Below are 56,903 nucleotides of genomic sequence, written 5' to 3'. Positions count from 1 at the left end.
GACGCGCCTCGTGAAGACTTCAGCTGAACGCCTGGCAGTACTCGGTTGCGCCGGCCTGGTCGCCGTGTCGGTGGCGGGCTGCGGATCGGTGACCGACGTGGTCAAGGGGGACGGCGGCAAGTCGATCACCATGGGCACCAGTCAGCTGACCGGTGTCCTGGACCCGGCGGCCGCCTACGACGCCGGCTCCTGGCTGCTGCTGCGCAACACCTTCCAGTCGCTGCTCACCTTCCAGGCCGCGGCCAGCTCGCCGTCCCCGGACGCCGCGCAGTCCTGCGAGTTCACCAGCGCCGAGGCCACCGAGTACCACTGCACCCTGAAGCCCGGCCAGAAGTTCTCCAACGGTCACCCGCTGACCGCCCAGGACGTGGTCTTCTCGATCGAGCGCACCAAGAAGATCAACGACCAGACCGGTCCGGTCGAGCTGCTGGACTCGATCAAGTCCGTCGAGGCCAAGGGCGACAACGAGGTGATCTTCCACCTCTCCACGCCCGACGCCACCCTGCCGGCGAAGCTGGCGAGCCCGGTCGGCGCCATCGTGGACCACCAGGTCTACCCCGCGGACAAGGTCGTCCCGAACGACAAGCTGATCGGCTCCGGCCCGTACCGCTTCGACGCGGTCGAGAACCTGAGCGGCGGCAAGCAGCTGGGCAAGGTCGTGCTGTCGGCCAACGACAAGTACGGCGGCGAGGCCAAGCTGCGGAACAACAAGTTCACCGTGCGGTTCTTCGACAAGTCGGAGGACCTCAAGGCGGCGCTGGACAAGGGCGAGATCGACCTCACCGACAACAGCCTGGAGCCGAACACCGCCGCCCAGGTCCGCTCCGACCAGCAGGGCGGCAAGACCGACCTCCAGGTGACCGAGGGCGACAGCAACGACACCCGTTCGCTGGTCCTCAACACCAAGGACCCGCTGATGAGCAACGTCGCCGTCCGCCAGGCCGTCGCCCAGATGATGGACCGCAAGGCGCTGGCCCGCGACGTCTTCGCCCGCACCGTCCAGGCGCTCTACTCCATGGTCCCGGCCGGCCTGCCCGGCCACACCACGGCCTTCTTCGACCGCTACGGCGACCAGGACGTGAACAAGGCCAAGAAGATCCTGGCCGACGCCAAGATCCAGACCCCGGTCAAGTTCACCCTCACCTGGTCCCGTTCGCGGGCCGGCAGCAACGAGGCCGAGACGCTGAAGAAGCAGCTGGAGACCGGCGGCCTCTTCCAGGTGACGCTCGTCCAGGAGCCGGACTGGGACTCGTACCGCAAGGGCTGGACCGAGGGCAAGTACCAGGCGTACATCATCGGTTGGTTCGCCGACTACCCGGACCCGGACAACTACCTCGCCCCGCTGCTGATCAACGGCGGTGCGTACCACCACGGTTGGGACGACCCGCGGATCAGCGGGCGGCTGGTGCCGGAGGGCCTCAAGCAGACCGACCGCAGCGCCGCGGCCGCCACCTACGCGCAGATCCAGGCGATCGAGGCCGAGAACGTGCCGCTGATCCCGCTGTACCAGAACAAGTCCTTCTTCGCGGCCCGCTCGTACGTCACCGGCGTCGAGTCCACCGTCGACACCACCGGCTACTTCCGCTTCTGGGAGATCAGCCGGAACAACAAGTAGCGCCCGCAGGACGGCGGCCCGCCCGCATCCCCGTCGGTACGGGGAGCGGACGGGCCGCCGTGACGTCTCCGCGGCCCCCGGGAGGCCCAGGGGCCGCCGGAACCGCTAGAGGGCGCCGGGGCGCACCAGTCCGCTCTCGTAGGCGTACACGGCCGCCTGCACCCGGTCGCGCAGCTGCAGCTTGGTCAGCACGTGGCCCACGTGCGTCTTCACGGTCGTCTCGCTGACGAACAGCTCGGCCGCGATCTCCGCGTTCGACAGCCCGCGCGCCACCAGCTTCAGCACCTCCAGCTCGCGCTCCGTCAGCGCGCCCAGCGCCTGCGGCGGCGCCTCGTCGCCCGAGGGCAGCTTGGTGGCGTACATGTCCAGCAGTCGGCGGGTGATGCTCGGCGCCAGCATCGCCGCGCCGTCCGCGACCACCCGGATCGCCTGCACCAGCTCCTCGGCCGGGACGTCCTTCAGCAGGAAGCCGCTGGCGCCCGCGCGCAGCGCCTCCACCACGTACTCGTCCAGGTCGAAGGTGGTCAGCACCAGCACCTTGGCCGGGCCGTCCCGCCCCGGGCCGGCGATCCGGCGGGTCGCCTCGACGCCGTCCATCCTGGGCATCCGGATGTCCATCAGCACCACGTCGGGCTGCAGCGCCCGCACCTGGTCCAGCGCCTGCTGGCCGTCGCCGGCCTCGCCGACCACCACCAGGTCGGACTCGGCCTCCAGGATCATCCGGAAACCGGTGCGCAGCAGCGGCTGGTCGTCGACCAGCAGCACTCGGATCGTCACCTAGGACTCCTTGCTCATCGGATCCCCCGTGGGATCGCTCTCGTCCGACGTACGGGCTACCGGCAGCGGGTACGGCGGCGGGGTGCCGCCGAACTCCGGGCAGCTGGCCTGGTGGTCGCACCAGTCGCAGAGGCGGTTGCGGGTGGCAGGGAAGTCCCCGGTGGCCACCGCGTGGCCGATCCGCTCCCACAGCGCCAGGAGCTTGCGCTCCACCGCCAGCAGGTCCGCCTGGTCCGGGTCGTAGCTGACCACGTCACCGCCGCCACCGAGGTAGACCAGCTGGAGGCGCTTGGGGATCACGCCCTTCCAGCGCCACACCACCAGGGCGTAGAACTTCATCTGGAACATCGCCTTGCCCTCGAAGTCCCGCGAGGGCGCCCGGCCGGTCTTGTAGTCCACCAGCCGGACCTCGCCGGTCGGGGCGACGTCCACCCGGTCGATGTAGCCGCGCAGCAACAGGCCCGAATCCAGGGCCGTCTCCACGTAGAGCTCCCGCTCCACCGGGTGCAGCCGGGTCGGGTCCTCCAGCCGGAACCACTGGCCGACCAGCTTCTCGGCGTCCGCCAGCCAGCGGGTCAGCGCCGCGCCGTCCGGGTCGTCCGGGAACAGCGTGCCCAGCTCCGGGCGCTCGCCCAGCAGCCGCTCCCACTGCGGGCGCAGCAGGCCCAGCGCCCGCTCCGGCGTCCGCTCGGCCGCCGGGCTGTCGAAGAGCCGCTCCAGCACCGCGTGCACCAGCGTGCCCCGGGTCGCCGCCGAGCTCGGCGGCTCGGGCAGCCGGTCGATCACCCGCAGCCGGTACAGCAGGGGACAGGTGAGGAAGTCCCCCGCTCGGGACGGGGAGAGCCCGGTCGGGGGTGCCGCCGGTCGCGCGGTGGCACTGCTGGTCTCGGTGTGCTGCATGGCTACGACCCTATTGCCCTTCGCCGTCATCCCGCTGCCACGGTGCTGCCACGGCCGCCGTGAGTGGGTAGGAAGCTGGAAGCAGGGCCGTGCGGCGCCGGAGGGCCACGATCACGTAGCGTGGGCGCACCGGGCACGACGGGGGAGACGACCGAAGGGATCACGGTGAGCGACAGCAGGGGGCAGCAGTCCTCCGACCAGCCACCGCAGGCGGGCGAAGGGCGCCCGGCCGGGCCGCCGCCCGAGCGCCGCGGCGGCATCCTGATGGGCCGGCCCTTCGGCGTGCCCGTCTACGTCACACCCTCCTGGTTCGTCATCGCCGCGCTGATCACCTGGGTGTTCGGCGGACAGCTGGGCGACGTGCTGCCCGACCTCGGCGGTGCCCGCTACCTGGTCGCGTTCTTCTTCGCGGTGGCCTTCTACGCCTCCGTGCTGGTGCACGAGCTCGCCCACACCCTGGTCGCGCTGCGCTACAAGCTGGGGGTGCGGCGGATCCAGCTCCAGTTCTTCGGCGGGGTGTCCGAGATCGAGAACGAGGCGGAGCGCCCCTGGCGGGAGTTCTGGCTGGCCTTCGTCGGCCCGCTGCTCTCGCTGCTGCTCGGCGGCGTGTTCTACCTCGCCGTGCGGGCGGTGGAGCCGTCCACCGTGCCCGGGGTGCTGCTCACCGGCCTGATGGTCTCCAACCTGGTGGTCGCCGCCTTCAACCTGCTGCCCGGCCTGCCGCTGGACGGCGGCCGGATGCTGCGCGCGCTCGTCTGGGCGGTCACCGGCAAGCCGATGACCGGCACGGTGGCCGCCGCCTGGGTCGGCCGCGGGCTGGCCGTCGCCGTGCTGATCGGCCTGCCGCTGCTCAGCGCCTCCCGCGGGGTCGAGCGCACCACCACCGACACCCTGGTGGACGCGGTGCTGGCCGCGGTGCTCGCCGCGATCATCTGGAACGGCGCCACCGGCAGTCTGCGCAACGCCCGGCTCAAGGAGGTGCTGCCCGGCCTGCGGCTGCGCGAGCTGGCCCGGCGGGCCGTCGAGGTCACCGCCGACACCCCGCTCGGCGAGGCGCTGCGGCGCGCCCGCGAGGCCCAGGCCGGCGCGGTGATCGTGGTCGACGGCCGGGGCGAGCCGATCGCCCTGGTGCGCGAGTCCGCCGTCCGCTCGGTGCCCGAGCACCGCCGCCCCTGGGTGGCCGTCGGACCGCTCGCCCGCGACCTCGAACCCGGCATGCGACTGGACGCCGACCTCGGCGGTGAGGACCTGCTGCGGGCCGTCCAGGCCACCCCGGCGGGGGAGTACCTGGTGGTCGAGCCGGACGGCCGGGTGTACGGCGTCGCCGCGCTCAGCGACATCGAGCAGCGGCTGACCGCCGCCCTCACCGGCCGCTGACCGGACGGCCGACGATCACCCGCGTCCCGCGGGCCGGTCCGCTTCCCTTAGGATTGTCGGCATGTCCGAACCGACCGGTGCCGCCCGCCGACGCGGGCCCTTCCAGGTCGGGGACCAGGTCCAGCTGACCGACCCCAAGGGTCGCCACTACACGTTCACGCTCCAGGCCGGGAACCAGTTCCACACCCACAAGGGTGCGTTCCCGCACGACGAGCTGATCGGCGCTCCCGAGGGCACGGTCGTGCGCACCACGGGGAACGTTCCGTACCTCGCGCTGCGCCCCCTGCTCCCCGACTACGTCCTGTCCATGCCGCGCGGCGCCGCCGTGATCTACCCCAAGGACGCGGGGCAGATCCTGGCCATGGCCGACATCTTCGCGGGTGCCCGCGTGGTCGAGGCCGGAGTCGGCTCGGGTGCGCTCAGCACGTACCTGCTGCGCGCCGTCGGCGAGCAGGGCATGCTGGCCTCCTACGAGCGTCGGCAGGACTTCGCCGACATCGCCCAGGGGAACGTCGAGCGCTACTTCGGCGGCCCGCACCCGGCGTGGAAGCTCACCGTCGGCGACCTCCAGGACAACCTGGTCGAGACCGACGTCGACCGCGTCATCCTCGACATGCTGGCCCCCTGGGAGTGCCTGGACGTCGCCTCCAAGGCGCTCGTCCCCGGCGGCCTCATCTGCTGCTACGTGGCCACCACCACACAGATGTCCAAGACCGTCGAGGCGCTGCGCGACCACGGCACCTTCACCGAGCCGCAGGCCTGGGAGACCATGGTCCGCACCTGGCACCTGGAGGGCCTGGCCGTCCGCCCGGACCACCGGATGATCGGCCACACCGGCTTCCTGCTCACCGCCCGCCGCCTGGCGGACGGCGTGGAGCCGCCGCTGCGCCGCCGCCGTCCGGCCAAGGGCGCGTACGGCGAGGACTACGACAACGGGGCGCCCGAGCCCACCCTCCAGGAGCGCGCCGCGGCCCGCAAGGCCGCCCGCGCCACGGACGCGGACCAGCCCGACCTGGGCTGAACCCGGACCCACCGAGAAGGGGTGGTACGAGCACGGCGCTCGTACCACCCCTTTCGCATGCCGCCGAGCACGGTGTGGGACGATGCTCGCTCACGCAGAGCGGCTTGTGGAGCCCTGGAGGGGACGCCTGGTGAAGACCGCGGTCGGGACGACGACGGCGACGACTGGACAGCGGACACCGCGGGGCCGTTCCGGGCCCGGACACGCGCGCACCGCCCCCTGGCACTGGGCCGTCGCCCTGGCCGGCTGCGGCGCGGTGGTGGGGGCCGCGCTGGCCGCCTCCCCGGCGACCGGCACCCCGGTACCCGCCCACGAGACCCCCAAGGCCATCGCCGCGACCGCCGCCCCCGACCCGGCCCGGGCCCAACTCCCGCTGGACTGCGGTCCGTTCCCGGTCAAGACGACGCTGGTCGTGCCCGCGCGGCTCGGTGACGGGCGCCCCGGTACGGTGGTCACCGCGCACTGCGCCACCGAGACCGGCACCCCGCCGGACGCCGTCTTCCTGCTCGGCTTCGGCCCGGGCGAGCGCCCCGAGGTGGTGGCCACCCTGCTCGCCGAACGCGAGAACCTCACCGTGAGCCGGATCGCGGTGCGGTCGGACGGCGTCATCACCGGCCACGCGCAGGGGTATTCGAGCGAGGACGTGCCGCGGTTCCGGCCGGACGTCTCGGTCGACCTCACCTGGACGCACCGGGGCGGCGGCTGGGAACGCTCCCAGGCCGCCGCCCCGGTCTCCGCCGTGTGACGGACCGACTACGGACCCGACTACTCCGCGTCCGGCCCGTACACCTCGACCCGGTCGGCGACCCGGCGCACGTGGATGCAGTCGCCGGGGCACTCCTTCGCCGAGTCCACCACGTCCTGAAGGATCGTCAGCGGCACCGGGGCGGTCTCCCCGGGCTGCTGGCGCAGCTCGTCGTCAGGCCCCTTCACGTAGGCCAGCCCGTCGATGTCGAGCTCGAAGACCTCGGGTGCGTACTGCGCACAGATGCCGTCGCCGGTGCACAGATCCTGGTCGATCCACACCTCCAGCTCCTCGGCCGCTGCCGCCGTCTGCTCGGTCACCGACATGGTCCCCTGCCGTTTCTGTCCCGGGTCGCCCCTATTCCTGGAGCAATCCCGCCATTCGTACAACGATCGGACCTCCAGTTGTGGTCGCGATCGGATATCACTTCGCCCGACGATACATCTGGCCCGCTTTGGGCGGTGCGCGGTGGGTATCCCCCTTAGCAGAGGGGAAGCACGCTGGGGCGAAGATCGGACACGCCCGTTCCATCTTTCTTGATCTAGGGGTTTACGGACCCCTGGTCCCAGGTAGGGTCTGGAAGCGTCCAGCTCCCCGGAGGAGGTGAGGACCGTGGCAGCCCACGATGACGACTACAACCGCAGCACCGGCAGGCCCGCTCGTGGTTCCGACGAGGCCGCTCAGGTCTCGTACCTTGAGCAGGAAATCGCCGTGTTGCGCCGCAAGCTCGCCGACTCGCCGCGCAATTCGAGGATCCTCGAAGAGCGGATCGTCGAGCTCCAGACCAACCTGGCGGGCGTGACCGCCCAGAACGAACGGCTCGCCTCCACCCTGCGCGAGGCCCGCGACCAGATCGTGGCCCTCAAGGAGGAAGTGGACCGGCTCGCACAGCCCCCGGCCGGCTTCGGCACCTTCCTCGACGCGAACGAGGACGGCACCGCGGACATCTTCACCGGGGGGCGCAAGCTCCGCGTGAACGTCAGCCCCAACGTCGCCCTCGACGAGGTGCGGCGCGGCCAGGAAGTGATGCTCAACGAGGCCCTCAACATCGTGGACGCGATGGCCTTCGAGAACATCGGCGAGATCGTCACCCTCAAGGAGCTCCTGGAGGACGGCGAGCGCGCCCTGGTCCTCGGTCACACCGACGAGGAGCGCGTGGTGCGCCTCGCCGAGCCGCTGCGCGGGATGACCATCCGGGCCGGGGACGCCCTGCTGCTGGAGCCCCGCTCCGGCTACGTGTTCGAGGTCGTGCCGAAGTCCGAGGTCGAGGAGCTGGTCCTCGAGGAGGTCCCGGACATCGACTACCGCCAGATCGGCGGTCTGAGCAACCAGATCGAGCAGATCCGCGACGCGGTCGAGCTGCCCTACCTGCACGCCGACCTCTTCAAGGAGTACGAGCTGCGCCCGCCCAAGGGCGTGCTGCTCTACGGCCCGCCCGGCTGCGGCAAGACGCTGATCGCCAAGGCGGTCGCCAACTCGCTGGCGAAGAAGGTCGCCGAGGTCACCGGCCGCCCCCAGGGGAAGAGCTACTTCCTCAACATCAAGGGCCCCGAGCTGCTCAACAAGTACGTGGGCGAGACCGAGCGGCAGATCCGGCTGGTCTTCCAGCGCGCCCGGGAGAAGGCGGGCGAGGGCACGCCCGTCATCGTCTTCTTCGACGAGATGGAGTCCCTGTTCCGCACCCGCGGCTCCGGGGTCAGCTCGGACGTGGAGAACACCATCGTCCCGCAGCTGCTCGCCGAGATCGACGGCGTGGAGGGCCTGGAGAACGTCATCGTCATCGGCGCCTCGAACCGCGAGGACATGATCGACCCGGCGATCCTGCGGCCCGGCCGCCTGGACGTCAAGATCAAGATCGAGCGCCCGGACGCCGAGGCCGCGAAGGACATCTTCTCCAAGTACCTCAAGGACTCGCTGCCGTTCCACCCGGACGACCTCAAGGAGCACGACGGCTCCGTCGAGACCACGGTGGCCGCGATGATCCAGTCGGTCGTGGAGCGGATGTACTCCGAGACGGAGGAGAACCGCTTCCTGGAGGTCACCTACGCCAACGGTGACAAGGAGGTCCTGTACTTCAAGGACTTCAACTCCGGCGCGATGATCCAGAACATCGTCGACCGGGCGAAGAAGATGGCCATCAAGGACTTCCTCGACCACGGCCAGCGGGGTCTGCGCGTCTCCCACCTGCTCGCCGCCTGCGTGGACGAGTTCAAGGAGAACGAGGACCTCCCGAACACCACCAACCCGGACGACTGGGCCCGCATCTCCGGCAAGAAGGGCGAGCGGATCGTCTTCATCCGCACGCTGGTCACCGGCAAGCAGGGCGCCGAGTCCGGCCGCTCGATCGACACTGTCGCCAACACGGGGCAGTACCTGTAAGCACGCGGTTGTCCGGGCCGGCAGCGGTCCCCGGAGCTGTACGCACCCCGTCCGGCTGTGGCGCCTCGCGGCCCCGCAGCCGGACGGCGCGTCTCCGGGCCCGCCGCTCGGCGCCGGGTTCTAGGCTCGACCCACCGTCCGCGGGCAGAGGCCGGCGTCGGTGTTGTTCGGCGGTACGTCAGCGTGCTCCGCCCGTCGGGGGCGGTGCACCGGGCAAGGAGGGCCGCATGACCGTACGGCGCGTGATGGGCATCGAGACCGAGTACGGAATCTCCGTGCCCGGGCACCCCAACGCCAACGCCATGCTCACCTCGTCCCAGATCGTCAACGCGTACGCGGCGGCGATGCACCGGGCACGGCGGGCCCGCTGGGACTTCGAGGAGGAGAATCCGCTGCGCGACGCACGGGGGTTCGACCTGGCCCGCGAGGTCGCGGACGCCAGCCAGCTGACCGACGAGGACATCGGCCTCGCCAACGTCATCCTCACCAACGGGGCCCGGTTCTACGTGGACCACGCGCACCCCGAGTACAGCTCGCCCGAGGTGACCAACCCGCGTGACGCCGTGCTCTGGGACAAGGCCGGCGAGCGGATCATGGCGGCGGCCGCGCAGCGCGCGCTGGAGCTGCCCAACGGGCAGAAGATCCACCTGTACAAGAACAACACCGACAACAAGGGCGCCTCCTACGGCACCCACGAGAACTACCTGATGAAGCGGGCGACACCGTTCGCCGACATCGTCCGCCACCTCACCCCGTTCTTCGTCTCCCGCCAGGTGGTCACCGGCGCCGGCCGGGTCGGCATCGGCCAGGACGGCTCGGCGCACGGCTTCCAGATCAGCCAGCGGGCGGACTACTTCGAGGTCGAGGTGGGCCTGGAGACGACGCTCAAGCGCCCGATCATCAACACCAGGGACGAGCCGCACGCCGACGCCGAGAAGTACCGCCGGCTGCACGTGATCATCGGGGACGCCAACCTCTCCGAGATCTCCACCTACCTCAAGCTGGGCACCACCTCACTGGTCCTGTCGATGATCGAGGACTCGTTCATCGCCGCCGACCTCGCCGTCGACCAGCCGGTGCGCACCCTGCACCGGGTCTCCCACGACCCGACGCTCAAGCACCTGATCACCCTGCGCAACGGGCGCAAGCTCACCGCCGTCCAGCTCCAGCTGGAGTACTTCGAGCTGGCCCGCAAGTACGTCGAGGACCGCTTCGGCACCGACGCGGACGAGCAGACGGTGGACGTGCTGGCGCGCTGGGAGGACGTCCTGGGCCGACTGGAGCGCGACCCGATGTCGCTCTCCCGCGAGCTGGACTGGATCGCCAAGCGGGAGATCCTGGAGGGCTACCGCAGCCGGGACGCCCTGCAGTGGGACAACCCGCGGCTGCACCTGGTCGACCTCCAGTACAGCGACGTACGGCCCGAGAAGGGCCTCTACAACCGTCTGGTGGCGCGCGGCAGGTTCGAGCGGCTGCTCACCGAGGACGAGGTCGAGCGGGCCGTCTCCAAGCCGCCGGAGGACACCAGGGCGTACTTCCGCGGGCGCTGCCTGGAGCAGTACGCGGAGCACGTCGCGGCCGCCTCCTGGGACTCGGTGATCTTCGACCTGCCCGGCCGGGACTCCCTGCAGCGGGTCCCCACCCTGGAGCCGTTGCGCGGCACCCGCAACCACGTCAAGGAGCTGCTGGACCGCTGCCGCACGGCCGAGGACCTGCTCCGGGTGCTGTCCGGCGGGTAACTTTTCGATCACCATGGGTGAACGTCCGCCGAATGGGAATCATCCGGGGTGGCAGCGGGTGTTGGACAGGAAGCGCCACCGGCAAACCGGGAGCGGTAGTCGCACCTTGTGTATAGGGTCGGTGCAGCAAGCAACGACCGAACCGTGCCAGACGAATCGAGCGGGGTGAGGGAAATGGCGAGCAAGGACACCGGCGGCGGCCAGCAGCGGGCGAACCGTTCCTCCGAGGAGGTCGAGGAGCAGGCCGCGGAAAGCCAGAATTCCGACGACCTCAAGGAGCGCCAGGAAAAGCTGAGCGACGACGTCGACGCGGTGCTGGACGAAATCGACGAGGTCCTCGAATCCAATGCGGAGGATTTCGTCCGAGGATTCGTCCAGAAGGGCGGGCAATAGTCCGGCCCGGGCATTCCGGAATTCACGGTCGCGATCGTCCCCGGCGGCCGGGCGGAGAACACCGCCCGGCCGTCCGGCACCGGCCCCTCCACGCGTTCACGGTGATCGTCGGACGGGTAGGGTGCGGGCAGCGCGCGCTTCAAGCTACCTGGAAGGAATCGTGTGGAAGCCAACACTCGCGGCACCGGGCGTCTGCCGGCTGCCTTCCTGACCCCGGGGTCGTCGTCCTTCATCGACTTCCTCGCCGACCACCAGCCGGAACTGCTCCCCGGCCGCCGCGGGCTCCCCGAGGGCGTCATGGTCGAGGCCCCGCACGGGACCACGATCGTGGCCGCGGTGTTCGACGGCGGCGTGGTGATCGCGGGTGACCGGCGGGCGACCATGGGCAACGTGATCGCCCAGCGCGACATGGAGAAGGTCTTCCCGGCCGACGAGTTCAGCGCGGTCGGCATCGCCGGCACCGCGGGCCTCGCGATCGAGATGGTCCGGCTGTTCCAGCTGGAGCTGGAGCACTACGAGAAGATCGAGGGCACCACGCTCTCCCTGGAGGGCAAGGCCAACCGGCTCACCACCATGATCCGGGGCAACCTGGGCATGGCGATGCAGGGCCTCGCGGTGGTGCCGCTGTTCGCCGGCTACGACCTGGACCTCGGCCGCGGCCGGATCTTCAACTACGACGTCACCGGCGGGCGCTCCGAGGAGCGCGGCTTCACGGCCACCGGCTCGGGATCGGTCTTCGCCCGCGGCTCGATGAAGAAGCTCTACCGCGAGGACCTGACGGCCGACCAGGCCGTCACCATGGTCGTCCAGGCGCTGTACGACGCCGCGGACGACGACTCCGCCACCGGCGGTCCCGACCTCGCCCGCAAGATCTTCCCGATCGTCTCGCTGATCACCGAGGACGGCTTCCGCCGGCTCACCGAGGCGGAGGTCACGGAGGTCGCCGTCGCCATCACCGACGAGCGCCTGGTCCGGCCCAACGGCCCGCAGGCCCCGCTGATCTAGCCACCCCCTCACAGGAAAGGGACGACCGCCGGTGTCGACACCGTTCTACGTCTCACCCCAGCAGGCCATGGCGGACCGCGCGGAGTACGCCCGCAAGGGCATCGCCCGCGGCCGCAGCGTGGTCGTGCTCACCTACGCCGACGGCATCGTCTTCGTCGCGGAGAACACCTCCAGGGCGCTCCACAAGGTCTCCGAGATCTACGACAAGATCGCCTTCGCGGCGGTCGGCCGCTACAACGAGTTCGAGAACCTGCGCATCGGCGGCGTCCGCTACGCCGACCTGCGCGGCTACTCCTACGACCGGGCCGACGTCACCGCCCGCGGCCTGGCCAACGTGTACGCCCAGACCCTGGGCACCATCTTCTCCTCGGTCGGCGAGAAGCCGTACGAGGTCGAGCTGATCGTGGCCGAGGTCGGCCGCACCTCCGACAACGACCAGATCTACCGGCTTACGCCGGACGGCTCGGTCGTGGACGAGAAGAACTACGTGGTGGTCGGCGGCAACGCCGACTCGATCGGCAACTACCTGGGCCAGCGCCACCGGGCCGGCATGAGCCTCACCGAGGCGGTGAAGCTCGCCGTGGACTCGCTCGCCCGGGACCCCAACGGCGGCAGCCCGCGCAGCCTCACGCCGGAGCAGCTGGAGGTCGCGGTCCTCGACCGCCAGCGGTTCCAGCAGCGCAAGTTCAAGCGGATCCTGGGCAACCAGCTGGGCCGGCTGCTCGACGGGGACCAGTCCGCCGAGGCGGACGACGAGGACAACCCGGCGGACGGCACGCCGGTGTAGCAGTTCCTGCGGAGTCCCGTACGGCGGCCTGCCGCCGTACGGGACTCCGGTGCCCCTGCGGCGGCCCAGTCGTCGTGGAGGCGGTTTCGGACAGCTCCGACAGAGAATGGAGTGCTCATGGACCGCCGGATTTTCGGGCTGGAGAACGAGTACGGCGTGACCTGCACGTTCCGCGGGCAGCGGCGGCTGTCGCCGGACGAGGTGGCGCGGTACCTGTTCCGCCGGGTCGTCTCCTGGGGGCGCAGCAGCAACGTCTTCCTGCGCAACGGCGCCCGCCTGTACCTCGACGTCGGCTCCCACCCCGAGTACGCCACCCCCGAGTGCGACGACGTCGTCGAGCTGGTGACGCACGACAAGGCCGGCGAGCGCATCCTCGAGGGGCTCCTGGTGGACGCCGAGCGGCGGCTGCACGAGGAGGGCATCGCGGGGGACGTCTACCTCTTCAAGAACAACACCGACTCGGCCGGCAACTCCTACGGCTGCCACGAGAACTACCTGGTGGCCCGGCACGGCGAGTTCTCCCGGCTGGCCGACGTGCTGATCCCCTTCCTGGTCACCCGGCAGCTGATCTGCGGCGCGGGCAAGGTGCTCCAGACCCCGCGCGGCGCGGTGTACTGCGTCAGCCAGCGGGCCGAGCACATCTGGGAGGGCGTCAGCTCCGCCACCACCCGCTCGCGCCCGATCATCAACACCCGGGACGAGCCGCACGCGGACGCCGAGCGCTACCGCCGGCTGCACGTGATCGTCGGCGACTCCAACATGTCCGAGACCACCACGCTGCTCAAGGTCGGCTCCACCGACCTGGTGCTGCGGCTGATCGAGGCCGGCGTGGTGATGCGCGACCTCACCCTGGAGAACCCGATCCGGGCGATCCGCGAGGTCAGCCACGACCTCACCGGCACCCACCAGGTGCGCCTCGCCAACGGCCGGGAGGCCAGCGCGCTGGACATCCAGGAGGAGTACTACACCAAGGCCCTGGAGTTCGCCGAGCGCAAGGGCATCAACACCGGGACGGTCGCCCGGGTGCTCGACCTGTGGGGCCGCACCCTGGAGGCCGTCCGCACCGAGCGGCTGGACGGGGTGGCCCAGGAGATCGACTGGATCATGAAGTACAAGCTCATCGAGCGCTACCGCGAGAAGAACCAGATGAGCATGTCCAACCCGCGGGTGGCGCAGATCGACCTCGCGTACCACGACATCCACCGCCGCCGCGGCCTGTTCTACCTGCTCCAGGGCAAGGGCCAGGCGCAGCGGGTGACCACCGACCTCAGGACCTTCGAGGCCAAGTCGATCCCGCCGCAGACCACCCGGGCCCGGCTGCGCGGGGACTTCATCCGCCGGGCGCAGGAGCAGCGCCGGGACTTCACGGTGGACTGGGTGCACCTGAAGCTGAACGACCAGGCCCAGCGCACGGTGCTGTGCAAGGACCCGTTCCGTTCGGTGGACGAGCGGGTGGAGAAGCTGATCGCGGGGATGTGAACCCGCTGAGGCTGCGCGGTCACCAAGAGTGACCGCAGTGGTTGTGATCAAGGAGGTGTCCGGCCCCGGTGGTGTCTACCGGGGCCGGACGCGTGCCGGGCATACGCTGTCCGTCGAGTCAGGAGAGCCGACTTCGACCGACAGTTAGGACCACCGTGCGCCGCACCGCCGGTTTGCTTCCCACCCTGCCGCTGCTGCTCGCGGTCGCCTGCAGCAGTTCCCCCCCGGCGGCCGGCCCCGCGACGCCGACCACGGCGAGCGCCGCCCCGACGGTGCCGGCGCCGGTCAGCGAGGCGTCACCGATGCCCACCCTTTCGGGTGGCGGGTACGGCAGCAAGGCCACCATCACCATCCCCGAGGGCCAGCAGCCCAGCGGCCAGTTCGTGGTGAACACGGTCACCGAGGGCGAGCGGGTCACCGTCAACAAGGGCGACTGGGTGACGGTCAACTACACCGCCAAGGACTGGACCACCGGCAAGGACCTGCCCAGCTCGTACGACGCCAACGGCAAGCCGCAGCTCTACCAGGCCGGCAGCGGGCAGCTGGTGCCGGCGCTGGACCAGAGCGTGATCGGCAAGAAGGTGGGCTCCCGGCTGCTGGTGGTGGCCCCGCCGGCGGCGGCCTTCGGCGAGCAGGGCTCCGGCCAGCTGGGCGTCAAAAAGGGTGACACGGTGGTGTTCGTGCTGGACATCATGGAGAGCCTGCCGCCGGACTCCACGCTGAGCGGGACGATGACCGAGCCGCCCGCGACGATGCCGCAGGTCAAGGACAACGGCAAGGCCCCGGCGACGATCACGGTCCCGGCCGGGCAGGCCCCGCCGAACGAGCTCCAGCAGGCCGTGCTGATCAAGGGGGAGGGCAAGCAGGTCAAGAGCGGGCAGACCCTGGTGGTGCAGTACACCGGGGTGCTGTGGGCCAACGGCCAGCAGTTCGACTCCTCCTGGACGCACGGCGGAGCCCAGGCGGTGCAGATCGGCACCGGCAGCGTGATCGAGGGCTGGGACAAGGGCCTGGTCGGGCAGAACGTCGGCAGCCGGGTCCTGCTGGTGGTGCCGCCGGCGCTCGGCTACCAGGACAAGGCACAGGGCTCGGTGCCCGCGAACTCGACCCTGGTCTTCGTGATCGACATCCTCGAAGCGGTCTAGCGGTCTGGCGGTCCAGCTGCCGGGGGCTGTGCCTGGGGGACTCCACCGGCGCAGCCCCTCGAACTCACCCCGGGGATTCCGTACGCTTGGGCGGACGCTCGTACAACGAAGCGTCCGCCCTCATCCTGAGCTGTCATACTGCCCACGCACTGTGGCAGGCGCCGCCCGGCGCCGAGGCCTGGGGCGGGCGGTGCGACCGCAGGCCGGCGTGCCCACGCCGGGCGCAGACCTGGAAGACCTCGTGGCGAGATGGATGGGGAGTCATGACTGAGAAGACGCCGAGCCCGGGCGGGGCCGGCACCGCGGCGAACGACGGCTCTGCGGACCCGGCCGCCTCCCGTCCCGGCGGCCCGGTCGGCGGGGACCGCGAGTCGATCGTCGTCCCCCCGGCGATCCTGGCGCAGCAGGCCGGCTGGGCGCAGCCCGGTGAGGCGCCGCGCGCCCCGGGCGGCGGGACCAAGACGGACGACGCCCCGCAGATCTTCGCCTCCAGCGTGCGCAAGTCCGACACCTCGGAGGCCGGGTACGACGAGAACCCGCCCGGCGTCGGCAAGCTGGGCGTGATCCTCGGCACGGTGATCGCCCTGCTGCTGGTCGGCAGCGGCGTCACGCTCTACATGGTGAACAAGGACGGCTCCAAGGACAGCGCCGCGGCCAAGCCGGACGCGGCCAAGACCGCGCAGCCCACGCCGACCGCCGAGCCGGTCCCGCCGATCAAGGACAGCGCCAAGGTGCTGCCGACGGTCGCCGGCGACTTCGGCAAGAAGGCCGAGATCCAGGTGCCGGGCGAGGCCTCCGACGGCTCCTTCGTGGTCAAGGTGCTCACCGAGGGCACCGGCGCCAAGGTCGAGAAGAACTCCTGGACCTCGGTGGACTACACCGCCAAGGACTGGAACACCGGCAAGGACATCCCGAGCTCGTACGACGCCAACGGGAAGCCGCAGATCTTCCAGGCCGGCACCGACTCGCTGATCCCGGCCCTGGACCAGGCCGTGATCGGCAAGAAGGCCGGCAGCCGGCTGCTGGTGGTGGCCCCGCCGGCCGCCGCGTTCGGCGCCCAGGGCAAGGCCGACATGTCGATCGGCCCCAAGGACGACCTGATCTTCGTGATCGACGTCCGCAACGCCAACGCGCCCGACTCCGTGGTGAGCGGGACGGTCACGCCGCCGCCGGCGGACTTCCCGCAGGTCAAGGACAACGGCAAGAAGCCGGCCGAGATCACCCCGGTGGCCGGGGCGAAGGACCCGACCGAGCTGAAGTCGCACGTCCTGATCAAGGGCACCGGGCCGGCGGTGGAGAAGGGCGAGAAGGTCGTCGTCCAGTACACCGGCGCGCTGTTCAAGGACGGCAAGGTGTTCGACTCCTCGCTCAGCAAGGGCCAGGCGTTCACCTTCCCGGTCGGCGGCGGCCAGGTCATCCAGGGCTGGGACCAGGGCCTGGAGGGGCAGACCGTCGGCAGCCGGGTCGAGCTGGTGATCCCCGCCTCGCTGGGCTACGGCGACAAGGGCCAGGGCGACATTCCGCCCGGCGCGACGCTGGTCTTCGTGGTGGACATCCTCGACGCCGGTCAGGGCTGATCCACTTTCGGGTGACAATGGTGCACGTGTGACCTTCGGGTCCGGCCGTGTGGCCGGACCCGGACGGGCGGCGGGTGCGCGTACGGTGGTTCGCCGAGACTTCTGTCGGGGCGGACCCGGTACGGGTGCCCGCCGCTTGGTCGTGAATGCAAGCGAATGTGAGAAGAGGGACTGTGAGCGTCAACCTCAACGAGAAGCCCGAGATCGACTTCCCGATCGGCGACGCCCCGACGGAGCTGCAGATCCGCGACATCGTCGTCGGTGACGGCGAGGAGGCCAAGCCGGGCCAGGTCGTCAGCGTGCGCTACGTCGGCGTGACCTTCGAGACCGGCGAGGAGTTCGACGCGAGCTGGAACCGGGGCACCGCTCCTTTCCAGTTCCCGCTGGGCAAGGGCCGCGTCATCAAGGGCTGGGACCAGGGCGTCGCCGGCATGAAGGTCGGCGGCCGCCGCGAGCTGACCATCCCGTCGCACCTGGCGTACGGTGCCCAGTCGCCGACCCCGGCCATCCCGCCGCACTCGACCCTGATCTTCGTGGTCGACCTGCTGGGCGTCTGAGCCTGCCGTGACCGTGGGCCGGACCCCTCCGGGGGCCCGGCCCACGGGCGTGTCCGGGGGCGTTCGCGGAGGCGGCTTTTGCAGCGCGTACCGCTACCGGTACGGTCGGTCCCGCCGGGTGGAGACCGCCCGGTTGGCGCACCCCGCGCGCGGCGCGGCACACCGGAAGGGTCAGCGATGGCGATCGCCAAGGCAGAGCGGCTGATGAATCTCGCCCTGTGCCTGATGAACACCAGACGTCCGCTCTCCAAGAAGGAGCTGCGGGAATCCATCGAGGCGTACCGCGAGGCCTGGCAGACCAGCAGCGAGGACGCCTTCAACCGGATGTTCGAGCGGGACAAGGACGACCTGCGCGAGCTCGGCCTGGTGATCGACGTCGACGAGAGCGCCCTGGACGGCGAGCTCGGCTACCTGGCCAGGGCCGACCGCAACCGGCTGCCCGAGATCGCCCTGGACGCCGAGGAAGCGGCCGCGCTGACCCTGGCCGCCCGGGTCTGGCAGCAGGCCAAGATGTCCGGCGCGGCCAGCGGCGCCCTGCAGAAGCTGCGCGCGGCCGGGGTGCCGTTCACCGAGGCCGAGGGCCGTACCGCCCTGGAGCCGCGCATCCCCGCCCGGGAGGCCGCGTTCGAGCCGCTGCTCACCGCAGCCCGGGACCGCCGTCCGGTCACCTTCGAGTACCGCAAGGCCGGCGCCGCCGCCGTCGAGCAGCGCAGCGTCGAGCCGTGGGCGCTGGAGTGCTGGCGCGGCCACTGGTACCTGGCCGGGTACGACCGCGACCGGGGCGACGCCCGGGTGTTCCGGCTCAGCCGGATCACCGGCCGGGTGAAGGCGCGGTCCGGGGCCTTCCTCGGCACCGTGCCCGAGCACGTGGACGTCCGGGCCACCGTGGCGAAGTTCGCGGGGGAGGGTGCCACCGCCACCGCGACCGTCCGGGTCCGCCGGGGCGCCGGCTTCCCGCTGCGCACCAAGGCGCTGAGCAGCACCCGGGTGGACGAGGCCTGGGACGAGCTGGAGATCCCGTACGGCAACGGGCTGGGCGCGGACCTGGCCGAGTTCGGGCCGGACGTGCTGGTGCTCGGGCCGGAGGAGCTGCGGGCGGATGTCGTCGACCGGCTGCGGGCGGTCGCGGGGCTTGAAGGAGAGAGCGCGTGAGCAACGCCATCGACCAGACGCGACGGATGCTGTCGCTGGTCACCTACCTGCGCGAGCGGCCCGGGGCCGAGGTCGCCGAGGTGGCCCGGGCGTTCGGGATCAGCGAGCGCGAGCTGATCGCGGACCTCAACGTGCTGCCGATGTGCGGCACCAGCTTCCGCGGCGGCGACCTGCTCGACATCGACACCGACGGCGAGCGGATCTGGTGGCACAACGTCGACGACGTGGCCCAGCCGCTGCGGCTGGCCGCCGACGAGGCGACCGCGCTGCTGGTGGCCGCCCGCGCGGTGGCCGGGCTGCCGGGCCTGCGGGCCGGGGACCGCGAGGCGCTCACCCGGGCCGTCGCCAAGATCGAGAACGCGGCGGGGGAGAGCGCCGAGGGCAGCGCCAGGGTCGGCGTCACCTTCGAGGCGGAGAGCCACGTCTTCGCCGACATCGACCGCGCGCTCAGCGAGGGCCGCCGGCTCTGGCTGCGCTACTACTCGCACGGGCGCGGCGGGATGACCGAGCGGGAGGTCGACCCGATCCGGCTGCTCACCGAGGGCCACACCTACCTCGAGGCCTGGTGCCGCACCTCCGAGGACCACCGGATGTTCCGGCTCGACCGGGTCGCCGAGATCCGCGTCCTGGACGTCCCGGCCGACCCGCCCCGGCGCGAGCCGCGCGACCTCAGCGGCGGGCTGGTCAACCCGGCGGCGGACGACCCGGAGGTGGTCGTCGAGGTCTCCTCCGGCGGGCGCTGGGTGGCCGAGTACTACACCCACGACCGGGCCGAGGAACTGCCCGACGGCGGGCTGCGGATCACCCTGCGCAGCGCCGACCCCTCCCAGCTGCGCCCGCTGGCGCTGCGGCTGGGCCGGGACGGCCGGATCGTCTCGCCGCCCGAACTGGCCGAGCAGGCGCGCTCGGCCGCGCGGGAGGCGCTGGCCGCCTACGGGGAGGGGCGGGCCTGAGCGGTGGAACCCGGGACCAGATTCAAGGTGTACTGCTCCGAGTGCCGGGAGAAGGTGGAGCTCCCGGCCGAGGACTTCCGCCTGACCCTCGGCCGCACCCCGGCCCAGGCGCACTACAGCTTCGGCTGCCCGCGGTGCGGGGCGGCGGTGCGCAAGCCGGCCGGGGAGAAGATCGTCGAGGCGCTCACCGGGGCCGGGGTGCGCACCATGCGGCTCGTCCCGGCGGAGGGGTGACCCCCGTATAGGGTGGGGCGCATGTCCTGGATGCTCGTCGCCGCCGTCCTGCTCGCCACCGCGGGCCTGCTGGTCCTCGGGGTCCTCGCGATCCGGCTCTGGCTGGACGTGCGGGCGCTGGCCAAGGGCGTGGACCGGGCCTCGCGGGCGCTGGCCGCGGCGGCCGAGGACCTGGCGGAGGCGATGCCGGCGGCGAACGCCCCGGTCGAGGAGCGGACCGTCCCGGTCGCGTAGTTCCGCACAGCACGACCGGGCCGACGGCGGCACGGGGGCTGCTGCGCGCGGGCGGGGTCGGGTTACGCTCTGAGGTGGCTCCTGAACCGCGTTCCTGGGGCCGCTGTCCTGTTCGGGCGGCCGTCGTCGTGGCGTCATCCGCAGCGGTTACCATCCGCAGCGGACGGCCCGTCGGGCCGCCATGACTGAAGGTGGTCGCGCATGCGCATCTCGATGACCGCGATCGTGGTGATCGTGGTTCTCGCCATCCTGCTGTTCGGAGCCAAGCGGCTGCCGGACCTGGCGCGCTCGCTGGGCAAGTCGATGCGGATCCTGAAGAGCGAGGCGCAGGCGATGCGTTCGGACGGCGAGTCCGAGCAGCCGGCCCGGCCCGCTCCGGCTCCGGTCGACGGTGGTGCGGGCAAGACCATCCGGTCCGCCCCGGGCGCGGCGGCCACGGCCCGTCCGGTGAACGAGTCCGCCGCCGGGGCCTTGGCGCCCGACGGCGACCGTCCGCACTGAGCGCGGCGCACGTGACGTACGCGACTTCGCAGGCCCGTCGACCGGCGGGCCCCCACGCACGAGTTGAGGACCGGGGTTGAGCAAGCTCTCCAAGGCGCCGAAGGCGTCAAAGGATCCTGAGGGGCGGATGGCCCTCGCCGACCACCTGCGGGAACTGCGCAACCGCGTGGTCAAGTCGGTCCTGGCGATCGTGGTGATCACCATCGTGGCGGCGATCTACCACAAGCAGCTCGAGGACCTGCTGCTGAAGCCGCTGCCGCAGTGCAACACCCCGGAGCTGGCCAAGCACTACCACGGCAAGTGCGCCCAGGTCTCCAACATCGGCCTGACCGCCGGTTTCACCTGGATGCTGAAGGTGGCCCTGACGGCCGGTGTGGTCGCGACCGTGCCGATCTGGCTCTACCAGGTCTGGGCCTTCGTGGCGCCCGGCCTGCACAAGCACGAGAAGAAGTACACGTTCGTCTTCCTGCTCTGCGGGACGCCGCTCTTCCTGGCCGGTGTGGCCGTGGCCATCCTGGTGCTGCCGACCACGATCGACGTGCTGATCTCGTTCACCCCGAACAACACCACGCCGATCCTGCCGCCCGAGGACTACTTCGACATCGCCACCAGGATGGTGCTGGTCTTCGGCCTGGCCTTCGAGTTCCCGCTGCTGCTGGTGATGCTGAACGTCATCGGCATGGTCGGCGGCAAGCGGCTGCTGGGCTGGTGGCGCGGCATGGTCATGGGCATCACGGTGTTCGCGGCCTTCGCCACGCCGAGTGCCGACCCGCTGAGCATGCTGGCGCTGGCCGCGCCGATCTGGGCGCTGTACTTCATCGCGGTGGCGATCGCGCTCTTCAACGACAAGCGGAAGGCGCGCCGCAACCCGGACGCGGGGCTGGACGACGAGGAGGCCTCGCACCTGGACCTGTCGGTGCAGCCGGTGGCCGGTGCGGAGTCCGTCGAGGCCTCGGCGGCCCCGGCGGCCGGCGCGGCGGTGCCGGCGTCCCGCCGCGAGGAGATGGACGACATCACCTGAGTCGCCCGAACCGGTAGGCCCTGACGGAGCCCCGGTCCGCCGCTCTGCCGAGCGGTGGGCCGGGGCTCCTCGGCGTTCGGGCCTTTCCGCTGGTCGGGGGTGCTCCCGGTTTCGGGCGGCGGGCTTGGCAGCTCTCATGGCATGTGACATATTACTGACGTGCTGAAGACCGAGAGACCTCCCCTGGATGTCGTCGTGGTCGGCGCCGGCGTGGTCGGCGCCGCCTGCGCCTACTACGCCGCCCGCGCCGGGCTCGCCGTCGCCGTCGTGGACCGCGGCCCGGTGGCCGGCGGCACCACCGGCGCGGGCGAGGGCAACCTGCTGGTCTCCGACAAGGAACCCGGCCCCGAACTCGACCTCGCCCTGCTCAGTACGCGGCTCTGGCGCGAACTCGCCGAGCGGCTCGGCCCGGCCATCGAGTACGAGCCCAAGGGCGGCGTGGTGGTCGCCTCCACCGCCGCCGGACAGGACGCGCTGCGGGCCTTCGCCGCCGGACAGCGGGCCGTCGGGGTCGAGGCCGAGGAAGTGCCCGGCGAGCGGCTGCGCGAGCTGGAACCGCACCTGGCCGAGGGCCTGGCCGGCGGCTTCCACTACCCGCAGGACGCCCAGGTCCAGCCCGCCCTCGCCGCCGCCCACCTGCTGCGCGAGGCCCGCCGGATGGGCGCCCGGCTGATCGCCGGGGAGAGCGTCACCGCCATCGACCGGGGCCCGGACGGCGCCGTGCGCGGCGTGCGGACCGACCGGCGCGGCCTGGCCGCCGGCGCCGTGGTGAACGCGGCCGGCACCTGGGGCGGCGAGGTGGCCGCACTGGCCGGGGTGGGCCTGCCGGTGCTGCCCCGGCGCGGCTTCGTGCTGGTCACCGAGCCGCTGCCGCGGGTCGTGCGGCACAAGGTCTACGCGGCCGACTACGTCGCCAACGTGGCCAGCGGATCCGCCGGGCTGGAGACCTCCGCCGTGATCGAGGGCACCCCGGGTGGGCCGGTGCTGATCGGCGCCAGCCGGGAGCGGGTCGGCTTCGACCGCACGCTCTCCCAGGAGGTGCTGCGCCGGCTGGCCGCCCAGGCCGCCGCGCTGTTCCCGGTGCTCGCCGGAGTCACCGTGATGCGCACCTACCGGGGCTTCCGCCCGTACCTGCCGGACCACCTGCCGGCCATCGGGGCGGACCCCCGGGTGCCCGGGCTGTACCACGCCTGCGGGCACGAGGGGGCCGGCATCGGGCTGGCCCCGGCGACCGGGCTGCTGATCAGCGAGCAGCTCACCGGCAAGCAGCCGGAGCTCGACCTCGCGCCGTTCCGGGCGGACCGGTTCCCCGTCGAGGAGAGTTCCGCCGGGTGACGGCCCGGCCGGGTGACGGCCCGGCCGGGCGACCACCGGCCCCACGACCGCCAGACATGAGATTCCGTCCAGGATTGGAGAAGCCGCCGATGCGCCGCCGCACCCCCGCCGGGCTGGTCGAGGCCGAGCCAGGGCCCGCCCACCACATCGAGTTCGACGGGCGGCCCGTCCCCGCGCTGCCCGGGCAGTCGATCGCCGCCGCGCTCTGGGCCGACGGCGTGCTCGCCTGGCGCACCACCCGGGTCGGCGGCAGGCCGCGCGGGGCGTTCTGCGGGATCGGCGCCTGCTTCGACTGCCTGGCCACCGTCGACGGCCGCCCCAACCAGCGCACCTGCCTGCTCCCCGCCGAGCCCGGCACCACCGTCACCACCCAGGAGGGCCACGGCCGTGCCGACCTCGCCGTCTGAGACCTTCGACCTCGTCGTGGTGGGCGCCGGCCCGGCCGGGCTGGCCGCCGCCGTCACCGCCGCCGACCTCGGGCTGCGCTGCGCCCTGCTGGACGGCGGGCAGAGCACCGGCGGGCAGTACTACCGCCACCCGGCGCCCGGCCTCGGCGCGGCCCGCCCCGACCGGCTGCACCACCACTGGTCCGCCTACACCGGTCTGGCCGGCCGGCTCGACGCGCACGAGCGCGCCGGGCGGGCCGCCTTCCTGGCCGGTCACCACGTCTGGGCGCTGGAGCGCACCGGCGACGGCTTCGCGGTGCACGTCACCCGCGGGCCGGAGAGCACCGACCGGGCCACCGTCCGGTCCCGGTCGGTGCTGCTCGCCACCGGCGCGTACGAGCGGCAGCTGCCCTTCCCCGGCTGGACCCTGCCCGGGGTGGTCACCGCGGGCGGCGCCCAGGCCATGCTCAAGGCCGGGCTGGTGCTGCCCGGGAAGCGGATCGTGGTGGCCGGCAGCGGCCCGCTGCTGCTCGCGGCCGCCTCCTCGCTGGTCACCGCCGGGGCCGAGGTGCCCGCGGTGGTCGAGGCCACCGCCTACCTCGGGTACGTACGGCGCCCCGGCGTCCTGGCGGGCGTTCCCGGCAAGCTGGTCGAGGGCGCCGGGCACGGTGGCGCGCTGCTGCGGCACGGGGTGCGGCTTCGCCCGCGCAGCGCGGTGGTCGAGGCGCACGGGACGGACCGGGTCACCGGCGTCACGGTGGCCCGGCTGGACGCGGACTGGCGGCCGGTGCCCGGCACCGAGCGGCGGATCGACTGCGACGCGCTCGCCGTCGGCCACGGCCTGCTGCCGCAGATCGACCTGGCCACCGAACTGGGTGCGCGGACCGTGACCGGGCCGGACGGCGCCGTCGCGCTGGAGGTCGACGCCCGGCTGCGCACCAGCGTGCCCGGCCTCTGGTCGGCGGGGGAGACCAACGGCGTCGGCGGCGCGGACCTCGCGCTCGCCGAGGGCGAGCTGGCCGCCCACGCGGTGGCCGGCGAGCTGCCCGCGGCCGCGCTGCTGCGCCGCCGCTCGCGACTGCGGGCCTTCGCCGGGCTGATGGCCGCCGCCCACCGGCCGGGGCCCGGCTGGACCGGCTGGCTGCGCCCGGACACCGACGTGTGCCGGTGCGAGGAGGTGCCGGTCGCGGCGATCCGGGAGGCCGTCGACGAGCTGGGCGCGGGCGATCCGCGCACCGTCAAGCTGCTCACCCGGGCCGGGATGGGCTGGTGCCAGGGCCGGATGTGCGGTCCGGCCGTGGCCTGCCTGGCCGGTTCGGGTGAGCCGGGGCCGGACCGGCGGCCACTGGGTTGTCCGGTGCCGCTCTCCCAGTTGGCCGCCGGGCCCGCGCCCGAGGCGTAACGGGTCCGCCGTCGAACGGTGGGCCGGGGACCTTGTCTCCGGCCCACCCGCTCTTGTAAAATGTCACACCTCATCAAGGAGTTCATGTGTCCATCACCCAGCACGACACCACCCGTCCGTGGCGCGGCATCATGGTCGCCACCACGCTTCCGCTGCGCCCGGACCACTCCGTCGACTACGACGCCTACGCCGAGCACGTCCGCTGGCTGATCGACTCCGGCTGCGAGGGCGTCGTCCCCAACGGCTCGCTGGGTGAGTACCAGACGCTCACCGCCGAGGAGCGCGCCAAGGTCGTCGAGGTCGCCGTCGAGGCGGCAGGCGACGGCTCCCGGGTCATGCCCGGGGTGGCCGCCTACGGCAGCGCCGAGTCCCGCCGCTGGGCCGAGCAGGCCGCCGAGGCCGGCGCCGGCTCCGTCCTGCTGCTGCCGCCGAACGCCTACCGGGCCGACCACGCCTCGGTGCGGGCCCACTACGCCGAGGTCGCCAAGGCCGGCCTGCCGATCGTGGCGTACAACAACCCGATCGACACCAAGGTCGACCTCGTCCCCCCGCTGCTCGCCCAGCTGCACGCCGAGGGCTCGATCGTCGCCGTCAAGGAGTTCAGCGGCGACGTCCGCCGGGCCTACGAGATCGCCGAGCTGGCCCCCGGGCTGGACCTGCTGATCGGCGCCGACGACGTGCTGCTGGAGCTGGCGCTCGCGGGCGCGGTCGGCTGGATCGCCGGCTACCCGAACGCCCTGCCGGCCGCGTCGGTGGCGCTCTACGACGCCGCCGTCTCCAAGGACCTGGAGAACGCGCTGCCGCTCTACAAGTCGCTGCACTCGCTGCTGCGCTGGGACTCCAAGACCGAGTTCGTCCAGGCCATCAAGCTCTCCATGGACATCGCCGGGCGCCCCGGCGGCCCGGTCCGCGCCCCGCGCCAGCCGCTCACCCCGGAGATCGAGGCGGCCGTCCGCGCGGCCACCGAGAAGGCGCTGGCCGACGGCCTGGTCTGATCCCCCCGCCCGGATGATTCCGGGCCCCGGGCCTCCGGGCCGGCTGCGGCGGCAGCCGGCCCGGCCCACCCCCACCATCCGAACCTGTACGGGAGTTGTGACCCATGCGGAGCCGTCACGTGTTCCACGCCGTCGACTCGCACACCGAGGGCATGCCGACCCGGGTGATCACCGGCGGCTTCGGCGTCATCCCCGGCGCCACCATGGCCGAGCGCCGGGTGCACTTCCAGCAGCACCTGGACCACTTCCGCACCCTGCTGATGTACGAGCCGCGCGGCCACGCGGCGATGAGCGGCGCGATCCTCCAGCCGCCGACCCGCCCGGACGCCGACTTCGGGGTGCTCTACATCGAGGTCTCCGGGCTGCTGCCGATGTGCGGCCACGGCACCATCGGGGTCGCCACCGTGCTGGTCGAGACCGGGATCGTCCCGGTGGTCGAGCCGGTCACCACCGTGCGGCTGGACACCCCGGCCGGGCTGGTGGTCGCCGAGGTGCACGTCGAGGACGGCGCGGCCAAGGCGGTGACCATCCGCAACGTGCCCTCGTACTCCGTCGCCCTGGACCGCAAGATCGAGGTGCCCGGCTACGGCACGGTGAACTACGACCTCGCGTACGGCGGCAACTTCTACGCCATCCTTCCGCTCGCCGAGTTCGGGCTGCCCTTCGAGCGCGAGCGCAAGCAGGAGATCCTGGACGCCGGCCTGGCGATGATGGACGCGATCAACGCGAGCCCGGACAAGCCGGTGCACCCGGAGAACCCGTCCATCCACAGCTGCCACCACGTCCAGCTGCTCGCCCCCGGCTCCACCGCCGAGCACTCCCGGCACGCGATGGCCATCCACCCCGGCTGGTTCGACCGCTCGCCCTGCGGCACCGGCACCTCGGCGCGGATGGCCCAGCTGCACGCGCGCGGCGAACTGCCGCTCGGGCGGGACTTCCGCAACGACTCCTTCATCGGGACCACCTTCACCGGGCGGCTGGTCGAGGAGACCGAGGTGGCCGGGCGGCCCGCCGTGGTGCCCACCGTCACCGGGCGGGCCTGGGTCACCGGCACCGCCCAGTACTTCCTCGACCCGAGCGACCCGTTCCCGGCGGGCTTCCTGCTCTGACCCCACCTACCTCCTTCGTCCCCGTACCTCCCCCGAAGGGCTGCTGGCCGTGACCATCACCTCGTACAACCCCGCCGACCCGGACGACCTCGTGGTCGCCGTCGAGGAGCCCGGCGCCGAGGCCGTGCGGGCCGCCGTCGGGCGGGCCCGGGCGGCGCAGGGCGACTGGCTCGCCGCCGGTGCGGGCGCCCGGTCGGCGGCGCTCGGCCGGATCGCGGACGCCGTGGAGGCGCACGCCCACGAGCTGGCCGCGCTGATCGTGCGCGAGGTCGGCAAGCCGTCGGCCGAGGCGCTCGGCGAGGTCGCCCGTACCGCGGCGATCTGGCGCTACTACGCGCAGGCCCCGTACGCGCCCTCCGGGGCCGTGCACGAGCCCGCCGCCGGGCCCGGGCTGCTGCTCACCCGGCGCCGCCCGTACGGGGTGGCCGGGCTGATCGCGCCGTGGAACTTCCCGCTGGCGATCCCGACCTGGAAGGCCGCGCCGGCCCTCGCCGTCGGCAACGCGGTGGTGCTCAAGCCGGCGCCCGAGGCGACCGCCTGCGCGCTGCGGCTGGCGGAGCTGGCCGGGCTGCCCGAGGACGTGTTCACCGTGCTGCCCGGCGGGGCGGAGGAGGGCGCGGCACTGGTCGACGCCGTGGACGTGGTCTCCTTCACCGGTTCGACCGGCGTCGGCCGGGCCGTGGTGCGGGCCGCGACCGAGCGCGGGGTGCCGGTGCAGGCCGAACTCGGCGGGCTGAACGCCGCGCTGGTGCTGCCGGACGCCGACATCGCGCAGGCCGCCGGGCACATCGCCGCGGCCATCGCCGGGTACGCCGGGCAGAAGTGCACCGCCACCAGCCGGGTGATCGCGGTCGGCGCCGCGTACGAGCCGCTGCGCGAGGCGCTGGTCAAGGCGCTGGCGGCGGTCGACGACGCGGTCTGCGGGCCGGTGATCAACGCCGCGGCCCGGGAGCGGCTGACCGGCGCCGTCGCCTCGGCGGTCGAGTCCGGGGCCGTCGTCCTGGCGGGGGGCGGGGTGCCCGAGCGGGCCGGCTGGTACGTCGAGCCGACCCTGCTCACCGAGGTGCCGGCCGAACACCCGCTGGCGCGCGAGGAGTTCTTCGGCCCGATCGCGGTGCTGCACGCCGCGGCCGACCTGGACGAGGCCGTCGCGCTGGCCAACGACACCCCGCACAGCCTCTCCACCTCCGTGCACACCCGCAGCCTGGACGTGGCGCTGGCCGCCGCCGACCGGCTGGACGCGGGCATGATCCGGGTCAACGCGCCGTCCAGCGGCGTCGACTTCCACCTGCCCTTCGGCGGGGCCAAGGGCGCGAGCCACGGCGACCGCGAGCAGGGGCAGGCGGCCCTGGACTTCTACACCGTCAGCCGGACCGTCAGCGTGCTGCCGGGCGGTGGCGCCTGATGTTCGTCCGCACCGTCGACTACCACACGGCCGGCGAGCCGTTCCGGATCGTGCTGGAGGGCGTGCCGCCGATCCCCGGCGACAGCGTCGCCGAACGCCGCGCCATCGCGATCGGCTCGGGCGGCAGCGCGACCTCTCCCCGGCCGAGCGCGCTGGACGACGTCCGGCAGCTGCTCAGCCGGGAGCCCCGCGGCCACGCCGGGATGTACGGCGGCTTCCTGGTGGCGCCGGACGACGACGAGGCGCACCTCGGCGTGCTGTTCTGGCACAAGGACGGCTACTCCACCGCCTGCGGGCACGGCACCATCGCGCTCGGCGCCTGGGCGGTGGACTCCGGGCTCGTCCCGGCCCCCGCCGACGGCGTGGCGCGGGTGCGGATCGACGTGCCGTCCGGCCGGGTCACCGCCCTGGTGCACCGGACCGGTGGGCGGACCACCGGGGTGACCTTCCGCAACGTGCCCAGCCGGGTGACCGCGCTGAAGCTGCCGGTGGAGACCTCGCGCGGCACCGTGGAGGTCGCCGTCGCGCACTCCGGCGCCTGCTACGCCTCGGTGCCGGCCGCCGCCCTCGGGCTCGCCGTGGAACCGGCCCAGCTGCCCGAACTCACCGCCGTCGGACGGGAGATCAGGGCGGCGCTGGCCGACGCGGAGGCGGTCGCGCACCCGACGGACGCCCGGCTGTCGGGCGTGTACGGGGTGGTGCTGTACGACGAACTCCCTTCGGCGGACGGCGGGTTGAACCAGCGGAACGTCACCGTCTTCGCCGACGGCCAGATCGACCGCTCGCCCTGCGGCTCCGGCACCTCCGCCCGGCTCGCGGTGCTCGCCGCCGAGGGCCGGCTGGCCCCCGGCGAGCCGCTGCGGCACGAGTCGATCATCGGCACGGTCTTCACCGGCCGCTTCCTCGCGGGCGGCGACCCGTACGGCGAGGGCGTGGTCACCGAGGTCGGCGGGACGGCCCACCGCACCGGCGAGCACGGATTCGTCCTGGAGCCGGGCGACGAGCTGGGAGCGGGGTTCCTGCTGTGAGCCCGACCACACCGCCCGGTACGGCCGTCGTGCCGCTCCGGTACGCCGTCGCGGGCACCGGCGGGGTCGGGCCCGCCGACGCGGTGGAGGCGATCGAGCGGGTGCTGCTGGACGGGTTCGACCCGGAGGCGGCACCCGCCCGGTCGGCCGTACCCGTCCCCGCCGGGGAGCTGCTGCTGATGCCGGCCGCCGCCGGGCCGTACGCCGGGGTGAAGATCGCCGGGGTCGCGCCCGCCAACCCCGAGCAGGGGCTGCCCCGGATCACCGGCAGCTACCTGCTGCTCGACGGGCCCACCCTGCAGCCGCTCGCCCTGCTGGACGGCGCCGCGCTCACCGCGCTGCGCACGCCCGCCGTCACCGCGGCCGCGCTGCGCCGACTGGCCGTCCCGGAGGCCGAGCACCTGGTGCTGTTCGGCTCCGGACCGCAGGCGTACGGACACCTGGACGCCCTGCTCGCCGTCCGCCCGCTGCGCCGGCTCACCGTGGTGGCGCGCAACGCCGAACGGGCGCAGGCCCTGGTGGCGTACGGGCGGGAGCTCGGACTGGCGGCCGAGGTCGGCGGCCCGCGGGCGGTCCGCGACGCGGACCTGGTGGTCTGCTGCACCACCGCGCGCACCCCGCTGTTCGACGGTGCGCTGGTGCCGGCGCACGCGGCGGTGGCGGCGGTCGGCTCGCACGAGCCGGACGCCCGGGAGGTGGACGAGCTGCTGGTCCGGCGGGCCGAGCTGTACGTGGAGGCGCGCGGCGTCGCGGCCCGGGAGGCCGGGGACCTGCTGATGGCGGGCGTGGCCGGGCGGCAGCTCTGGAACCTCGCCGAGCTGGTGCGCGGCGACGCGCTGGTGCCGGACGGGCGGCCGCGGTTCTTCAAGAGCGTCGGGATGGCCTGGCAGGACCTGGCCGTCGCGGCGGAGGTGCACCGGCGGCAGTAGCCGCTCAGTCTCCGTGGAAGGCCAGCCAACTGCCCGGGACGGCAGCGCAGTTGGCGAGCAGGTTGCGCAGGTCGCGGACGGCCGCCCGCTGCTCCTCGGTGGTGCAGCGGGCGAGCAGTGCGGTGGCCTCCTCGAAGGCGGCGCCGGCGTCCTGTTCGTTGAACAGCGTGTCGCCGTAGGGGTCGATCCGGCCGAGCCGGTGGTGCGCCGGATCGGTGTGCCGGGCCAGGGCGATGGTGAGGGCCTCGCCGGGGCTCGAGAGGTGCAGCATCCGGGGGCGGGTGCGGCGGCCGTCGTTCGGGCGGCCGTCGTACAGCGCCATGTCGATTCCCACGTCCGTTGCTCCTGGCTGTGGTCGGGAGTTGTGGAACCGGAGCCGGCGCAGCGGGAGGGGATCCCCCGCTGGGCCGGCTCCTCACGTTTTCGGCTTCTCACGTTTTCCGGCCGGCTTCGGCGCCCCGGCTTCGGCGCCCCGGCGCCCGGTGCCCCGGTGTCAGGGCCGGTCGGCGGCGTAGGCGGTGACCAGCCGGGCCAGGTGCTTGCCGGTGACCAGCAGCGGCTCCTCGCTGCGGGCGACCTGGGCGGCGAGCTCGGCGCCCTCCAGCGCGCTGATCACCGTGCCGGCCAGCTCGCGGGCGTCCTCCTCGCCGATGCCGGCGGCGCGCAGCCGGTCCGTCACGAGGGCCCGCCAGTTGGCGAAGGCCTCGGCGACCGCCCCCTCGATCACCGGCACCCGGCCGATCGTCTCCAGGGCGGTGCTGGTGATCGGGCAGCCGTCCTGCCAGTCGGACCTGCGCAGTTCGGTGGCGAGCAGCCGGGTGCAGGAGGTCATCGCCGTGCCCAGGTCCGGCGAGGAGCCGAGCCCGGCGCGCAGCAGGACGGCGAACTCCTCGTCGCCGTGCCGGATCGCCTCGGCGGCCAGCTCCTGCTTGCCGCCGGGGAAGAAGTGGTAGACGGAGCCGAGGGTGGCCTCGGCCTCGCGGGAGATCTGCTTGATCCCGGTGCCCTCGTACCCCTGGCGCTGCAGCAGGCGGGAGGTGGCCCGGACGATCCGCTCGCGGGTGCCGGGTTTCGCCTCGGCCGTCGCCTTGGCGCCGGCGCCGGTCTTCGGGCCGGTCTTCGCGTCGGCTCTCTCGGGCGTCTTCACGCCGCGATCCTAGCCGAGATTCTGAGTAGAGCGTTCGTTCCAGTCCTGTGTTAGCGTCGGCCCGGCGCTCTGAGTAGAGCGTTCGTTCCAGAAGTTCGGTCCAGTGGAGGGGAAGACGCATGTCCGTTGAGCGGCAGTCGAAGCGGTCCGTGACGGTGATCGGGCTCGGCCCGATGGGGCAGGCCATGGCCGGGGCGTTCCTGGACGCCGGGTACGACGTCACGGTGTGGAACCGTACGGCCGCGCGGGCCGGGGAGCTCGTCGCCCGGGGCGCGCGCTTGGCGCCGAGCGCGGAGGCGGCGGTGGCGGCGAACGAGCTGGTGGTGCTCAGCCTCACCGACTACGACGCGGTGTTCCAGGTGCTGGAGGCGGTCGAGCCGGCGCTGCGGGGGAAGGTCGTCGCCAACCTCAGCTCGGACACCCCCGGGCGGGCCCGCGAGGCCGCCCGTCGGCTGGCCGAGCTCGGCGCCGTCCACCTGACCGGAGGGGTTCAGGTACCGCCGTCGGGCATCGGCAACCCCGGGTCGTCCACCTTCTACAGCGGCCCGGTCGAGCCGTTCCAGCGGCACCGGGCCGCCCTGGAGGTGCTCACCGGGGCCGACTACCGGGGCGACGACCCCGGGCTGGCGCAGCTGTACTACCAGATCCAGATGGACCTGTTCTGGACCTCGATGGTCGGCTACCTGCACGCCACGGCGATCGCCGAGGCCAACGGGATCCCGGCCGAGGAGTTCCTGCCGTACCTGAGCTCGACCGCCGCCTCGATGCCCGGCTTCCAGGCGTTCTACGCACCGCGGATCACCGCGGGGGACCACCGCGGGGACGTCGACCGGCTGGCGATGGCGCTGGCGAGCATCGAGCACGTCCGGCACACCGCGGAGGCCTCCGGGGTGGACGGCGCGCTGCCGGCCCTCCTGGCGGAGGCGGTCCGGCGGGGCGTCGAGGCCGGGAACGGCGCGGCGAGCCTGAGCACGCTGGTGGGGCAGTTCCGTCGGGCGTAGCCCTCCGTGCGGGCCCGAAGGTGGGGCCGAAGATCGTGTGCCGTCGGCCGTTGTCACGGCCGACGGCCGCTGTCACCATGGCTTTCGGGGTCGCGAGGAGGCGTCGCGACGGGCTGGTGACGGGTGTTCGAATCACTGGCTGTTGCGTACGCAACGTAACGTGACATTGTACGCTGGTGTTCTGCACCCACCCGGAGGAACACCATGGCCGACCTCAAATCCCGCACCCTGATCTCCGTACAGGAGCGGCTTCGCGACCAGGTCGCCCACGCACTCCGGGCGGCCCTGATCTCGGGCGAACTGCGCCCCGGCGTCGTCTACTCCGCACCCGCGCTCGCCGCCGACTTCGGCGTCTCCGCGACCCCGGTCCGCGAGGCCATGCTCGACCTCGCCCGCGAGGGCCTGGTCGAGGCCGTCCGCAACAAGGGCTTCCGGGTCACCGAGCTGACCGACCGCGACCTCGACGACTTCACCGAGATCCGCGCCCTGATCGAGGTCCCGACCGTCGGCCGGGTGGCCCGCACCGCCACCAAGGAGCAGCTGGAGCGGCTGCGCCCGCAGGCCGAGGCGATCGTCGCGGCGGCCGGCAAGCACGACCTGATCGGCTACCTGGAGGCCGACCGCCAGTTCCACCTGGACCTCCTGGGCCTGGCCGGCAACAGCCGGCTGGTCGAGGTCGTCGGCGACCTGCGCAAGCGCTCGCGCCTGTACGGCCTCAACCGGCTCGACGAGCGCGGTGAGCTGGTCTCCTCGGCCCAGGAGCACCTGGAGCTGCTGGACCTGCTGCTCGCCGGCGACTCGGCCGGGGCGGAGGCCTGCATGACCCGCCACCTCAGCCACGTCCGCTCCCTGTGGGCCGGCGAGGAGAAGCCCGCCGAGCCGGAGCCCTCGGCCCTGCGGCTCGGGGCCCGCCGGAGCTGAATCACTCGTTCGGGTGAGGCGCCGGGCGATCGTCGACCGGGCCGGACGACGGGTGATGGTGCTGACCGGGCCCGAGGGCGGGGGAGTACCGGCAGAGAGTGGTGCGCCGTCCCGGGCAGCTGGTCGCGCTGCCCGGGACGGCGGTGAGACTTCCGGTGGGGGAGTCGGCGGCTCAGACCGCCGTCGCGGGCAGCGTCAGCCGCCCGTCGTGGACCTCGGCGATCTGGTCGACGGCCGTCAGGTGGGTGCGGTCGTGGGTGACCAGGACGGTGGCGGTGGCCCGGCGGTGGGTGAGGTCGGTGATCAGGTCGAGGACGGCGGCGCCGCGTTCGTGGTCGAGGGCGCTGGTGGGTTCGTCCACCAGGAGCACCGTGGGGTCGTTCATCAGCGCGCGGGCGATGTTGACCCGCTGGCGCTGGCCGCCGGAGAGCTGGTGGGGGCGGCGGGCGGCCTGGTCGCGCAGGCCGACGGCGTCCAGGAGTTCCAGGGCGCGGGGCAGGGCGCTGCGCGGGGAGCGGCCGTCGAGGTGGGCCATCACCTGCAGCTGCTCCACGGCGGTGAGCGAGGGCAGCAGGTTGGCCTGCTGGAAGACGATGCCGATCCTGGTGCGGCGCAGCGCGGTGAGGTCCGCCCGGCTGAGGCCCGTGGTGTCGGTGCCGTCGATGACGACCTGCCCGGAGTCCGGGCCGATCAGGGTGGCGGCCACCGCCAGCAGGCTGGACTTGCCGGAGCCGGAGGGGCCGACGACGGCGGTGAGCGAGCCCTTGGGGACGGTCAGCGAGACCTCGTCCAGGGCGGTCAGCCGGCCGTCGCCGTCCGGGTAGGTCAGGGTGATGCGGTCGAGTACAAGACTCATCGGGCGCTCCCCAGGGCGGTCAGCGGGTCGACGGAGGTGATCCGGCGGATGGACAGGGCCGCGCCGATCGCGCCGAGGGCGATCATGACGGCGGCGGGCAGCAGGACGGTCGGGGCGTCCAGCACGAAGGGGACGGCGGAGCCGATCAGTGCGCCGAAGCCGGAGGCGATCGCGGTGCCCAGCAGGGTGCCGAGCACCAGCAGCAGGACGGCCTGGCCGAGGGCGTCGCGCAGCAGGTAGCGGGTGGAGGCGCCGAGGGCTTTGAGGACGGCGATGTCGCCGCTGCGCTGGATCGTCCAGACGGTGAAGAACGCGCCGATCACCAGGGCCGAGATGGCGAACAGGAAGCCGCGCATCAGCTGGAGGGAGCCGTTCTCCGAGCTGTAGGAGCCGATCGCGGCGAGGGCGTCGTCGCGGGTGTGGGTCTCGGTGCCGTGGCGGGCGTCGGCGGCGGCCAGGTCGGCGCCCTTCGCCGTGTCGAGCGCGATGACGGTGGCGTGGCCGGCGCCGCCGGGGGCGAACTGCTGCCAGTCGGTGAGGCTGGTCCAGATCACCGGGGTGTGGCTGTACGCGGCGTCGCCGTCGACGGCGGCGACCCGCAGCGGGTGCCCGGCCAGGGTGAACTCGGCGCCGGCGGTGAGGCCGCCCAGGTTCTCCGCGGCGGTCCTGGACAGTACGGCCTGGCCGGCGGAGATCCGGCTGCCCTGCGGGGCGAGGCCGGAGCCCTCCGGGACGCCGAAGGCGGACAGTGCGGCGGTGCGCTGCCCGGCGGCGGCCTTGGTGGTGGTGATGCCGAGCGGCTGGGCGGAGGTGACGCCGGGCTCACGGGCCCAGGCCTGCCACTGTTCGGGGGTGACCTGGGAGTCGGTGAAGGAGAGCTTCTGCCCGTCGGCGGGCTTGCCGAAGACCAGGTGGTCGGCGGGCAGGCCGGTGATGGCGGAGATGTTCTGCCGGCCGAGCCCGGCGGTCAGCCCGGACAGCAGGCCGACCAGGACGGTGATCAGCACGATGACGGTCCCCATCAGGGCGAACCGCCCCTTGGCGAACCTGAGGTCCCTCCAGGCGACGAACACGTTGGGCCTTCCTCTGCGCAGGTTCTCTCGACCCTTCCACCGTCCTGGACGACGGGGCCTCGGGGCATCGCGCGGGGGATTGCATCCTGGGCATCAAAGGGAAGATGCTGAGTTCAACCTTTTGATTGATGCCGGACCGGTGGTGCCGACTTAGGCTGGACGGATGGCGACCGAACGATCCAGAACCACCCCCGTCGCCCGCGTCCTCCAGGTCTGCCTGCACCTGCTCGTGGCGGGCCTGCTCGTGCTCGCCGTCGCCCGGGCCGTCTTCGTCGACCGCAGCGGCGATCCCGCGGCCGTCGCCGCGGCGGCCACCGCGATGGCCGCCGTCTACACCGTCGGGCCGCAGCTGGCCGCCGTGCGCCGTTCGCGCCGGGCGGCCGCGCTCTGGCTGGTGCTGCTCGGCGCCACCTGGGCGGGCGTGCTGATCGCCACCCAGGACGGGGTCTGGCTGGCCTTCCCGCTGTACTTCCTGGAGCTGCACCTGCTCGGGCGGCGCGGCGGGCTGGTCGCCGTCGGGCTGACCGCCGCCGCGTCGATCGCCGCGTGGTCCTGGCACCAGCACAGCTTCGGCTTCGCCGCCTCGATCGGGCCCGCGCTCGGCGCGGCCGTCGCCACCGCGACCGTGCTCGGCTACCAGGCGCTGTACCGGGAGAGCGAGGAACGGCGCCGGCTGATCGACGAGCTCACCGCCGCCCGCGCCGACGCCGCCGCCGCGCACCACGCGGCCGGGGTGCTGGCCGAGCGCGAGCGGCTCGCCCGGGAGATCCACGACACCCTCGCGCAGAGCCTCAGCTCCATCCAGCTGCTGCTGCGGGCTGCCCAGCGGGCCCTGCCGGAGCGCACCGAGGCAGCCGCCGGGTACGTCGAGCAGGCGCGCCAGGCCGCGCAGGACAACCTGGACGAGGCCCGCAGGTTCGTCCGGGCGCTCACCCCGCCCGCACTGGACGGGGATCCGCTGCCGGTCGCGCTGGAGCGGCTGTGCGCGACGACGACGGCGCACGGCACGCTGCCCGTCCACCTGCACGTCTCCGGAGACCCGGTCCGGCTGCCGGCCGCGCAGGAGGTCGCGCTGCTGCGGATCGCGCAGTCGGCGCTCGGCAACACCGTCCGGCACGCGGCGGCGACCCGCGCCGAGGTGACACTCAGCTACATGGAGGGCGAGGTGGCGTTGGACGTGGTCGACGACGGGGCCGGGTTCGATCCGGCGGCGGTCGCGGGCCGTACCAGCGCGGAGGGCGGGTTCGGGCTGCCCACGATGCGGGCCAGGGCGCGGGCGCTCGGCGGCAGCTTCACGGTGGAGTCGGTGCCCGGCGAGGGCACGGCGGTGGCGGTGCAGCTGCCGGTCACCGCGGAGGCCGGCTCGTGATCGGGCTGCTCATCGCGGACGACCACCCGGTGGTGCGGGCCGGACTGCGGGCGGTGCTGGAGTCCGAGCCGGACTTCACCATCGTCGCGGAGGCGGCCACCGCCGAGCGGGCCGTCGAGCTGGCCGCGGAGCCGGGCGTGGACGTGGTGCTGATGGACCTCCAGTTCGGGCCGGGGTCGGCGATGAACGGGGCGCAGGCCACCGCGGCGATCACCGCCAGGCCGGGCGCGCCCCGGGTGCTGGTGGTCACCACGTACGACACCGACGCGGACACCCTGCCGGCCCTGGAGGCCGGCGCCACCGGCTACCTGCTGAAGGACGCGCCGCCGGAGGAGCTGGCCCAGGCCGTACGGGCCGCCGCGGCCGGGCGCAGCGCGCTGGCGGCCAGCGTCGCGGACCGGCTGCTGGAGCGGATGCGGACGCCGGCGGCGGCGCTCAGCGCCCGGGAGACCGAGGTGCTGGGGCTGGTCGCGGACGGGCTGGCCAACCAGGGGATCAGCCAGCGGCTGCACCTGAGCCAGGCCACGGTGAAGTCCCATCTGGTGCACATCTACACCAAGTTGGGGGTGGACTCGCGTACGGCGGCGGTGCGCGAGGCGCGACGGCGGGGGCTGATCCGCTGAGCGTAGGGTGGGAGCGGTCCGTGCCCGCCCGCAGTGTGAGGAGCCCCGATGGCCGTCGGTATCCATGACCTCGCCGTCCCCGTGATCGCCGCCCCGATGGCGGGCGGGCCCTCGACGCCCGAGCTGGTGGCGGCGGTGGGCCGGGCCGGCGGGCTGGGGTTCCTGGCCGCCGGGATGAAGAGCGCCGCCGGGATGTCCGAACAGATCGCCGCGGTACGGAAGTCCGGCGACCGGCCGTTCGGGGTGAACCTCTTCGTGCCGGGCCCGCCCGGGGACCGGGCGGCCGTCGCGGCCTACCGGGAGCGGCTGCGGCCCGAGGCCGAGCGGTGGGACGTGACGCTGCCGGAGGAGGCCGAGCCGGACCGGGACGACTGGGAGGCCAAGCTCGCCGCGCTGGTCGCGGACCCGGTGCCGGTGGTCTCGTACACCTTCGGGCTGCCGACGGCCGAGGAGGCGGCGGCGCTGCGGGCTGTCGGGACGACCCAGGTCGCCACCGTCACCACGCCGCAGGAGGCGCGGGCGGCACAGGCCCTCGGGATGGACGCGCTGTGCGTGCAGGGCCCGGAGGCGGGCGGCCACCGGGGCACCCACCGGGTGGCGGACGAGCCGGGGGACCTGCCGCTGCTCGAACTGCTGCCCGCCGTACGGGAGGTGACGGCGCTGCCGCTGGTCGCCGCGGGCGGGCTCGGCGACGGCCCGGCCGTCGCGGCGGCCCTGCGGGCGGGGGCGGTGGCGGTGCAGCTGGGCACGGCGCTGCTGCGCTCCGACGAGTCCGGTGCCCCGGCCGCCCACCGGGCCGCGCTCGTCGAACTGCCGGAGACGGTCGTCACCCGCGCCTTCACCGGCCGCCCGGCCCGCGGCCTGCGCAACGCCTTCATCGACCGCTACGGCCCGTACGCCCCGCCCGCCTACCCCGAGGTCAACCGCCTCACCACCCCCCTGCGCGCCGCCGCCGCCCGCCGCGGCGACACCGACGCCATGCACCTCTGGGCCGGCACGGCCCACCACCTGGCCCGCACGGGCCCGGCGGAGCAGATCGTCACCGACCTCTGGCGGTCGGCGCGCGGGGCGTGAGCCAGGGCGTGTGGATCTCGGGGTGTTGTCCCCCGCAGGGGTGGATTATCGTCCGCTCCTGGGCTCAGGAGAGCAGGTTCGCCATCCAGGACTCGACGGCGTCGGCGGTGCGGGGGAGGGCGCCGGACATCAGGTGGGCGCCGTCGGCGGTGATGACCAGGTCGTCCTCGATGCGGATGCCGAGGCCGCGGAGTTCGGCGGGGAGGGTCTCGTCGTCGGGCTGGAGGTAGAGGCCGGGTTCGACGGTGAGGACCATGCCCTCCTCCAGGGTGCCGTCGAGGTAGCGGTCGGCGCGGGACCTGGCGCAGTCGTGGTAGTCGAGGCCGAGCATGTGGCCGCTGCCGCAGAGGGTGTAGCGGCGGTAGAGGCCGTTGTCCTCGGCGAGGGCCTCCTCGGCGGAGACGGGCAGGACGCCCCAGTCGGCGAGGCCCTCGGCGATGACGCGCATGGCGGCGCGGTGGAAGTCGCGGAACCGCGCCCCCGGGCGCAGGGCGGCGATGCCGGCGCTCTGGGCGGCGAGGACGAGGTCGTAGGCCTGGCGCTGGACCGGGGTGAAGGTGCCGCTGAGCGGGAGGGTGCGGGTGATGTCGGCGGCGTAGAGGGTGTCGGTCTCGACGCCCGCGTCCAGCAGCAGCAGGGAGTTCGGGTCGAGGGCGCCGTCGTTGCGGATCCAGTGCAGGACGCAGGCGTGGGCGCCGGAGGCGGCGATGGTGGTGTACGAGGTGCCGTTGCCCTCGGCGCGGGCGCGCAGGTCGAAGACGCCCTCGATCCAGCGTTCGCCGCGGTGGTGGCGCAGGGCGGTGGGCAGGGCGCGGACGACGTCCTCGAAGCCGGTGGTGGTGTGGTCGACGGCCAGTTGCAGCTGGCCGATCTCCCAGGTGTCCTTGACCAGGCGCAACTCGGAGAGGACGGCGGCCAGTTCGCCGTCCCGCAGGCCGTCGGCGGGCCGTCCGGTGGCCTCGTCGACCAGCGGGTCGGTGCCGGCCAGCACCCGGGTGGGCGGCTGGGGGCCGCTGAGCAGCTTGCCGAGGTCGTCGAGGTGTTCGGTGCGCACCCCGGTGAGGCGGGCCGCCTCGGCGAGGTCGGGCCGGGAGCCGACCCAGAACTCGCCGTAGCGGCGGTCGCGGTAGAACTCGCCGCCGTCGCGGGGGGAGCGCGGGCGCAGGTAGAGGATCGGCTCGTGGCCTTCGGGGCCGGCCGGTTCGAGGACCAGGACGTGGTCGGCCTGGTCCTCGCCGGTGAGGCCGGTGAGCCAGACGTACGCACTGTGCGGGCGGAAGCGGTAGTCGAGGTCGTTGCAGCGGACCTTGAGCCGGCCGGCCGGGACGATCAGCCGTTCGCCGGGGAAGGCGGCGGAGAGCCGGGCGCGGCGGCCGGGGAAGCGGTCGTAGCCGGGGACCCGCCGGTCGGCGGGGAGGGGGGTGGCGGACCAGCTGGTGGCCATGAACGAGGCGAGCGCGGGGGAGACCGGGAGGTCGTGGCTCCCGGTGTTGAGGCCGGTCGTGGGGAGGGTCACCGGTGAACTCCTAGGCGGGGCTGGGGAGATGCGGGCACGGACACAGCTCGGTAACGGAGGGCGTCACCTCTTGTGCAGTGCAATTTCACATTACTATGTTACGGGTCACACAGCGCAGCCGGCCAGATCGCTGGATCAGGCCCCCCACAGCGGAGTTGCACATGACCAGGCGCACCCACGCCGCCCTCGCGGCGGCCCTCGCGGCGACCCTCACCCTCGGCCTCGGGGCCTGCTCCAACGACAAGAGCGACAGTGGCGCCGACGCCGCCCCCTCCGACGGCAAGGGCCCGGGCGCGGCGTCCGGCTCGATCATCGGCGGCACCCCGGCCAAGGGCGGCACCCTCAACATCCTGACCAACCAGGACTTCGCCCACCTCGACCCGGCCCGCAACTGGGTGGTGCCGCACATGGATTTCGGCACCCGGCTGATCTACCGGACCCTGACCACCTTCAAGTCCGAGCCGGGGGCGGCCGGCAGCGAGATCGTCCCGGACCTCGCCACCGACCTCGGCAAGCCCTCCGAGGGCGGCAAGGTGTGGACCTTCACCCTCAAGGACGGCCTCAAGTACGAGGACGGCACGCCGATCAAGTCCGCCGACATCAAGTACAACGTCGAGCGCTCCTTCTCCCCGGACCTCACCGGCGGCCCCGACTACGCGATCCAGTACATGGCGGGCGGCGAGAACTACAAGGGCCCGCTGAACGGCGAGCACCTGGCGAGCATCGAGACCCCGGACGACAGGACGATCGTCTTCCACCTGAAGCGCCCGGTCGCCGAGTTCTCCTCCACCGTCTCGCTGCCGACCTTCGCCCCGGTGCCGCAGTCGCAGGAGAAGGGCACCCAGTACGACGCCCGGCCGTTCTCCTCCGGCCCGTACAAGATCGAGACCTACGACCGCGGCAAGCAGCTGGTGCTGGTCCGCAACACCAACTGGGACCAGGCCACCGACACCGTCCGCAAGGCGTACCCGGACAAGGTCGTGGTCACCCAGGGCATCAAGGGCGGGCAGGCCGACGACCGGATCATCGCCAGCGACGGCGCCGACGCCAACGCCATCAACATGCCGTGGATGCAGCACGAGACCGTCGCCAAGGTGCTGCCCAAGCCGGACGTCAAGTCCCGGATGGCCGCCGAGGTCACCGGCTGCACCGACATGCTGTACCTGAACACCGCCAAGGCCCCCTTCGACGACCCGAAGGTGCGCGAGGCGATGATGTGGGCGGTCGACCGCGACGCCCAGGTGACGGCCTTCGGCGGCCCGGCGATGGCCGACGTGGCGACCTCCTACCTGCCGCCCTCGCTGACCGCCGGCGTCAAGTCCGACCCGCTGAAGATCCCGGCCACCGGGGACCAGGAGAAGGCCAAGAAGCTGCTCCAGGAGGCCGGCAAGACCGACCTCAAGGTCTCGCTCACCGTCTCGCTCGGCGACAAGACCCGTGCCGAGGCGATCCAGCAGTCGCTGTCCAAGGCCGGCGTCCAGGTCACCATCAACACCACCGACCCGTCCGCCTTCGCCGACACCATCGGCGACACCAAGAACGCCCCCGAGCTGACCATCAGCGGCTGGTGCCCCGACTACCCCTCCGGTGCGACCTTCCTGCCGTTCCAGTTCGACGGCCGCACCATCAAGGAGAAGGGCAACCAGGGCAACTTCAGCCAGTTCAAGGACCAAGCCACGATGGACCGGATGGACCAGATCGCGGCCATGACGGACGTCAGCGAGGCCGACAAGGCCTGGCAGCAGCTGGACCAGGACCTGGCGAAGAAGGCCCCGGCCGTCCCGCTGATCTGGCAGCGCCGCCCCCTGCTGGTCGGCTCCAACGTGGCCGGCGCGTTCGGCAACCAGGGCTACGCCGGCATGCTCGACCTGGGTGCCATCGGCCTCAAGGACCCCGCCAAGGGCAAGTGAGGGGCCGGCAGCGATGAGTACCACCACTGAGTCTCCCGCCGTGGCCGACGCCACGGCGGGGGACGCCAAGAAGAGTGCCGGGCGCGGGCCCTGGCGGCTGGTCTGGGACCAGCTGTGGGCCAAGGGCTCGGCCCGGTTCGGATTGGTCACCGTCGGCGTGCTGCTGCTGGCCGCCGCGCTGGCCGGCCCGCTCAGCTCGCTCGGCGGCTGGACCCCCGAGGAGTTCGACAAGCGCGCCATCGACCCGTACCTGGGCGGCGTGCCCCGGGGCGACTTCGGCGGCATCAGCGCCCGGCACTGGCTCGGCGTCGAGCCGGGCACCGGTCGCGACCTGTTCGCCCGGGTGCTGCACGGCGGGCAGGTCTCCCTGCTGATCGCGTTCACCGCGACGGCCGTCGTCGTGCTCGTCGGCACCCTGGCCGGCATCGCGGCGGGCTACTTCGGCGGGCGGGTCGACACCCTGCTGTCCCGGCTGATGGACCTCACGATGTCCTTCCCCTCGCTGATCTTCATGATCGCGATGATGTCGGTGGCCAAGGACGTCAACCGGATCCTGCTGATCACCCTGGTGATCGGGCTGTTCACCTGGCCCGGCATCGCCCGGGTGGTGCGCGGGCAGACCCTCTCGCTCAAGCACCGCGAGTACGTCGAGGCCGCCAAGGTCGGCGGGGCGCGCTCCTGGCGCATCCTCACCCGGGAGATCCTGCCGAACGTCTCGGGCCCGATCATCGCCTACACCACCCTGCTGGTCCCCGGCATGATCGCCACCGAGGCCGCGCTCAGCTACCTCGGCGTCGGCGTCCGCCCGCCGACCGCGTCCTGGGGCCAGATGATCGCCGAGAGCATCGTGCACTACGAGACCGACCCGACCTACTTCCTGATCCCGACCGCCTTCCTGTTCGTCGCCGTGCTCGCGTTCACCCTGCTCGGGGACGCGCTGCGCGACATCCTCGACCCCCGGGGAGGCCGGTCGTGATCCTCTACCTCGGCCGCCGGCTGCTCGGCGTGGTGGGCATCCTGCTCGCCATCTGCGCCATCACCTTCACCATCTTCTACCTGCTGCCCAACGACCCGGCCGCGGCCGCCTGCGGCAAGACCTGCAGCCCCGAGCGGCTCGCCGACGTCAAGGCGGCGATGGGCCTGGACAAACCGGTCTGGGAGCAGTTCCTCGCCTACCTCGGCGGCATCTTCGCCGGCCGCGACTACGGCTCCGGCCCCAGCGCCGTGCACTGCGGCTTCCCCTGCCTCGGCTACTCCTACGAGTACGGGCTGCCGGTGTGGGACCTGCTCACCGACCGCCTGCCGGTCTCCGTCTCGCTGGCGCTCGGCGCGGCCGTGCTCTGGCTGGTCCTCGGCCTCGGCGCGGGCGTCACCTCGGCGCTGCGCAAGGGCAGGCCGGTCGACAAGGCGCTGATGGTGCTGTCCGTCGGCACCGCCTCGCTGCCGGTCTACTTCACCTCGATCATGCTGATCTGGGGCGTCGTCAGGACGGCCGGCCTGCTGCCCTACCCGGCGTACCACAAGTTCACCGAGAACCCCTTCGAGTGGGCCTCCAACCTGCTGCTGCCGTGGATCGCGCTGGCCCTGCTGTACGCGGCGATGTACGCCCGGCAGAGCCGCAACTCGATGATCGAGGCGATGGCCGAGCCGTACATTCGCACCGCCCGGGCCAAGGGCCTGCCGTCGCGGACGGTCACCGTCAAGCACGGGCTGCGCTCCGGGATGACGCCGATCCTGACCATCTTCGGGATGGACCTCGGCGGGCTGCTGGCCGGTGCCGTCATCACCGAGTCGATCTTCGGCCTGCCCGGCGTCGGCCGGCTGTTCTACGACGGCCTGGCCCGTTCCGACCAGCCCGTCATCCTCGGCGTCACCCTGCTCGCGGCCTTCTTCATCGTCGCGGCGAACCTGCTGGTCGACCTGCTCTACGCGTTCGTCGACCCGAGAGTGAGGTACTGATGGCCGAGCTGTTGGAGGTCGAGGACCTCAAGGTCTCCTTCGACACCCCGCGCGGCACCGTCCGGGCGGTGGACGGGATCTCCTTCACCGTCGAGGCCGGACGGACCCTGGGGCTGGTCGGCGAGTCGGGCAGCGGGAAGTCCGTCACCTCGCTCGCCGTCATGGGCCTGCACCGCGGCGCCACCGTCACCGGCTCGATCCGGCTGAACGGCCAGGAGCTGGGCGGCCTGGGGGAGCGGGAGCTGGGCGTCGTCCGGGGCCGCCGGATCGCGATGATCTTCCAGGACCCGCTGTCCAGCCTGCACCCCTTCTACACCGTCGGGGAACAGATCGCCGAGCACTACCGGGTGCACTTCAAGGCCAACCGCAAGGCCGGGCGGGCCCGGGCGGTGGAGATGCTGGCCGAGGTCGGCATCCCCGAGCCGGCCCGCCGGGTCGACGAGTACCCGCACCAGTTCTCCGGCGGCATGCGCCAGCGCGTCATGATCGCCATGGCGCTCGCCTGCGAGCCCGAACTGCTGATCGCCGACGAGCCCACCACGGCGCTCGACGTCACCGTCCAGGCGCAGATCCTCGACCTGATCGCCCGGATCCAGCAGGCGCGCGGCCTCGGCGTCGTGATGATCACCCACGACCTCGGCGTGGTCGCCCGGGTCGCCCACGAGGTCCTGGTCATGTACGGCGGCCGGGCCGCCGAACAGGCCCCGGTGGACCGGCTGTTCGCACGGCCCGCGCACCCGTACACGCGCGGCCTGCTGGACTCGCTGCCGCGCCTGGACGACACCGACGACGCCCCGCTGCGGGCCATCCCCGGCAGCCCGCCGTCGCTGATCGCCCCCGCCCCCGGTTGCTCCTTCGCCCCGCGCTGCGCCCGCACCACCGCCGCGTCCGCCGAGGAGCACGCCCGCTGCCTGGCCGAGCGCCCCCTGCTCGGCCCGCTCGCCCCCGGCCACCAGGCCGCCTGCCACCTGCCGCTGGTGCCGGAAGGGGTGTCGCGATGACTCAGCCGTTGCTCTCGGTACGGGACCTGGTGAAGACCTTCCCCGGCCGGCGCGGGCGCACCGGGCGGCCCGGTGCGCCGATCCGGGCGGTGGACGGGGTGAGCTTCGACGTCGGCGCGGGCGAGACGCTCGGGCTGGTCGGCGAGTCCGGCTGCGGCAAGTCCACCACCGGGCGGATGATCGTCCGGTTGCTCGACCCGACCTCGGGCAGCGTCACCTTCGACGGCACCGAGATCGGCGGGCTCTCCCAGGCGCAGCTGCGCCCTCATCGGCGCGATCTCCAGATGGTCTTCCAGGACCCGTACTCCTCGCTCAACCCCCGGCAGACGGTGGCCCGGATCATCTCCGAGCCGCTGCTGGTCCAGGGGGAGAGCGCGACGGCCGCGCGCGAGCGGGCCGCCGAGCTGATGGACCTGGTCGGGCTGATCCCCGAGCACCTGGACCGCTACCCGCACGAGTTCTCCGGTGGCCAGGCCCAGCGCATCGGCATCGCCCGCTCGCTGGCCACCTCGCCGCGGCTGGTGATCGCCGACGAGCCGGTCTCCGCGCTGGACGTCTCCATCCAGGCCCAGGTGGTCAACCTGATGGAGCGGCTCCAGCGGGAGCTGGGGCTGGCGTACGTGTTCATCGCCCACGACCTCTCGGTGGTCAAGCGGGTCTGCGACCGGGTCGCGGTGATGTACCTGGGCCGGATCGTGGAGATCGGCGACAAGGCCGAGGTGTACGGCAACCCCGCGCACCCGTACACCAGGGCGCTGCTGTCCGCCGTCCCGCTGCCCGACCCGGAGGCGGAGCGGACCAGGGAGCGGATCGTGCTGCTCGGCGACCCGCCGAGCCCGGCCGACCCGCCGCCCGGCTGCACCTTCCACCCGCGCTGCCCGAAGGCCCAGGACGTGTGCCGGACCGAGCGGCCGCTGCTGAGGATCGCCGGGCCCGGCGAGCGGCAGGCGGCCTGCCACTTCCCGGAGGCCTGAGGCGTGTCCCGCGGATTCCGTCGGCCCCGGCCCGGATCCGCGGGACCCGGACCGGGGCACCCATGACCCCCGGTCGGACGCGGCGGGGAACCCTGCGAGGGCCGCGTCCGACCGGGTTCCACCCTTCTTGCCCCGGTCCCTCTCCCGTCTCAGTCCTCGACGGGCAGCAGGCCGTCCCCCGGCAGCAGCCGGCGCGGGCCCGGCCCCTCGGCGGCCAGCTCGTCCCCCGGGTTGAGCACCCGGCAGCGGCGCAGCGACACGCAGCCGCAGCCGATGCAGCCGGTCAGCTCCTCCTCCAGCCGTTCCAGCTCGGCCCGGCGGGCGCGCAGCTGCTCGGCCCAGCGCCGGGAGATCCGCTCCCAGTCGTGCTTGCCGGGCATCCGGTCCTCGGGCAGTCCGGTGAACACCTCGGCGACCTCGGAGAGCGGGATGCCGAGCCGTTTGGCGACCAGGATGAGCGAGATCCGGCGCAGCACGTGCCGCCGGTAGCGGCGCTGGTTGCCCGCCGTGCGCTCGGAGGAGATCAGCCCCTGGTCCTCGTAGAAGCGCACCGCCGAGGTGGCGATCCCGGCCCGCCGGGCCACCTCGCCGACGCTCAGCAGATCGACCGGTGCGGTGGTCATGGCGGCTCCTCGACGGTCGGTCTTGACTTCAAGTTTTGTTGAAGTCCTAGCGTACCGGACGTGACCGAATCAGTTGCCGCCAAGAACGACACGACCCAGCCCGAGCTGGGAAGTTACCCCAAGGAGTCGCCATCCGAGGGAGCCGCCGGAGGGTGGCGCGAACTCTTCTCCCGTCGCTACGCCGCCCCCGCCTCGATCCTGGCCGGCGGCGTCGCGCTGTACGCGATGAACCTCTACTTCACCGCCGCCCTGATGCCCTCGATCGTGGCCGACATCGGCGGCGAGCGGTACTACGCCTGGGTGGCCACCGGCTTCCTGACGGCCGCCGTCATCGCCTCGATGCTGGTCAGCCGGCTGCTGGACCGGCTCGGTGCCGCCCGGGCCTACGTGCTGGGCTTCCTGGTCTTCGGCGCCGGCGCGGTGGTCAACGCGCTCAGCCCGTCGATGGCGGTGCTGATCACCGGCCGGGTGGTGCAGGGCCTCGGCGGCGGCCTGGTCGCCGGGCTCGGCTACGCCGTGATCCGCAGCGCCCTGCCGGAGCGGCTGTGGACCCGTGCGGCCGGGCTGGTCTCGGCGATGTGGGGTGTCGGCACCCTGGTCGGCCCGTCGCTGGGCGGGCTCTTCGCCCAGCTCGGCGTCTGGCGCGGGGCGTACGTCCTGCTGCTGGCCGCCGCGCTGGTGCTGGCGGCGCTGGCCCGCCGGGTGCTGCCCGGGCGCTCCGGCGCGGGGCACGGCGGCGGCCCGGTGCCGCTGCCCTCGCTGCTGCTGCTCACCCTGGCGGCGGCAGCCTTCAGCGTCAGCTCGACCGTGCCGGGCGGCTGGCCGACGGCGCTCTGCCTGCTCGCCGGGCTGGCGCTGCTGGCCGGCTTCGTCTCGGTCGAGCGGCGCGCGGCGGCGACGGTGCTGCCGCAGCAGACCTACCGCGCCGGCAACCCGCTGAAGTGGCTCTACCTGACCGTCGCGGTGCTCTGCGCGGGCGTGGTGACGGAGAACTTCATCCCGCTGTTCGGCCAGGAGCTGGGCGGGCTCTCCCCGCTGGTGGCCGGGTTCCTCGGCGCCACGACCTCGGCCGGCTGGACCACCGCCCAGCTGTTCAGCGTCGGCATCGAGTCGGCCCGCGGCCGGGCCCTGGCGATCCGCACCGCGCCGCTGGTGCTGGTCGCCGGCCTGCTGGTCTACGGGCTGTCGCAGACCGGGCACGCCTCCGGGCTCCGGGTCCTGCTGTGGGCGGTGGCGCTGTTCGGTGCCGGCACCGGGATCGGGCTGGCCTTCCCGCACCTGAGCGTGGCCGCGATGCGCAGCAGCGGCGACCCGGCCGAGGGCGGCAAGGCGGCCGCGGCGATCAACACCACCCAGCTGATCGCCTTCTCGGTGACCTCGGCACTGGCCGGCACGCTGGTCAACCTGGGCGGCGACACCCCGGTCGACTCGGCCCGGTACATGACCTTCGGGACAGCCGCGATCACCGTCCTCGGGGTGGCGACCGCGGCCCGCACCGCCCGCAGCCTGGGGAGGTGAGGACGCGGACCGGCCCCGGATCCCTTTCGTCGGGGGGATCCGGGGCCGCCGTCACACGGCTGCGCGGGTCAGGAGGCCGGGCCGACCCGGACGGTGGTGATCTTCCCGCCCTGGGACTCCCGGACGACCTCGATCTTCGTGTTGGTGTCCGGCACCTTCACCGTCAGCTGCGGCGTCGCCGGGTCGCCGTACACCCCGGTGTGGTCGTTGAACACCGGCACGGCCGGCTTCGCCGGGACGCGCACTGCGACGCCGCCCTTGTGCAGGGTGAACGGCGTGGTCGGCTTGAGCGAGAAGGGCGCGTCGTACGTCTGCGCCCGCCCGTTGACCAGGGTGCCGTCGGCGAAGCGGACCGGCGCCGGGTGGGCGTCGACCGGCAGGATCAGCCCGCCGCCGGGGTGGTCCTTGGTGTTGTTGTCACCGTACGAGGTGTCCCACAGCCAGACCAGGACGCCCTCCTGGTACGGGTAGTTGTCCACCACGTTGGCCTTGCCCGCGACGCCGCCGTAGCCGAAGTTGTACGGGCCGGTCTTCAGGAACGCCCCGTAGCCGGTGTAGCGGCGGTTCTCGGCGAGGTACGCGCGAGGGTGCTGCTTGACGGCGGTGCGGCCGGTGATGACCGTGAAGCCGCCGGCCGTCCAGCCGCCCGTGCCGTTCTCGGCGCCGTCGGTGAACAGCACGGTGGCGCCGGCGGTGGCCTTCACGGCGTCCACCAGCACGCCCCGGCCGTGGGTGTTGCTGTCCGAGGTGACGTGGAAGCGCAGCCGCACCTGCTGCCCGAGGTAGCCGTCCAGCGGGATGTGCAGCTGCTTGTAGCCGCCGGAACTGCCGCTCAGGCCCGGGGTGTTGGCGTTGGTGTTGCCGATCGGGGCGCCGTCCACGGTGCCGCCGAGGGCGGTCCAGTGCTTGCCCTGGTCGGTGGAGGCCTCGACGGTCAGGAAGTCGTAGTCCTGCTCGGTGTCGTACCAGACCGCCGCGTCCAGGGCGGCCGGGCCGGCGGCGGTGCGCAGGTCGACGTCCCGGGCGAGGGAGTTGTCGAGGTTGTCGCCGGTGTCGCTCCACCACTGCCGGCCGCCCTCGTACGGGTCGGCGAGGTCGGTGCTGGTGGTGCCGTCCGGCAGGTGGACCAGGACCGCCTGGGCCTGGTCGGTGTTGTAGCTGCTCACCCCGAGGGCGTGGGTGGAGCGGGTGGCGGCCTGCGCCTCGTCGTAGTCGAGCCAGCCGAACTGCAGCTTGCTCCAGGCGTCGAGGTCGCCGGGGTAGCCGCCGGTGGTGTTCGGGCCCTTGCCCAGGTAGGAGCCGGAGGACATCAGCGACCAGAAGTTGACGCTGTTGTCGCCGCCGCTGGTGGGGTACAGATCGGGCAGGCCGAGGTTGTGGCCGTACTCGTGGGCGAACAGGCCGACGCCGCTGTTCTCGCCCGCCTGGACGTAGTCGTAGACGTACAGGCCGGTGTCGCCGACGGGGGCGCCGCCGATCCTGTTGCCCTCCGGGCCGGTCTGCCCGGTCGCGTCCGGGAAGGTCCAGCTGCGGTGCGCCCACAGCGCGTCGGCGCCCTGGGCGCCGCCGCCCCAGGTCTCGTCCACGCCCGCGTGCACCACGACGACGTTGTCCAGGTAGCCGTCCGGCTGGGCGAACTCGCCGTCCTTGTCGTGGTCGTAGCGGTCGTAGACGTCGTACTGGGCGAGCTGCGCCTTGATGTCGGCGGCGGAGCGGCCCTTGGCGATCTCGCCGTCGTACCAGGCCTTGACGGCGTCCCGGATGAATTCCTGGCCCTGGGTCCAGGCGCCGGAGCCCTGCGGGCCCTTGTTGCTGCCGTAGCGGGCCTCGTTGTACGGGACGGTGACCCAGTCGCTGACGGTGCCCTCGACGTCGTACCGGCCGGAGGACTGGGTGCGGTAGTAGTTGCGCATCGACACCGCGCCGGGCGTGTCGTCGAAGAACATCTTCTGGTAGTACGCGCGGTCGAAGTCCGCCGACCACAGGGTGTGGTTGTCGTCCTGGCCCGGCTTGGGGATCTGGTTGTGGCGCGGGCCGGGGGTGCCGCCGTAGCGCGCCTGGCCGTTCCACTGGGTGGTGTCGTCCACCTGGTCGCCGAACTGGGCGAGGATCACGAAGACCTTGTCCGTGCGCTGGTGGGCGAGTTGGACGTAGTCGTCGCCGATCTTCACCTTCGCCGGGGCCCGCTTGCCGGCGCTCTTGGCGACGGTGCCCTTGTTGAGCTGTTCCAGGGCCTTGCCGCGCAGCGCCTGGCGCTCGCGTTCCTGCGGGACCAGCGGTGCGGGCGGGGCCTCGGCGCCCTGCCCCGCGTCGGCGGGGGCGGCGAGGGCGGCGAGGGCGGCGGGGGGCGGGGGTGCGGCCTGGGCGGGGGTGCCCAGCAGGGTGGCCGCTATCGCGCCGGTGGTGAGCGCGGCGGCGAGGGCGGCGGACAGTCTGCGCAACTGACCGTTCCTTTCCGGGGGATGGGGGGCTTCGGGTCATCAGTCGGTGAAGCGCAGGTAATATTTCACATGTGACCGGTCACGTGGAAGAGTCCGGGCAAGCCGAAGGGGCGCCGCAGCCGGCGGTGCGACGCCCCTCGGCCCTCCGCCCAGGGTGGAGCGACGGGTCACTCCAAAGAGGCCCGCAGGAAGGCGAGTTCGGCCTGGGCCAGCTGCTCCAGCAGCCCGCCCGGGGTCATGTGGGTGGCGCCGGGCAGCGGCAGCACGCTGTGCGGGCGGCCGGCCCTGGTGAGCGCCTGGGAGAGCAGCAGGGTGTGCGAGGGGTGGACGTTGTCGTCCGCCAGCCCGTGGATCAGCAGCAGCGGCCTGGCCAGGCCGGGCGCGTCGGTGAGCAGGCAGTCGTCGGCGTAGCCCTCGGGGTTCTCCTGCGGCAGGTCCAGGTAGCGCTCGGTGTACGCGGTGTCGTAGAGCCGGAAGTCGGTGGGCGGGGCGCCCGCGCAGGCGGCGTGGAAGACGTCCGGGCGGCGCAGCACGGCGAGCGCCGCGAGGTAGCCGCCGTACGACCAGCCGCGCACGCCGACCCGGCCGAGGTCGAGGTCCGGGTGCTCCTCGGCGAGCGCGTGCAGGGCGTCGACCTGGTCGTCCAGCGTCACCCGGGAGAAGCGGCGGAAGATGGTCCGGCTGAACTCGGGGGAGACGAACGGGGTGCCGCCGTTGTCGACGGTGACCACCGCGAAGCCCTGGTCGGCCCACCACTGCTTGAGCTGCCAGCGGCGCGGCTCGTTGGCCACCGCCTGGTAGCCGGGCCCGCCGTAGACGTCCAGCAGGACGGGCAGCCGCCGGCCGGGGACGTGGCCGCGCGGGTACACCACGGCGGCGGGCAGGGCGCGTTCGGTGACCCGGGAGCGCTGCGGCTCCACCCGGTGGGGCAGTGGAGCACTGAGATCGGTGAGCGGCAGCTCGCGGCCGTCGAGGATGACGACGCGCCGGACGCCGCCGGCGTCGGCCGAGGTGAGCAGCAGGGTGTCGGCGGCGGCGAGGGCGGTGTGGGTGCCGGGGCCGGAGGTGAGCGGCTCGGGGGCGCCGCCGTCCGGGTCGATCAGGTGGACGTACTGGTCGAAGGGGTCGCCCTCGCCGGTCTCGCAGAGCAGCCGGCCGCGCAGCCGGCCGACGACCCGGCGGATCTGCAGGCCGGCGGTGTCCAGCGGCTTGCCGTCCAGCGCGAGGCCGCGGGCCTGCGGGGTGTCGTGGACGGTGAGCAGTCGGCCGTCGGCCAGCCGGGCGGGGGTTCCGGGCAGGTCGTCCACCCAGAACTCGTCGGTGGTGCGGGAGAGTTCGTCGGTCCTGCCGGTCTGCGGGTCGGCGCTCAGCAGTAGCACGTTCTGCTGCAGGCGGTCGGCGACGGTGAGCAGCACCTCCCCGTCGGAGGCCCAGGAGGCGGCGCAGACGTACGGGAACTCCTCGGCGTCCCAGTGCAGTCGGACCCGGGTGCCGTCGAGGCCGAGCACCCAGAGCTGGACGTCCGCGTTGGGGCCGCCGGCCTGCGGGTAGGCGAAGTCCTCGGGCGCCTCGCCGGGGTTCGCCGGGTCGGCGAAGTACCGCCGGGGGACGGCGGATTCGTCGACCCGGGCGGCCAGCAGCGCGCGGCCGTCCGGGCGCCACCAGTGGCCCCGGTGACGGCCGAGCTCCTCGGCGGCGGCGAACTCGGCGACGCCCCAGCGGGCGCCGTCGGCGGGGGAGAGCGGTTCGAGGGCGGGGGTGACGAACAGGGCGTCCCCGGCGACGTAGGCGACGCGCTGGCCGGTGGCGTCCGGCCGGGGGTCGAACGCGGGCCCGGCGACCGGGAGTTCGTCGCTGGTGCCGGCGGCGGTGTCGGTGCGGAACAGCCGGCCGTCCAGGGTGAAGACGGCGGTGGAGAGGTCGGCGGTGGCGGCGTACGTGCCGATCCCGGCGGCGACCAGCCGGGTGCGCTCGCGCAGCCGGCGCTCGACGGCGGGCAGGTCGTCGCGCCGGCCGGTGCGGCCGGGCAGCAGCGCGGCCGGGTCGGCGACCAGCCGCTCCTCGCCCGTGGTGGCGTCGAGCAGGTGGAGGCGGTCGACCGGGTCCTCCGGACCGGTGGAGCGGAGCAGCAGCAGCCGGGTACCGTCCTCGGCGAAGGTGTACGCACGCGGCGCGCCGAAGGTGAACCGGCCGGTACGGGCGCTGAGGGCAAGGAAGGCGTCGGTGATGGTCACGGCCCGATGGTGGTCGCGAGGTGCGCGCCCCGACCAGTAGTCTGTCATGTGAAATGTCACACATCAGTATGTGTGTCAGTCAGTGTCAGCCAGCGGAGGAAACCGTGACCGAGGACCTGCGGACCGCCGAACCCCCGGCCCCGTTGCCCGCCGCCGACGGGCTGTTCAGCGTGTCGCCGGGGGCGGCGCACCTGAACCACGGCTCGTTCGGGGCCGTGCCCGTCCCGGTGCAGCGGGCGCAGGAGCGCCTGCGCGTCGAGCACGAACAGGACCCGGACGGCTTCTTCGCCGACCTCCCGGCCCGGATCGCCGCGGCGAGGACCCTGCTCGCCGCCGAACTGGCCACCGACCCGGACCGGCTCGCGCTGGTCTCCAACGTCACCGAGGCGGTCGCGATCGCCCTCGACAGCATCCCCTTCGCGCCCGGCGACCGGATCCTGGTCACCGACCACGGCTACGGCGCGGTGACGCGGGCCGCCGCCCGCAAGGCCGCCGAGACGGGCGCCGAGATCGTGGTCGCCCCCGTCCCCCTGGAAGCCCCCGACGAGCAGGCCGTCCGGGAGGCCGTGCTCGCCGCCGTGGACGACCGCACCACCGTCGCGGTCCTCGACCAGCTCACCTCGCCCACCGCCCGCCTGGTGGCCGGCCCGGCGCTGCTCGCCGACCTGCGCGCCCGCGGCGTCACCACCGTGGTGGACGGCGCCCACGCACCCGGCATGCTGCCCGCCCCGATCGACCCGAACGCCGACTTCTGGTTCGGCAACCTGCACAAGTGGGCCTTCGCCCCGCGCGCCACCGGGGTGCTCGCCGTCCGCCCCGAGTGGACCGCCCGGATCCGCCCGCTGGCGCTGTCCTGGGAGCACGACAAGGGCTTCCCCGGCAACGTCGAGTGGCGCGGCACCTGCGACTACACCCCCTGGCTGGCCTCCCCGGCCGGCTTCGAGCTGCTGCGCGGACTCGGCCACGCGGCGGTGGCCGCCCACAACGCCGCCCTCGCCGGGTACGGCCGCCGGGTGCTGGCCGAGCGGGCCGGCCTGGCCCCGCTGCCCGCGACGCCCGGGGTGTGGATGAGCACCGTCCGGCTGCCCGCCGGGTACGGCGAGACCGAGCCGCAGGTGAAGGCGCTGATGGCCGAGGTGTGGCACCGGCTCGGTGCCCGGATCGCCGTCCGCCCCTGGGAGGGCGGCGGGGTGCTGCGGGTCAGCGCGCAGCTCTACAACCGCCCGCAGGAGTACGAGCGGCTGGCGGACGGGCTGGTGGAGCTGCTGAAGGGCTAGCCGCTTCGAACCCGGCACCGTCCCGATCACCCGGAGACATTTGCGAGCATGGAACCGGGGAGGAGTGATCCCGTCGCACGGAAAATCGGTGCCATCGATGTCAGTCCTCCCGGGTAACCTCTCGCTGAGATGCGAGATCACACCAACCACCCCCGGACGGCGATGAACACCCCCGATCCAGAGCCCCAGGGCGACCAGGAGCTCAGCCCCGCCGAGGCGTACGCGGCCAGCCGTCGCCGGGCCCAGGAGCAGGCCACCGCCCTGTACGGCTTCCAGCAGCTGTACGACTTCCCGCTGGACGACTTCCAGCTGGAGGCCTGCCAGACGCTGGAGGCCGGATCCGGCGTCCTGGTCGCCGCCCCCACCGGCTCCGGGAAGACCATCGTCGGCGAGTTCGCCGTGCACCTGGCCCTGGCCTCGGGCCGCAAGTGCTTCTACACCACGCCGATCAAGGCGCTCTCCAACCAGAAGTACGGGGACTTGGTCAAGCGCTACGGCGCCGCCAAGGTCGGCCTGCTCACCGGCGACAACTCCGTCAACGGCGACGCACCCGTGGTGGTCATGACCACCGAGGTGCTGCGCAACATGCTCTACGCGGGCTCCAGCACCCTCGACGGCCTCGGCTACGTCGTGATGGACGAGGTGCACTACCTCGCCGACCGCTTCCGCGGCGCCGTCTGGGAAGAGGTCATCATCCACCTCCCCGAGTCGGTCACCCTCGTCTCGCTCTCCGCGACCGTCTCCAACGCCGAGGAGTTCGGCGACTGGCTGGACACCGTGCGCGGCGGCACCAAGGTGATCGTCTCCGAGACCCGCCCCGTGCCGCTGTGGCAGCACGTGATGGCCGGCAACCGGATGTACGACCTGTTCGCCGACCCCGACCGGGACGGCCGCCCCAAGAACAACCTGAAGAACCCCGGCAAGGCCGTCAACCCCGAGCTGGTCCGGCTCGCCCGCTCCGAGCTCGACCGCAACCCGCGCGACCGCTTCGGCCGCGGCCGGGGCCGCTCGATGCCCAACGGCCGTCCCGGCCGGGTCTGGACGCCGGGCCGGGTGGACGTCATCGACCGGCTCGACGCCGAGGGCCTGCTGCCCGCGATCACCTTCATCTTCAGCCGGGCCGGCTGCGAGGCCGCCGTCCAGCAGTGCCTCAGCTCCGGGCTGCGGCTCAACAAGGACTCCGAGCGCGCCCAGGTCCGGGCCGTCGTCGAGGAGCGCTGCGCCGACATCCCCGACGAGGACCTGCACGTCCTCGGCTACTTCGAGTGGCTGGACGGGCTGGAGCGCGGCATCGCCGCCCACCACGCCGGGATGCTGCCGCGGTTCAAGGAGGTCGTCGAGGAGCTCTTCGTGAAGGGCCTGGTCAAGGCCGTCTTCGCGACCGAGACCCTCGCGCTCGGCATCAACATGCCCGCCCGCTCGGTGGTCATGGAGAAGCTGGTCAAGTGGAACGGCGAGACCCACGCCGACATCACCCCCGGCGAGTACACCCAGCTCACCGGCCGGGCCGGGCGGCGCGGCATCGACATCGAGGGCCACGCCGTGGTCCTCTGGCAGCGCGGCCTCGACCCGGAGGCGCTGGCCGGCCTGGCCGGCACCCGCACCTACCCGCTGAAGTCCTCGTTCCGGCCCTCGTACAACATGGCCGTCAACCTGGTCTCCCAGTTCGGACGGCACCGCTCGCGCGAGCTGCTGGAGACGTCCTTCGCCCAGTTCCAGGCGGACCGCTCGGTGGTCGGCATCGCCCGCCAGGTGCAGCGCAACGAGGAAGGGCTGGAGGGCTACCGCGAGTCGATGACCTGCCACCTCGGCGACTTCGACGAGTACATGGAGCTGCGCCGCCGGCTCAAGGACCGCGAGAACGAGCTGGCCCGCGAGGGCACCAGCCAGCGCCGCGCGGCCGCCGTCGAGTCCATCGAGCAGCTGAAGCCCGGCGACGTCATCCACGTGCCCACCGGCAAGTTCGCCGGCCTCGCCCTGGTCCTCGACCCGGGCCTGCCGCCGGTCAACCGCTCCGGCCGGGGCGGCCCGCGCCACCCCGACTTCCAGGACGGCCCGCGCCCGGTGGTGCTCACCGCCGAGCGGCAGGTCAAGCGGCTCGCCATGATCGACTTCCCGCACCCGGTCGCCGCGATCGAACGGCTGCGCATCCCCAAGTCCTTCAACCCGCGCAGCCCGCAGTCCCGGCGCGACCTCGCCTCGGCACTGCGCACCAAGGCCGGACACCTGGAGCCCGAGCGCTTCCGGCGCGGCCGCGCGGCCGCCGCCGACGACCCGGAGATCACCCGGCTGCGCACCGAACTGCGCCAGCACCCCTGCCACGGCTGCTCCGACCGCGAGGACCACGCCCGCTGGGCCGAGCGCTACCACCGACTGCACCGCGACACCGAACTGCTGGAACGCCGGATGCGCTCGCGCACCCACACCATCGCCCGCACCTTCGACCGGGTCTGCGCGCTGCTCACCGACCTCGGCTACCTCAGCGGGGACACCGTCACCGACGACGGCAAGCGGCTCGGCCGGCTCTACGGCGAACTCGACCTGCTCGCCTCCGAGTGCATCCGCGAGGGCGTCTGGAGCGGCCTGGCCGCCGCCGAACTCGCCGCCTGCGCCTCGGCGCTGGTGTACGAGGCCCGCCAGTCCGACGACGCCGGCGCCCCCCGGGTGCCGGAGGGCGCGGCCAAGGAGGCGCTCGGCAAGATGGTCCGGATCTGGGGCCACCTGGACGCCCTGGAGGAGCAGCACCGGATCAACACCGCCGAGGGCGTCGGCCAGCGCGAGCCCGACCTGGGCTTCGCCTGGGTCGCCTACCGCTGGGCGCTCGGCCACAACCTCGACCAGGTCCTGCGCGACGCCGACATGCCGGCCGGCGACTTCGTCCGCTGGACCAAGCAGCTGATCGACGTCCTCGGCCAGATCCAGGACGCCGCCGGCGAGGACGCCGAACTCCGCAGGACCGCCCGCAAGGCCGTCGACGGCCTCCGCCGCGGCATCATCGCCTACTCCTCGGTGGGCTGAGCCACCCCCCACCCCCCACCCCCCACCCCGGTGCGGCTTCGGCTTCGCCTCGCCGCTGGAGCTTCCACGCCGTTGCGCAGGAAGTCGGCCCAGCGACTCTGCTGGCGAAGTCGCTCGGGGTGGGTGTGGGACAGTGAGTGCCGACAAGGTGCCTGTCTGTAGGGGTGGTTGTGCTTCGTCCTGGTGGG

The 56,903-nt window shown here is 73.0% G+C and carries 51 protein-coding genes; 40 read left to right on the top strand and 11 right to left on the bottom strand.

The annotated features are described in order from the left end of the window. The first annotated feature begins 10 nt into the window (after positions 1-10). Positions 11-1,615: an ABC transporter substrate-binding protein gene (locus tag ACWDBB_RS25765; protein WP_449791848.1), complete on the top strand. Its 1,605-nt coding sequence runs from the start codon at positions 11-13 to the stop codon at positions 1,613-1,615. Positions 1,616-1,720: 105 nt separating this feature from the next. Here the strand turns inward: ACWDBB_RS25765 and ACWDBB_RS25760 are convergent, their stop codons facing one another. Together ACWDBB_RS25760 and ACWDBB_RS25755 are read right to left on the bottom strand one after the other, a co-directional pair. After that, positions 1,721-2,392, bottom strand: a complete 672-nt coding sequence (locus tag ACWDBB_RS25760; protein ID WP_049650980.1) for a response regulator — start codon at positions 2,390-2,392, stop codon at positions 1,721-1,723. After that, the gene (locus tag ACWDBB_RS25755) at positions 2,393-3,292 is read right to left on the bottom strand and encodes a RecB family exonuclease (RefSeq protein ID WP_402404810.1); all 900 of its coding nucleotides are present in this window, start codon (positions 3,290-3,292) and stop codon (positions 2,393-2,395) included. Positions 3,293-3,556: 264 nt separating this feature from the next. Here ACWDBB_RS25755 and ACWDBB_RS25750 point away from each other — a divergent pair, with 264 nt between their 5' ends. The 3 genes from ACWDBB_RS25750 to ACWDBB_RS25740 all read left to right on the top strand — a co-directional run bounded on the left by ACWDBB_RS25750 (position 3,557) and on the right by ACWDBB_RS25740 (position 6,435). Next, positions 3,557-4,669 (top strand): site-2 protease family protein, encoded by a 1,113-nt coding sequence (locus tag ACWDBB_RS25750; RefSeq protein WP_449791865.1) that lies wholly within the window; start codon positions 3,557-3,559, stop codon positions 4,667-4,669. 61 nt (positions 4,670-4,730) lie between these two features. Further along, positions 4,731-5,690: a tRNA (adenine-N1)-methyltransferase gene (locus ACWDBB_RS25745; protein ID WP_449791847.1), complete on the top strand. Its 960-nt coding sequence runs from the start codon at positions 4,731-4,733 to the stop codon at positions 5,688-5,690. Between the two features lie 130 nt (positions 5,691-5,820). Beyond that, positions 5,821-6,435, top strand: coding sequence for a hypothetical protein (locus tag ACWDBB_RS25740; protein WP_449791846.1), 615 nt, complete (start codon positions 5,821-5,823; stop codon positions 6,433-6,435). 20 nt (positions 6,436-6,455) lie between these two features. Here ACWDBB_RS25740 and ACWDBB_RS25735 read toward each other — a convergent pair whose 3' ends face one another. After that, complete coding sequence (locus ACWDBB_RS25735) at positions 6,456-6,761, bottom strand: ferredoxin (protein ID WP_392874377.1); 306 nt, start codon at positions 6,759-6,761, stop codon at positions 6,456-6,458. Between the two features lie 286 nt (positions 6,762-7,047). On the opposite strand from ACWDBB_RS25735, the gene arc reads away from it, so the two are divergent. From arc to ACWDBB_RS25620, 23 genes are all read left to right on the top strand, one after another. After that, complete coding sequence (gene arc, locus ACWDBB_RS25730) at positions 7,048-8,814, top strand: proteasome ATPase (protein WP_402404822.1); 1,767 nt, start codon at positions 7,048-7,050, stop codon at positions 8,812-8,814. A gap of 227 nt (positions 8,815-9,041) precedes the next feature. After that, on the top strand, positions 9,042-10,553 hold the full coding sequence (gene dop, locus ACWDBB_RS25725) for a depupylase/deamidase Dop (protein WP_449791845.1): 1,512 nt from the start codon (positions 9,042-9,044) through the stop codon (positions 10,551-10,553). A gap of 174 nt (positions 10,554-10,727) precedes the next feature. Continuing rightward, positions 10,728-10,946 carry a ubiquitin-like protein Pup gene (locus ACWDBB_RS25720; RefSeq protein ID WP_188299085.1) on the top strand — a complete coding sequence of 73 codons (219 nt, stop codon included), beginning with the start codon at positions 10,728-10,730 and terminating at the stop codon, positions 10,944-10,946. 162 nt (positions 10,947-11,108) lie between these two features. Then, on the top strand, positions 11,109-11,951 hold the full coding sequence (gene prcB, locus ACWDBB_RS25715; protein ID WP_449791844.1) for a proteasome subunit beta: 843 nt from the start codon (positions 11,109-11,111) through the stop codon (positions 11,949-11,951). Between the two features lie 31 nt (positions 11,952-11,982). Next, on the top strand, positions 11,983-12,738 hold the full coding sequence (prcA, locus tag ACWDBB_RS25710; protein ID WP_392874388.1) for a proteasome subunit alpha: 756 nt from the start codon (positions 11,983-11,985) through the stop codon (positions 12,736-12,738). A 117-nt stretch (positions 12,739-12,855) separates the two neighbouring features. Further along, positions 12,856-14,217, top strand: a complete 1,362-nt coding sequence (pafA, locus tag ACWDBB_RS25705; RefSeq protein WP_449791843.1) for a Pup--protein ligase — start codon at positions 12,856-12,858, stop codon at positions 14,215-14,217. Between the two features lie 302 nt (positions 14,218-14,519). After that, positions 14,520-15,362, top strand: coding sequence for an FKBP-type peptidyl-prolyl cis-trans isomerase (locus ACWDBB_RS25700; protein WP_449791842.1), 843 nt, complete (start codon positions 14,520-14,522; stop codon positions 15,360-15,362). 263 nt (positions 15,363-15,625) lie between these two features. Next, the gene (locus tag ACWDBB_RS25695; RefSeq protein ID WP_449791841.1) at positions 15,626-16,939 is read left to right on the top strand and encodes an FKBP-type peptidyl-prolyl cis-trans isomerase; all 1,314 of its coding nucleotides are present in this window, start codon (positions 15,626-15,628) and stop codon (positions 16,937-16,939) included. Positions 16,940-17,085: 146 nt separating this feature from the next. Further along, positions 17,086-17,496 (top strand): FKBP-type peptidyl-prolyl cis-trans isomerase, encoded by a 411-nt coding sequence (locus ACWDBB_RS25690; protein ID WP_449791840.1) that lies wholly within the window; start codon positions 17,086-17,088, stop codon positions 17,494-17,496. Between the two features lie 177 nt (positions 17,497-17,673). Then, the gene (locus tag ACWDBB_RS25685; RefSeq protein ID WP_449791839.1) at positions 17,674-18,648 is read left to right on the top strand and encodes a helix-turn-helix transcriptional regulator; all 975 of its coding nucleotides are present in this window, start codon (positions 17,674-17,676) and stop codon (positions 18,646-18,648) included. 26 nt (positions 18,649-18,674) lie between these two features. After that, positions 18,675-19,601 carry a helix-turn-helix transcriptional regulator gene (locus tag ACWDBB_RS25680; protein WP_359901265.1) on the top strand — a complete coding sequence of 309 codons (927 nt, stop codon included), beginning with the start codon at positions 18,675-18,677 and terminating at the stop codon, positions 19,599-19,601. A 27-nt stretch (positions 19,602-19,628) separates the two neighbouring features. Further along, complete coding sequence (locus tag ACWDBB_RS25675; protein WP_375876040.1) at positions 19,629-19,835, top strand: hypothetical protein; 207 nt, start codon at positions 19,629-19,631, stop codon at positions 19,833-19,835. Between the two features lie 21 nt (positions 19,836-19,856). Further along, positions 19,857-20,069, top strand: a complete 213-nt coding sequence (locus tag ACWDBB_RS25670; RefSeq protein WP_449791838.1) for a hypothetical protein — start codon at positions 19,857-19,859, stop codon at positions 20,067-20,069. Between the two features lie 201 nt (positions 20,070-20,270). Further along, positions 20,271-20,570, top strand: a complete 300-nt coding sequence (tatA, locus tag ACWDBB_RS25665; RefSeq protein ID WP_449791837.1) for a Sec-independent protein translocase subunit TatA — start codon at positions 20,271-20,273, stop codon at positions 20,568-20,570. A 127-nt stretch (positions 20,571-20,697) separates the two neighbouring features. After that, on the top strand, positions 20,698-21,591 hold the full coding sequence (tatC, locus tag ACWDBB_RS25660; RefSeq protein ID WP_449791864.1) for a twin-arginine translocase subunit TatC: 894 nt from the start codon (positions 20,698-20,700) through the stop codon (positions 21,589-21,591). Positions 21,592-21,750: 159 nt separating this feature from the next. Then, positions 21,751-22,926, top strand: coding sequence for an NAD(P)/FAD-dependent oxidoreductase (locus ACWDBB_RS25655; RefSeq protein WP_449791836.1), 1,176 nt, complete (start codon positions 21,751-21,753; stop codon positions 22,924-22,926). Positions 22,927-23,015: 89 nt separating this feature from the next. Beyond that, positions 23,016-23,333 carry a (2Fe-2S)-binding protein gene (locus tag ACWDBB_RS25650; RefSeq protein ID WP_355250421.1) on the top strand — a complete coding sequence of 106 codons (318 nt, stop codon included), beginning with the start codon at positions 23,016-23,018 and terminating at the stop codon, positions 23,331-23,333. Continuing rightward, complete coding sequence (locus ACWDBB_RS25645) at positions 23,314-24,714, top strand: FAD/NAD(P)-dependent oxidoreductase (protein ID WP_392914115.1); 1,401 nt, start codon at positions 23,314-23,316, stop codon at positions 24,712-24,714. Before ACWDBB_RS25650 ends, ACWDBB_RS25645 begins: the two co-directional genes overlap by 20 nt. A 131-nt stretch (positions 24,715-24,845) precedes the next feature. Then, positions 24,846-25,709: a dihydrodipicolinate synthase family protein gene (locus ACWDBB_RS25640; RefSeq protein ID WP_449791863.1), complete on the top strand. Its 864-nt coding sequence runs from the start codon at positions 24,846-24,848 to the stop codon at positions 25,707-25,709. A gap of 104 nt (positions 25,710-25,813) precedes the next feature. Next, positions 25,814-26,818, top strand: coding sequence for a proline racemase family protein (locus tag ACWDBB_RS25635; protein WP_449791835.1), 1,005 nt, complete (start codon positions 25,814-25,816; stop codon positions 26,816-26,818). A gap of 49 nt (positions 26,819-26,867) precedes the next feature. Then, positions 26,868-28,223: an aldehyde dehydrogenase family protein gene (locus ACWDBB_RS25630; protein ID WP_449791834.1), complete on the top strand. Its 1,356-nt coding sequence runs from the start codon at positions 26,868-26,870 to the stop codon at positions 28,221-28,223. After that, positions 28,223-29,251 carry a proline racemase family protein gene (locus ACWDBB_RS25625; RefSeq protein WP_449791833.1) on the top strand — a complete coding sequence of 343 codons (1,029 nt, stop codon included), beginning with the start codon at positions 28,223-28,225 and terminating at the stop codon, positions 29,249-29,251. Before ACWDBB_RS25630 ends, ACWDBB_RS25625 begins: the two co-directional genes overlap by 1 nt. Next, positions 29,248-30,180 carry an ornithine cyclodeaminase family protein gene (locus ACWDBB_RS25620; RefSeq protein ID WP_449791832.1) on the top strand — a complete coding sequence of 311 codons (933 nt, stop codon included), beginning with the start codon at positions 29,248-29,250 and terminating at the stop codon, positions 30,178-30,180. Before ACWDBB_RS25625 ends, ACWDBB_RS25620 begins: the two co-directional genes overlap by 4 nt. Before the next feature lie 4 nt (positions 30,181-30,184). Here ACWDBB_RS25620 and ACWDBB_RS25615 read toward each other — a convergent pair whose 3' ends face one another. Further along, positions 30,185-30,514: a hypothetical protein gene (locus tag ACWDBB_RS25615; RefSeq protein ID WP_449791831.1), complete on the bottom strand. Its 330-nt coding sequence runs from the start codon at positions 30,512-30,514 to the stop codon at positions 30,185-30,187. 159 nt (positions 30,515-30,673) lie between these two features. After that, positions 30,674-31,327: a TetR/AcrR family transcriptional regulator gene (locus tag ACWDBB_RS25610; RefSeq protein ID WP_449791830.1), complete on the bottom strand. Its 654-nt coding sequence runs from the start codon at positions 31,325-31,327 to the stop codon at positions 30,674-30,676. 119 nt (positions 31,328-31,446) lie between these two features. Here ACWDBB_RS25610 and ACWDBB_RS25605 point away from each other — a divergent pair, with 119 nt between their 5' ends. Both ACWDBB_RS25605 and ACWDBB_RS25600 read left to right on the top strand, forming a co-directional pair. Next, positions 31,447-32,328, top strand: coding sequence for an NAD(P)-dependent oxidoreductase (locus ACWDBB_RS25605; protein WP_449791829.1), 882 nt, complete (start codon positions 31,447-31,449; stop codon positions 32,326-32,328). A 204-nt stretch (positions 32,329-32,532) separates the two neighbouring features. Further along, positions 32,533-33,249, top strand: a complete 717-nt coding sequence (locus ACWDBB_RS25600) for a GntR family transcriptional regulator (RefSeq protein WP_449791828.1) — start codon at positions 32,533-32,535, stop codon at positions 33,247-33,249. A 172-nt stretch (positions 33,250-33,421) separates the two neighbouring features. Here the strand turns inward: ACWDBB_RS25600 and ACWDBB_RS25595 are convergent, their stop codons facing one another. Both ACWDBB_RS25595 and ACWDBB_RS25590 read right to left on the bottom strand, forming a co-directional pair. Then, the gene (locus tag ACWDBB_RS25595; protein ID WP_449791827.1) at positions 33,422-34,105 is read right to left on the bottom strand and encodes an ABC transporter ATP-binding protein; all 684 of its coding nucleotides are present in this window, start codon (positions 34,103-34,105) and stop codon (positions 33,422-33,424) included. Continuing rightward, on the bottom strand, positions 34,102-35,178 hold the full coding sequence (locus tag ACWDBB_RS25590) for an ABC transporter permease (RefSeq protein ID WP_449791826.1): 1,077 nt from the start codon (positions 35,176-35,178) through the stop codon (positions 34,102-34,104). Before ACWDBB_RS25590 ends, ACWDBB_RS25595 begins: the two co-directional genes overlap by 4 nt. A 163-nt stretch (positions 35,179-35,341) precedes the next feature. On the opposite strand from ACWDBB_RS25590, the gene ACWDBB_RS25585 reads away from it, so the two are divergent. Genes ACWDBB_RS25585 through ACWDBB_RS25575 form a run of 3 tightly spaced genes read left to right on the top strand, consistent with a single transcriptional unit; the run spans position 35,342 to position 38,244 of the window. Continuing rightward, positions 35,342-36,547, top strand: coding sequence for a sensor histidine kinase (locus ACWDBB_RS25585; RefSeq protein ID WP_449791825.1), 1,206 nt, complete (start codon positions 35,342-35,344; stop codon positions 36,545-36,547). Continuing rightward, a complete protein-coding gene (locus ACWDBB_RS25580) occupies positions 36,544-37,170 on the top strand; it encodes a response regulator (RefSeq protein WP_449791824.1) in 627 nt (208 codons plus the stop codon). Before ACWDBB_RS25585 ends, ACWDBB_RS25580 begins: the two co-directional genes overlap by 4 nt. A 48-nt stretch (positions 37,171-37,218) precedes the next feature. Continuing rightward, positions 37,219-38,244, top strand: a complete 1,026-nt coding sequence (locus tag ACWDBB_RS25575; protein WP_449791823.1) for an NAD(P)H-dependent flavin oxidoreductase — start codon at positions 37,219-37,221, stop codon at positions 38,242-38,244. Between the two features lie 64 nt (positions 38,245-38,308). Here ACWDBB_RS25575 and ACWDBB_RS25570 read toward each other — a convergent pair whose 3' ends face one another. Beyond that, complete coding sequence (locus ACWDBB_RS25570) at positions 38,309-39,760, bottom strand: aminopeptidase P family protein (RefSeq protein ID WP_449791822.1); 1,452 nt, start codon at positions 39,758-39,760, stop codon at positions 38,309-38,311. 161 nt (positions 39,761-39,921) lie between these two features. Between ACWDBB_RS25570 and ACWDBB_RS25565 the strand changes: the two genes are divergently transcribed. The 5 genes from ACWDBB_RS25565 to ACWDBB_RS25545 are packed head-to-tail and all read left to right on the top strand — an operon-like array spanning position 39,922 to position 45,604. Then, positions 39,922-41,670: an ABC transporter substrate-binding protein gene (locus tag ACWDBB_RS25565; protein WP_449791821.1), complete on the top strand. Its 1,749-nt coding sequence runs from the start codon at positions 39,922-39,924 to the stop codon at positions 41,668-41,670. Positions 41,671-41,683: 13 nt separating this feature from the next. Beyond that, positions 41,684-42,646, top strand: coding sequence for an ABC transporter permease (locus tag ACWDBB_RS25560; protein ID WP_449791820.1), 963 nt, complete (start codon positions 41,684-41,686; stop codon positions 42,644-42,646). After that, positions 42,643-43,629 carry an ABC transporter permease gene (locus ACWDBB_RS25555; protein WP_449791819.1) on the top strand — a complete coding sequence of 329 codons (987 nt, stop codon included), beginning with the start codon at positions 42,643-42,645 and terminating at the stop codon, positions 43,627-43,629. The genes ACWDBB_RS25560 and ACWDBB_RS25555 overlap by 4 nt, the downstream gene beginning before the upstream one ends. After that, positions 43,629-44,630 (top strand): ABC transporter ATP-binding protein, encoded by a 1,002-nt coding sequence (locus tag ACWDBB_RS25550; protein WP_449791818.1) that lies wholly within the window; start codon positions 43,629-43,631, stop codon positions 44,628-44,630. Before ACWDBB_RS25555 ends, ACWDBB_RS25550 begins: the two co-directional genes overlap by 1 nt. Further along, positions 44,627-45,604 carry an ABC transporter ATP-binding protein gene (locus ACWDBB_RS25545; RefSeq protein ID WP_449791817.1) on the top strand — a complete coding sequence of 326 codons (978 nt, stop codon included), beginning with the start codon at positions 44,627-44,629 and terminating at the stop codon, positions 45,602-45,604. The genes ACWDBB_RS25550 and ACWDBB_RS25545 overlap by 4 nt, the downstream gene beginning before the upstream one ends. A gap of 149 nt (positions 45,605-45,753) precedes the next feature. On the opposite strand, the gene soxR is transcribed toward ACWDBB_RS25545, so the two are convergent. Beyond that, complete coding sequence (soxR, locus tag ACWDBB_RS25540) at positions 45,754-46,227, bottom strand: redox-sensitive transcriptional activator SoxR (protein ID WP_449791816.1); 474 nt, start codon at positions 46,225-46,227, stop codon at positions 45,754-45,756. A gap of 60 nt (positions 46,228-46,287) precedes the next feature. On the opposite strand from soxR, the gene ACWDBB_RS25535 reads away from it, so the two are divergent. Beyond that, positions 46,288-47,745, top strand: coding sequence for an MFS transporter (locus ACWDBB_RS25535; protein WP_449791815.1), 1,458 nt, complete (start codon positions 46,288-46,290; stop codon positions 47,743-47,745). A gap of 68 nt (positions 47,746-47,813) precedes the next feature. Here the strand turns inward: ACWDBB_RS25535 and ACWDBB_RS25530 are convergent, their stop codons facing one another. Both ACWDBB_RS25530 and ACWDBB_RS25525 read right to left on the bottom strand, forming a co-directional pair. Then, the gene (locus ACWDBB_RS25530) at positions 47,814-50,186 is read right to left on the bottom strand and encodes an immune inhibitor A domain-containing protein (protein WP_449791814.1); all 2,373 of its coding nucleotides are present in this window, start codon (positions 50,184-50,186) and stop codon (positions 47,814-47,816) included. Positions 50,187-50,353: 167 nt separating this feature from the next. After that, positions 50,354-52,420: a prolyl oligopeptidase family serine peptidase gene (locus ACWDBB_RS25525; protein WP_449791813.1), complete on the bottom strand. Its 2,067-nt coding sequence runs from the start codon at positions 52,418-52,420 to the stop codon at positions 50,354-50,356. Between the two features lie 104 nt (positions 52,421-52,524). On the opposite strand from ACWDBB_RS25525, the gene ACWDBB_RS25520 reads away from it, so the two are divergent. After that, positions 52,525-53,697 (top strand): aminotransferase class V-fold PLP-dependent enzyme, encoded by a 1,173-nt coding sequence (locus ACWDBB_RS25520; protein WP_449791812.1) that lies wholly within the window; start codon positions 52,525-52,527, stop codon positions 53,695-53,697. A 162-nt stretch (positions 53,698-53,859) separates the two neighbouring features. After that, on the top strand, positions 53,860-56,715 hold the full coding sequence (locus ACWDBB_RS25515) for a DEAD/DEAH box helicase (protein WP_449791862.1): 2,856 nt from the start codon (positions 53,860-53,862) through the stop codon (positions 56,713-56,715). The last annotated feature ends 188 nt before the right edge of the window (positions 56,716-56,903 follow it).

It is taken from the genome of Kitasatospora sp. NPDC001095, assembly GCF_053598615.1.
Note: the sequence above shows the minus strand (reverse complement) of the source record. Positions and strands in the feature narration are given on the sequence as shown.

What these genes read in the sequence shown, in the direction of transcription:
- soxR (WP_449791816.1), bottom strand. Translation starts at nt 46,227, where the DNA reads ATGACCACCGCACCGGTCGATCTGCTGAGCGTCGGCGAGGTGGCCCGG.
- ACWDBB_RS25650 (WP_355250421.1), top strand. Translation starts at nt 23,016, where the DNA reads ATGCGCCGCCGCACCCCCGCCGGGCTGGTCGAGGCCGAGCCAGGGCCC.
- ACWDBB_RS25685 (WP_449791839.1), top strand. Translation starts at nt 17,674, where the DNA reads ATGGCGATCGCCAAGGCAGAGCGGCTGATGAATCTCGCCCTGTGCCTG.
- ACWDBB_RS25625 (WP_449791833.1), top strand. Translation starts at nt 28,223, where the DNA reads ATGTTCGTCCGCACCGTCGACTACCACACGGCCGGCGAGCCGTTCCGG.
- tatA (WP_449791837.1), top strand. Translation starts at nt 20,271, where the DNA reads ATGCGCATCTCGATGACCGCGATCGTGGTGATCGTGGTTCTCGCCATC.
- ACWDBB_RS25690 (WP_449791840.1), top strand. Translation starts at nt 17,086, where the DNA reads ATGCAAGCGAATGTGAGAAGAGGGACTGTGAGCGTCAACCTCAACGAG.
- ACWDBB_RS25670 (WP_449791838.1), top strand. Translation starts at nt 19,857, where the DNA reads ATGTCCTGGATGCTCGTCGCCGCCGTCCTGCTCGCCACCGCGGGCCTG.
- ACWDBB_RS25755 (WP_402404810.1), bottom strand. Translation starts at nt 3,292, where the DNA reads ATGCAGCACACCGAGACCAGCAGTGCCACCGCGCGACCGGCGGCACCC.
- ACWDBB_RS25700 (WP_449791842.1), top strand. Translation starts at nt 14,520, where the DNA reads ATGCCCACCCTTTCGGGTGGCGGGTACGGCAGCAAGGCCACCATCACC.
- ACWDBB_RS25515 (WP_449791862.1), top strand. Translation starts at nt 53,860, where the DNA reads ATGAACACCCCCGATCCAGAGCCCCAGGGCGACCAGGAGCTCAGCCCC.
- ACWDBB_RS25565 (WP_449791821.1), top strand. Translation starts at nt 39,922, where the DNA reads ATGACCAGGCGCACCCACGCCGCCCTCGCGGCGGCCCTCGCGGCGACC.
- ACWDBB_RS25550 (WP_449791818.1), top strand. Translation starts at nt 43,629, where the DNA reads ATGGCCGAGCTGTTGGAGGTCGAGGACCTCAAGGTCTCCTTCGACACC.
- ACWDBB_RS25635 (WP_449791835.1), top strand. Translation starts at nt 25,814, where the DNA reads ATGCGGAGCCGTCACGTGTTCCACGCCGTCGACTCGCACACCGAGGGC.
- ACWDBB_RS25720 (WP_188299085.1), top strand. Translation starts at nt 10,728, where the DNA reads ATGGCGAGCAAGGACACCGGCGGCGGCCAGCAGCGGGCGAACCGTTCC.
- pafA (WP_449791843.1), top strand. Translation starts at nt 12,856, where the DNA reads ATGGACCGCCGGATTTTCGGGCTGGAGAACGAGTACGGCGTGACCTGC.
- dop (WP_449791845.1), top strand. Translation starts at nt 9,042, where the DNA reads ATGACCGTACGGCGCGTGATGGGCATCGAGACCGAGTACGGAATCTCC.
- ACWDBB_RS25600 (WP_449791828.1), top strand. Translation starts at nt 32,533, where the DNA reads ATGGCCGACCTCAAATCCCGCACCCTGATCTCCGTACAGGAGCGGCTT.
- ACWDBB_RS25680 (WP_359901265.1), top strand. Translation starts at nt 18,675, where the DNA reads ATGCTGTCGCTGGTCACCTACCTGCGCGAGCGGCCCGGGGCCGAGGTC.
- ACWDBB_RS25585 (WP_449791825.1), top strand. Translation starts at nt 35,342, where the DNA reads ATGGCGACCGAACGATCCAGAACCACCCCCGTCGCCCGCGTCCTCCAG.
- ACWDBB_RS25595 (WP_449791827.1), bottom strand. Translation starts at nt 34,105, where the DNA reads ATGAGTCTTGTACTCGACCGCATCACCCTGACCTACCCGGACGGCGAC.
- ACWDBB_RS25640 (WP_449791863.1), top strand. Translation starts at nt 24,846, where the DNA reads ATGGTCGCCACCACGCTTCCGCTGCGCCCGGACCACTCCGTCGACTAC.
- ACWDBB_RS25560 (WP_449791820.1), top strand. Translation starts at nt 41,684, where the DNA reads ATGAGTACCACCACTGAGTCTCCCGCCGTGGCCGACGCCACGGCGGGG.
- ACWDBB_RS25750 (WP_449791865.1), top strand. Translation starts at nt 3,557, where the DNA reads ATGGGCCGGCCCTTCGGCGTGCCCGTCTACGTCACACCCTCCTGGTTC.
- ACWDBB_RS25575 (WP_449791823.1), top strand. Translation starts at nt 37,219, where the DNA reads ATGGCCGTCGGTATCCATGACCTCGCCGTCCCCGTGATCGCCGCCCCG.
- tatC (WP_449791864.1), top strand. Translation starts at nt 20,698, where the DNA reads ATGGCCCTCGCCGACCACCTGCGGGAACTGCGCAACCGCGTGGTCAAG.
- ACWDBB_RS25745 (WP_449791847.1), top strand. Translation starts at nt 4,731, where the DNA reads ATGTCCGAACCGACCGGTGCCGCCCGCCGACGCGGGCCCTTCCAGGTC.
- ACWDBB_RS25605 (WP_449791829.1), top strand. Translation starts at nt 31,447, where the DNA reads ATGTCCGTTGAGCGGCAGTCGAAGCGGTCCGTGACGGTGATCGGGCTC.
- ACWDBB_RS25545 (WP_449791817.1), top strand. Translation starts at nt 44,627, where the DNA reads ATGACTCAGCCGTTGCTCTCGGTACGGGACCTGGTGAAGACCTTCCCC.
- ACWDBB_RS25695 (WP_449791841.1), top strand. Translation starts at nt 15,626, where the DNA reads ATGACTGAGAAGACGCCGAGCCCGGGCGGGGCCGGCACCGCGGCGAAC.
- ACWDBB_RS25735 (WP_392874377.1), bottom strand. Translation starts at nt 6,761, where the DNA reads ATGTCGGTGACCGAGCAGACGGCGGCAGCGGCCGAGGAGCTGGAGGTG.